The sequence below is a fragment of the Candidatus Bartonella washoeensis Sb944nv genome, assembly GCF_000278135.1.
GTDB lineage: Bacteria > Pseudomonadota > Alphaproteobacteria > Rhizobiales > Rhizobiaceae > Bartonella > Bartonella washoeensis.
In genome coordinates this window covers 77,892-135,562 of the sequence record NZ_JH725023.1, presented here as the reverse complement: position 1 = coordinate 135,562, position 57,671 = coordinate 77,892, and the positions used below count along the sequence as shown (strand labels likewise).

Annotated in this window: 53 protein-coding genes and 3 pseudogenes (1 of these 56 only partly in view); 33 read left to right on the top strand and 23 right to left on the bottom strand. The window is 39.7% G+C overall.

Annotated elements, in window-relative coordinates:
• From MCQ_RS03155 to MCQ_RS03145, 3 genes are all read right to left on the bottom strand, one after another.
• On the bottom strand, positions 1–143 hold the 5' end (the start) of the coding sequence (locus MCQ_RS03155; RefSeq protein WP_006923499.1) for a CarD family transcriptional regulator. Its footprint begins 442 nt before the window's first position; the window shows 143 of its 585 coding nt (coding positions 1–143); it begins with the start codon at positions 141–143; the stop codon falls past the left edge of the window.
• A gap of 307 nt (positions 144–450) precedes the next feature.
• Complete coding sequence (gene fdxA / locus MCQ_RS03150; RefSeq protein ID WP_004857785.1) at positions 451–789, bottom strand: ferredoxin FdxA; 339 nt, start codon at positions 787–789, stop codon at positions 451–453.
• Between the two features lie 19 nt (positions 790–808).
• On the bottom strand, positions 809–2,377 hold the full coding sequence (locus tag MCQ_RS03145; protein ID WP_035007930.1) for a hypothetical protein: 1,569 nt from the start codon (positions 2,375–2,377) through the stop codon (positions 809–811).
• A 552-nt stretch (positions 2,378–2,929) separates the two neighbouring features.
• On the opposite strand from MCQ_RS03145, the gene MCQ_RS03140 reads away from it, so the two are divergent.
• Positions 2,930–3,841, top strand: a complete 912-nt coding sequence (locus MCQ_RS03140; RefSeq protein WP_006923497.1) for an RNA polymerase factor sigma-32 — start codon at positions 2,930–2,932, stop codon at positions 3,839–3,841.
• 200 nt (positions 3,842–4,041) lie between these two features.
• Here MCQ_RS03140 and MCQ_RS03135 read toward each other — a convergent pair whose 3' ends face one another.
• Positions 4,042–5,568, bottom strand: coding sequence for a M48 family metalloprotease (locus MCQ_RS03135; RefSeq protein ID WP_006923495.1), 1,527 nt, complete (start codon positions 5,566–5,568; stop codon positions 4,042–4,044).
• 136 nt (positions 5,569–5,704) lie between these two features.
• Between MCQ_RS03135 and MCQ_RS03130 the strand changes: the two genes are divergently transcribed.
• The 3 genes from MCQ_RS03130 to MCQ_RS03120 all read left to right on the top strand — a co-directional run bounded on the left by MCQ_RS03130 (position 5,705) and on the right by MCQ_RS03120 (position 8,686).
• Positions 5,705–6,364: a thiamine diphosphokinase gene (locus MCQ_RS03130; RefSeq protein ID WP_006923494.1), complete on the top strand. Its 660-nt coding sequence runs from the start codon at positions 5,705–5,707 to the stop codon at positions 6,362–6,364.
• Between the two features lie 73 nt (positions 6,365–6,437).
• Entirely contained in the window at positions 6,438–6,830 is a 393-nt protein-coding gene (locus MCQ_RS03125; RefSeq protein ID WP_006923493.1) for a hypothetical protein, read from the top strand.
• Positions 6,830–8,686 carry an ABC-F family ATP-binding cassette domain-containing protein gene (locus MCQ_RS03120; RefSeq protein ID WP_006923492.1) on the top strand — a complete coding sequence of 619 codons (1,857 nt, stop codon included), beginning with the start codon at positions 6,830–6,832 and terminating at the stop codon, positions 8,684–8,686. Before MCQ_RS03125 ends, MCQ_RS03120 begins: the two co-directional genes overlap by 1 nt.
• Before the next feature lie 287 nt (positions 8,687–8,973).
• On the opposite strand, the gene rimJ is transcribed toward MCQ_RS03120, so the two are convergent.
• Positions 8,974–9,537 carry a ribosomal protein S5-alanine N-acetyltransferase gene (rimJ, locus tag MCQ_RS03115; RefSeq protein ID WP_006923491.1) on the bottom strand — a complete coding sequence of 188 codons (564 nt, stop codon included), beginning with the start codon at positions 9,535–9,537 and terminating at the stop codon, positions 8,974–8,976.
• Between the two features lie 686 nt (positions 9,538–10,223).
• On the opposite strand from rimJ, the gene MCQ_RS09335 reads away from it, so the two are divergent.
• Complete coding sequence (locus tag MCQ_RS09335) at positions 10,224–10,379, top strand: hypothetical protein (RefSeq protein WP_006923489.1); 156 nt, start codon at positions 10,224–10,226, stop codon at positions 10,377–10,379.
• 298 nt (positions 10,380–10,677) lie between these two features.
• Here MCQ_RS09335 and MCQ_RS09445 read toward each other — a convergent pair whose 3' ends face one another.
• Together MCQ_RS09445 and MCQ_RS03110 are read right to left on the bottom strand one after the other, a co-directional pair.
• A complete protein-coding gene (locus MCQ_RS09445) occupies positions 10,678–10,815 on the bottom strand; it encodes an RING finger protein (protein ID WP_006923488.1) in 138 nt (45 codons plus the stop codon).
• Between the two features lie 239 nt (positions 10,816–11,054).
• Positions 11,055–11,312, bottom strand: a complete 258-nt coding sequence (locus MCQ_RS03110) for a DUF2312 domain-containing protein (protein ID WP_006923487.1) — start codon at positions 11,310–11,312, stop codon at positions 11,055–11,057.
• Between the two features lie 238 nt (positions 11,313–11,550).
• Here MCQ_RS03110 and MCQ_RS03105 point away from each other — a divergent pair, with 238 nt between their 5' ends.
• The 8 genes and pseudogenes from MCQ_RS03105 to MCQ_RS03080 form a co-directional block, all read left to right on the top strand.
• Positions 11,551–12,084 carry a DUF1036 domain-containing protein gene (locus MCQ_RS03105; protein WP_006923486.1) on the top strand — a complete coding sequence of 178 codons (534 nt, stop codon included), beginning with the start codon at positions 11,551–11,553 and terminating at the stop codon, positions 12,082–12,084.
• Positions 12,081–13,517 (top strand): pyruvate kinase, encoded by a 1,437-nt coding sequence (pyk, locus tag MCQ_RS03100; RefSeq protein WP_006923485.1) that lies wholly within the window; start codon positions 12,081–12,083, stop codon positions 13,515–13,517. Before MCQ_RS03105 ends, pyk begins: the two co-directional genes overlap by 4 nt.
• Positions 13,518–14,446: 929 nt before the next feature.
• Positions 14,447–14,908, top strand: coding sequence for an ATP-binding cassette domain-containing protein (locus tag MCQ_RS09785; RefSeq protein WP_006923484.1), 462 nt, complete (start codon positions 14,447–14,449; stop codon positions 14,906–14,908).
• Complete coding sequence (locus MCQ_RS09575; protein WP_006923483.1) at positions 14,901–15,209, top strand: P-loop NTPase family protein; 309 nt, start codon at positions 14,901–14,903, stop codon at positions 15,207–15,209. Before MCQ_RS09785 ends, MCQ_RS09575 begins: the two co-directional genes overlap by 8 nt.
• Before the next feature lie 2 nt (positions 15,210–15,211).
• Entirely contained in the window at positions 15,212–15,466 is a 255-nt protein-coding gene (locus MCQ_RS09570; protein ID WP_006923482.1) for a hypothetical protein, read from the top strand.
• Positions 15,441–16,265, top strand: a complete 825-nt coding sequence (locus tag MCQ_RS03090) for an ABC-2 family transporter protein (protein WP_244595349.1) — start codon at positions 15,441–15,443, stop codon at positions 16,263–16,265. Before MCQ_RS09570 ends, MCQ_RS03090 begins: the two co-directional genes overlap by 26 nt.
• A complete protein-coding gene (locus MCQ_RS03085; RefSeq protein ID WP_006923477.1) occupies positions 16,249–17,037 on the top strand; it encodes an ABC-2 family transporter protein in 789 nt (262 codons plus the stop codon). Before MCQ_RS03090 ends, MCQ_RS03085 begins: the two co-directional genes overlap by 17 nt.
• Positions 17,038–17,281: 244 nt before the next feature.
• A pseudogene (locus MCQ_RS03080) lies at positions 17,282–17,523 on the top strand (pyruvate kinase alpha/beta domain-containing protein); the annotation flags it as partial.
• 633 nt (positions 17,524–18,156) lie between these two features.
• On the opposite strand, the gene MCQ_RS03075 reads toward MCQ_RS03080, so the two are convergent.
• The gene (locus tag MCQ_RS03075) at positions 18,157–18,534 is read right to left on the bottom strand and encodes a cell division protein ZapA (protein ID WP_006923471.1); all 378 of its coding nucleotides are present in this window, start codon (positions 18,532–18,534) and stop codon (positions 18,157–18,159) included.
• 12 nt (positions 18,535–18,546) lie between these two features.
• Positions 18,547–18,822, bottom strand: a complete 276-nt coding sequence (locus MCQ_RS03070) for a DUF4164 domain-containing protein (RefSeq protein ID WP_006923470.1) — start codon at positions 18,820–18,822, stop codon at positions 18,547–18,549.
• A 342-nt stretch (positions 18,823–19,164) separates the two neighbouring features.
• Here MCQ_RS03070 and tkt point away from each other — a divergent pair, with 342 nt between their 5' ends.
• From tkt to MCQ_RS03050, 4 genes are all read left to right on the top strand, one after another.
• A complete protein-coding gene (gene tkt, locus MCQ_RS03065; protein ID WP_006923469.1) occupies positions 19,165–21,174 on the top strand; it encodes a transketolase in 2,010 nt (669 codons plus the stop codon).
• A 167-nt stretch (positions 21,175–21,341) separates the two neighbouring features.
• Entirely contained in the window at positions 21,342–22,349 is a 1,008-nt protein-coding gene (gene gap, locus MCQ_RS03060) for a type I glyceraldehyde-3-phosphate dehydrogenase (protein WP_006923468.1), read from the top strand.
• A 395-nt stretch (positions 22,350–22,744) separates the two neighbouring features.
• Entirely contained in the window at positions 22,745–23,938 is a 1,194-nt protein-coding gene (locus MCQ_RS03055; RefSeq protein WP_181461081.1) for a phosphoglycerate kinase, read from the top strand.
• Positions 23,939–24,046: 108 nt separating this feature from the next.
• Positions 24,047–25,078 carry a class I fructose-bisphosphate aldolase gene (locus MCQ_RS03050; protein ID WP_006923466.1) on the top strand — a complete coding sequence of 344 codons (1,032 nt, stop codon included), beginning with the start codon at positions 24,047–24,049 and terminating at the stop codon, positions 25,076–25,078.
• 2,401 nt (positions 25,079–27,479) lie between these two features.
• Here MCQ_RS03050 and rpmE read toward each other — a convergent pair.
• Positions 27,480–27,701, bottom strand: coding sequence for a 50S ribosomal protein L31 (gene rpmE / locus MCQ_RS03040; protein ID WP_006923465.1), 222 nt, complete (start codon positions 27,699–27,701; stop codon positions 27,480–27,482).
• Between the two features lie 187 nt (positions 27,702–27,888).
• Between rpmE and MCQ_RS03035 the strand changes: the two genes are divergently transcribed.
• Positions 27,889–29,679: an ABC transporter transmembrane domain-containing protein gene (locus MCQ_RS03035; protein WP_006923464.1), complete on the top strand. Its 1,791-nt coding sequence runs from the start codon at positions 27,889–27,891 to the stop codon at positions 29,677–29,679.
• An 88-nt stretch (positions 29,680–29,767) separates the two neighbouring features.
• On the opposite strand, the gene MCQ_RS03030 is transcribed toward MCQ_RS03035, so the two are convergent.
• The 4 genes from MCQ_RS03030 to MCQ_RS03010 form a co-directional block, all read right to left on the bottom strand.
• Entirely contained in the window at positions 29,768–30,559 is a 792-nt protein-coding gene (locus MCQ_RS03030) for an inositol monophosphatase family protein (RefSeq protein WP_006923463.1), read from the bottom strand.
• 11 nt (positions 30,560–30,570) lie between these two features.
• Positions 30,571–31,146, bottom strand: coding sequence for an elongation factor P (gene efp / locus MCQ_RS03025; protein WP_006923462.1), 576 nt, complete (start codon positions 31,144–31,146; stop codon positions 30,571–30,573).
• A 307-nt stretch (positions 31,147–31,453) separates the two neighbouring features.
• On the bottom strand, positions 31,454–32,497 hold the full coding sequence (locus MCQ_RS03020; RefSeq protein ID WP_006923461.1) for a tetratricopeptide repeat protein: 1,044 nt from the start codon (positions 32,495–32,497) through the stop codon (positions 31,454–31,456).
• A 1,930-nt stretch (positions 32,498–34,427) separates the two neighbouring features.
• The gene (locus tag MCQ_RS03010) at positions 34,428–34,958 is read right to left on the bottom strand and encodes a hypothetical protein (protein WP_006923460.1); all 531 of its coding nucleotides are present in this window, start codon (positions 34,956–34,958) and stop codon (positions 34,428–34,430) included.
• 180 nt (positions 34,959–35,138) lie between these two features.
• Between MCQ_RS03010 and MCQ_RS03005 the strand changes: the two genes are divergently transcribed.
• Complete coding sequence (locus MCQ_RS03005) at positions 35,139–35,732, top strand: hypothetical protein (RefSeq protein WP_006923459.1); 594 nt, start codon at positions 35,139–35,141, stop codon at positions 35,730–35,732.
• A 1,067-nt stretch (positions 35,733–36,799) separates the two neighbouring features.
• A complete protein-coding gene (locus MCQ_RS02995) occupies positions 36,800–37,375 on the top strand; it encodes a hypothetical protein (protein WP_006923458.1) in 576 nt (191 codons plus the stop codon).
• Between the two features lie 160 nt (positions 37,376–37,535).
• Here the strand turns inward: MCQ_RS02995 and MCQ_RS09565 are convergent.
• From MCQ_RS09565 to MCQ_RS02960, 8 genes and pseudogenes are all read right to left on the bottom strand, one after another.
• Positions 37,536–37,770, bottom strand: a pseudogene (locus MCQ_RS09565) (HigA family addiction module antitoxin).
• A gap of 18 nt (positions 37,771–37,788) precedes the next feature.
• A complete protein-coding gene (locus MCQ_RS09330; protein ID WP_244595351.1) occupies positions 37,789–37,935 on the bottom strand; it encodes a type II toxin-antitoxin system RelE/ParE family toxin in 147 nt (48 codons plus the stop codon).
• Between the two features lie 1,095 nt (positions 37,936–39,030).
• Positions 39,031–39,429, bottom strand: a complete 399-nt coding sequence (locus MCQ_RS02980; RefSeq protein WP_035007851.1) for a hypothetical protein — start codon at positions 39,427–39,429, stop codon at positions 39,031–39,033.
• Positions 39,430–39,888: 459 nt separating this feature from the next.
• Entirely contained in the window at positions 39,889–40,158 is a 270-nt protein-coding gene (locus MCQ_RS02975) for a TrbI/VirB10 family protein (protein ID WP_006923456.1), read from the bottom strand.
• A gap of 658 nt (positions 40,159–40,816) precedes the next feature.
• A complete protein-coding gene (locus MCQ_RS02970) occupies positions 40,817–41,221 on the bottom strand; it encodes a helix-turn-helix domain-containing protein (RefSeq protein WP_006923455.1) in 405 nt (134 codons plus the stop codon).
• Positions 41,222–41,820: 599 nt separating this feature from the next.
• Positions 41,821–41,934, bottom strand: coding sequence for an antitoxin PaaA2 family protein (locus MCQ_RS09840; protein WP_006923454.1), 114 nt, complete (start codon positions 41,932–41,934; stop codon positions 41,821–41,823).
• A gap of 480 nt (positions 41,935–42,414) precedes the next feature.
• Positions 42,415–42,963 (bottom strand): TIR domain-containing protein, encoded by a 549-nt coding sequence (locus MCQ_RS02965; RefSeq protein WP_006923453.1) that lies wholly within the window; start codon positions 42,961–42,963, stop codon positions 42,415–42,417.
• 535 nt (positions 42,964–43,498) lie between these two features.
• Positions 43,499–44,146, bottom strand: coding sequence for a thiamine phosphate synthase (locus MCQ_RS02960; protein ID WP_006923452.1), 648 nt, complete (start codon positions 44,144–44,146; stop codon positions 43,499–43,501).
• Positions 44,147–44,255: 109 nt separating this feature from the next.
• Here MCQ_RS02960 and MCQ_RS02955 point away from each other — a divergent pair, with 109 nt between their 5' ends.
• The 10 genes from MCQ_RS02955 to tolB all read left to right on the top strand — a co-directional run bounded on the left by MCQ_RS02955 (position 44,256) and on the right by tolB (position 53,486).
• A complete protein-coding gene (locus MCQ_RS02955) occupies positions 44,256–45,398 on the top strand; it encodes an OpgC family protein (protein ID WP_006923451.1) in 1,143 nt (380 codons plus the stop codon).
• A gap of 164 nt (positions 45,399–45,562) precedes the next feature.
• Entirely contained in the window at positions 45,563–46,081 is a 519-nt protein-coding gene (locus tag MCQ_RS02950) for a DUF1465 family protein (RefSeq protein ID WP_006923450.1), read from the top strand.
• Positions 46,082–46,545: 464 nt separating this feature from the next.
• Positions 46,546–47,055 carry a crossover junction endodeoxyribonuclease RuvC gene (ruvC, locus tag MCQ_RS02945; RefSeq protein WP_006923449.1) on the top strand — a complete coding sequence of 170 codons (510 nt, stop codon included), beginning with the start codon at positions 46,546–46,548 and terminating at the stop codon, positions 47,053–47,055.
• Positions 47,052–47,669 (top strand): Holliday junction branch migration protein RuvA, encoded by a 618-nt coding sequence (gene ruvA / locus MCQ_RS02940; protein ID WP_006923448.1) that lies wholly within the window; start codon positions 47,052–47,054, stop codon positions 47,667–47,669. The genes ruvC and ruvA overlap by 4 nt, the downstream gene beginning before the upstream one ends.
• 13 nt (positions 47,670–47,682) lie before the next feature.
• The gene (gene ruvB / locus MCQ_RS02935; RefSeq protein ID WP_006923447.1) at positions 47,683–48,777 is read left to right on the top strand and encodes a Holliday junction branch migration DNA helicase RuvB; all 1,095 of its coding nucleotides are present in this window, start codon (positions 47,683–47,685) and stop codon (positions 48,775–48,777) included.
• 214 nt (positions 48,778–48,991) lie between these two features.
• The gene (gene ybgC, locus MCQ_RS02930; RefSeq protein WP_006923446.1) at positions 48,992–49,429 is read left to right on the top strand and encodes a tol-pal system-associated acyl-CoA thioesterase; all 438 of its coding nucleotides are present in this window, start codon (positions 48,992–48,994) and stop codon (positions 49,427–49,429) included.
• A 164-nt stretch (positions 49,430–49,593) separates the two neighbouring features.
• Positions 49,594–50,307, top strand: a complete 714-nt coding sequence (tolQ, locus tag MCQ_RS02925; RefSeq protein WP_006923445.1) for a protein TolQ — start codon at positions 49,594–49,596, stop codon at positions 50,305–50,307.
• A gap of 11 nt (positions 50,308–50,318) precedes the next feature.
• On the top strand, positions 50,319–50,771 hold the full coding sequence (gene tolR, locus MCQ_RS02920) for a protein TolR (protein ID WP_006923444.1): 453 nt from the start codon (positions 50,319–50,321) through the stop codon (positions 50,769–50,771).
• Between the two features lie 75 nt (positions 50,772–50,846).
• On the top strand, positions 50,847–52,121 hold the full coding sequence (locus tag MCQ_RS02915) for a hypothetical protein (RefSeq protein WP_006923443.1): 1,275 nt from the start codon (positions 50,847–50,849) through the stop codon (positions 52,119–52,121).
• 42 nt (positions 52,122–52,163) lie between these two features.
• Positions 52,164–53,486 (top strand): Tol-Pal system beta propeller repeat protein TolB, encoded by a 1,323-nt coding sequence (gene tolB, locus MCQ_RS02910; RefSeq protein WP_181461069.1) that lies wholly within the window; start codon positions 52,164–52,166, stop codon positions 53,484–53,486.
• Positions 53,487–54,537: 1,051 nt separating this feature from the next.
• On the opposite strand, the gene MCQ_RS02905 is transcribed toward tolB, so the two are convergent.
• A complete protein-coding gene (locus MCQ_RS02905; protein ID WP_006923441.1) occupies positions 54,538–55,284 on the bottom strand; it encodes a YebC/PmpR family DNA-binding transcriptional regulator in 747 nt (248 codons plus the stop codon).
• Between the two features lie 434 nt (positions 55,285–55,718).
• Here MCQ_RS02905 and MCQ_RS02900 point away from each other — a divergent pair, with 434 nt between their 5' ends.
• The 3 genes and pseudogenes from MCQ_RS02900 to MCQ_RS02890 all read left to right on the top strand — a co-directional run.
• Complete coding sequence (locus MCQ_RS02900) at positions 55,719–56,408, top strand: DUF1013 domain-containing protein (RefSeq protein ID WP_006923440.1); 690 nt, start codon at positions 55,719–55,721, stop codon at positions 56,406–56,408.
• A 199-nt stretch (positions 56,409–56,607) separates the two neighbouring features.
• Positions 56,608–57,111: a peptidoglycan-associated lipoprotein Pal gene (gene pal, locus MCQ_RS02895; protein ID WP_006923439.1), complete on the top strand. Its 504-nt coding sequence runs from the start codon at positions 56,608–56,610 to the stop codon at positions 57,109–57,111.
• A gap of 107 nt (positions 57,112–57,218) precedes the next feature.
• A pseudogene (locus MCQ_RS02890) lies at positions 57,219–57,671 on the top strand (hypothetical protein); the annotation flags it as partial.

Genomic DNA, 57,671 nt, shown 5'->3' with positions numbered 1-57,671 from the left:
ATAACAAAAAGTTTTAATTTGTGTCCTGCAACTTCTTGATCTTCAATCGCTATAATCTGTCCTACTCCATGGGTAGGGTAGACGATATATTCAGAGGTTGAAAACCCTTTAACATTGGAGGAAGTTCCATGTTGGGATGCCATATTTTAATTTACTCCCTTTATGACCAACAAATGTACCGGAAAACAGGCTAAAAGCCTGAACGTTGAATGTTCTTTGACCAAGTATATTACATTAATTTAATGAGCATAAAAGTTAAGTACTTTTAAATCCAACAAAAAATACCTTGCTCTACAATAAGAAAGCAAGCACAATACTTAGAAAGATGATCATGTTAAAATAACATTAACATCAAAATTCAGAAGAATCAATCATTTCACTCAGGAATTTTTATTTTTACAAGAAAAAGATCTCAATTTCTGAAAACACATGGTGCGCGTTGTATCATTATTATTCGCCGCTTCCTGGATTTTCTGAAAAATACTTTTCTAATTTATCTGGAACGCCATCCATTTCTTTTGCTTGAGGAAGAGGGTCTTTCCGAGTGGTTAAATTAGGCCATTTGGTGGCATAATGGAGATTGAGTTCTAGCCATTTTTCTAACCCTGGCTCTGTGTCAGGTTTAATGGCTTCCGCTGGGCATTCTGGTTCACATACACCACAGTCGATACATTCATCGGGATGAATGACAAGCATATTTTCACCTTCATAAAAACAATCAACAGGGCAAACTTCAACGCAATCAGTATATTTGCAATGAATGCAGTTGTCAGTTACTACATAAGCCAAGATCGAACTCCATTTCTATTTAGTGATCTTTAGAAGAAAGAGGATGTGCGTTTTTGTCTTTATCTTTTATGAGTTGATCGCGTAGCGCAGCTAATTTTGCAAAAGGAGAATCGGAATTGGGACGTATCCTTGCAGATGATTGATTATTCGTGCGTTTGGTGTGCTGTTTATTAGACTTGTAAGAGTTTTTGTTATGTGATGTGGCTTCTCGAGAGCTGTCTTCATTTGTATTTGCTCCTTTTTTAAAAGCCTTTCTCTGTTTGTTTTGCCACTTGTGTCGAGATTTATCACGGTTTTTTTGTGTGTGGTGGTGAAAGTGAGGGTTATAACGCCATAGTAAAACAACTTTATCTTCTGCTGCAACGCGTTTTTGCTTGGCAAAATCACCAACAGGTTCAGCTGCCGGTAAACAATCTCTGGTATCGGCCTGTGTTTCAACAGAAGTGGGTAAAGCTTCTTTCTCTCCCTGTGTTGTTTCCAATGTGCATATTGTTTGCCATTGGTCGCCAATAAATTCTGCTGCAGGAATATCTTGTGCCGCTATATTTGTATCAGTAGAGGCTTTTTGTGCAAGGAGATTTTGTTCAAGAACAGCATTGCTTATGGCATGCGATTGGTAACCAAGTCCCTTTAGAATTTCTTCCATATCGGTTCCATTGGCACCAAGAATAGACATCATTGCTGGGGTGACAAAAAAACTTTTGCCATCATAGGCTCCATCGGGTTTGGGTTCAGTTCCTTGTTTCCAATGAAGTGTAGGGCGGATAAGGTTAGCAAGACGTTCTAAAATATCAATCCTTACAGCACGTTGCCCTAAGATACGATAACCAGCTAACTGATAAAATTGGCGGTTGTAAGTAGGATCCACAACCAAAGAGGTTCGTCCAGTAGATAACGCTGCAAAAATTTCACTCAAGCCATTTTGGTCATGCCCTTCATTTTGAAGATTCCACAGCAGCGTAATTGCCTGAACGGGAGCTGGTTTAATCATCCCTGCAACATAGATATGAAAAGCGCCAAAACGAACACCTAACCTCCGAAGCACCGCACGCGATTCTTGGTCAATATTTTTAATAATTTCAGCTATTTCTCGCCGAGGTATTATTCCTAAAGAGTTGACAAGTCGTAAGGCTAGACTGCTTGTTGAATCCGTCAAATTATCGGCATTGCGCAAATCAAAGAGTGGCTTTAAAGCTGTTTCAAAATGAAAAGTGACAAAACGCTCTAATCGATTCACCACTTTATCGCGTGCTTCTCCCGTTAGTTGCGTATCTGCTAAAACAATCAGTTTGGGTTTTAAAAAATCTTCTGTTGCAACAAGTTGCCCTACGGGTTGGCCAATCCAGCGCACAATTCCATCAGAACTGAGGGTGAAATCTCCATTGGCACAAGCACAAAAACGCGTTGCACGTTTGGAAAAAGCAAGAATCAAATTTTCATTATTTGCTAAAATTTGTGTATCAGCAGCTTGATCCGTATTGTTCTTGTTAGCATAAAAACGAAAACCTTCAAACTTGCCATTTCCATGTTTTTCAATAAGAATATCATCCTGAAAAATATCATTCTGTTGAACAATCTTGCTATCCATGATCATTTTCTTTCTCAGTGCGAGACTGGTAAAAAGCTTCTTCCCGACAATTGCATAATTGTGCTGCTCCTTTAACACGTTTGTTGCGTTTTCTTCAATCATTCTTGTCGTTTTTTTGTCGCTTTAACTTTAGCTGTTTCCTTTTTTCATACATTTTGGATGTTTTATGTATATTTTCGCGCAATGGTTGTATTGTATAGCTGGAAGCATAAATAAATTCTTTATGCAAAAGGCAAGTAAGCCGACAATCAAAAAAACAGCATTTGTTTTGTTTGCTTGTTTTTTTTTTTTACGAGCTTGTTATGAAGAAATGAGGACAAAGTTTTTCCCGGTATTTCTTGGGGTAAAGAGCGTATTTATATTGTCATTTTGTGAGTGAAACTATGTCTTTATGACAATAAGTTTTACCATGACAATAAAAAAACGATTGCGATTATAAAAATACACGCTAAAGTAGTGCGTGTAAAAACAAACAACTTATACGTTCTTTGAAGAAGAACGGTGATGTCGTTGCCAAATCAACTTTGATAATTTTAATCGCAAGGGGTTATTATGGGTAATCTTTCAAATGCTGTTTATAAAAACAGCAAAAATTATAGCGATGCAGACAAAAGTTTGGGACGCAATATGATGCGTTCTGCTATGCAAGCGCCTTATCTTGAACGACAAAAAGAGCATGATTTGGCTCTGCGATGGAAAGACAAACGAGATGATGATGCCATGCATCAAATTGCAGCGGCTCATATGCGTTTGGTTATTGCAATTGCTAACCGTTTTAAACGTTTCAAAATGCCACTGGGGGATCTGGTACAAGAAGGCTATGTAGGGCTATTGGAAGCTGCTGCACGTTTTGAGCCTGATAGGGAGGTGCGTTTTTCGACTTATGCAACATGGTGGATTCGTGCTTCTATCCAAGATTATATTTTACGAAATTGGTCAATCGTTCGAGGAGGGACAAGTTCTTCGCAAAAAGCGCTTTTCTTTAATCTTCGGCGTTTGCGGGCGAAACTGGTGCAGGATGATAGTGCTCTTTCAAAACAAGATATCTTTCGTACAATCGCTGAAAAACTTGGCGTTTCAGTTCGTGATGTTGAAACGATGGATTTCCGTTTTTCTAGTTCTGATAATTCATTGAGTGTTGCTGTTTCTGAGAACAGTGATAATCCTGTTGCTAAAATGGATGCGCTTGTCGATGATAGTCCTCTTCCTGATGCTTTAATTGAGCAAGTGATTGACGGTCAACGAAGGGCACAATGGCTTTATGATGCGCTGCAAATTCTCAATGAACGGGAACTTGAAATTATTCGTTTCCGCCGCCTTAATGAAGAGGGCGCTACTTTAGAAGTTTTGGGTGAAAAATTGGGAATTTCAAAAGAGCGGGTGCGTCAAATTGAAGCACGGGCTTTGCAAAAGCTGCGTTCGGCTTTGCTTACTGCTCATTCAGCAGATGCTTATGATGTGTAAGCTAAGTGAGCGCTGTTCGGGAAAAAGTTGAGAGTGCATATGTGTATGAGGGGGCACAATAAAACTGGTTTTAGAAGCTGAGAAGCTGGTTTTAAAGGAATGAATGGATCAATGCGAGAAATATTGAAAAGTGCAGAAGTAATTTAAGTGAGGACATAAGCGAATCAAGAGCGCAGAAAATGATGAACAAGATTGCTTTTTTACTGCGTGATAATTTTGACATGTGTCCTTGCGGATAAAGTTTGGGTTGGTGCGAGCGCATTGAGAATACGAAACAATTTTTCTTTGTGCGCGGTATCTTGCATTTTATTGGCCAAGCTTGCAATGCTTTCCCCCTTTTTAACGCGTACAATGCGGATTCTCAAGGGTTTCAGCTTGTTTAACTGTGATGATGAAAGAGGGTGAAAGTTTTGTAGCGTGTTTTTGGCAACAGTTGCAAAGTTTTCGGAATTATGAGGGGCAGCAGTAATGAAGCGAAAGATGTGTTTGTTGAACAGAATGACAGCTACATCAAATTGCCATTGTTCATTGGTAGCGCGCGCATGCGCTCCAGGCAGACCTTGAATCGTGATTGGGCGAACAGAGGATTTATCCAGTCCTACAACCCATCCGCTTGTTAAATAATCACTTGCAGATATTTCGGCAGGGTGCGGTACAGCATCAAAACGAATAGCAATTTTATCTGGGCTACTGGCCCAGACAGTGTGTACTGAATTTTCTATGGTGAAAGTATTTGGAACGGAAAAAGTTACACGCAATTGCGGGTGAATAAATTGGTTTCCTCGTATAAAGCCTGTGTGAAAGCTGCCTCCAAAAATCATGCCATCAATGTTTTTGAGAAAAGAATCACGATCAGTCTTTCCAATGTTTGTTGTACTGATTTTACGCGCTTTTTCTATCGCAAGCCGAATCCGTTGCGGGGTGGTTGGATGTGTTGCTAGAAAATCTAGGGAAGCATTTGTGGTATCTGAGATATTATGAAAGGCACTATACGCTTCCATGGATTGGAGAAAGCGCGGTGAAGCGAACGGGTCAAACCCAGCTTGTTTGAGCATTTCGAGCGCAATTGAATCGGCTTGTAGTTCTTGATTGCGTGAAAATTGTGCAAATTGTCGCTTGTCTCTAAGGGTATTGTAACGTTTGGCGTGAGAGAGAAAATTTTGTGACATGCACTCTGTCATCTTCAATTCGGCTTCTTTTTTTAGGCGTAAAATGCCGTGATTGGCAGTGATATGGGCTATTTCATGGGCTAAAATTGCTGCAACTTCTGAAGAATCATTAGCCAATGCTAGCATGCCGCGGGTTAAGTAAATGTAGCCGCCTGGTAGAGCAAATGCATTAACACTTTCGGAGTCTAGAATTGTTATAGAATAGGTTTGGTGAGAGTTTTGTGACACAGCAGTGAGTTTATGCACAATATCTGCTAACATGCGTTCAAGTTTTGTATCATGATAGGCACCGCCATATATTCGTAAAATATGCGGATGGTGTGTAGTACTTAATGAAGCATAGATATCGTTCCTCTCGGCGTGGTTCATTCTTGCAGAAGAATTGCAAGAGGAAAGCATATCATTTGGAACGTGACCCGTATGACAAGCGAAAAGCAAAAGCATGAGGCTTAAAAGAGATGCTTTATACATTTTGGTGCGAAAAAAGAATGTTCGTTGAAAAATTTGGTGTTGATCAGTATGCACTTTGTTTTCTGTTGGTATTTTGACAAATTTCATCGGTATCTTCGTATTACAATAAAAAAGCTTTTTGGAAAGGATTCTTTTGGCTCTATCACGGTTATTATTTATAAAAAGATGAATTTATAAAAAAATGACCTAAAAAGAAAGCATTACGAAAAAGGCAGTGTCTGTCATGACAACATTTACAATATTATTAAACGGAGATGTTTGTATCACCGATCGTTTGCGTAATCAAATTCGCAATAGCCGAGTGATTGCTGCCGATGGTGGAATGCGTCATGCCGAAGCACTGAATGTTGTGCCTGAGTTATGGTTGGGGGATTTTGATTCCTCTGATCAGACTTTAATAGGCAAATATGATGACATTCCCCGTGAGGTTTTTCCTTCTGATAAAGATATGACCGATAGTGCACTGGCATGTGAGAGAGCTCTGCAAAAGGGTGCCAAACGGCTGATTTTGTGTGGTGCTTTTGGAGGTGAAAGAAGTGATCATAGCCTTTCTCATATGACGCAAGCACTGGTGATGGCCGAAAAAGACATTTCAGTGTTATTAACCAGCGGTTTTGAGGAAGGGTGGCCGGTTTTACCAAAGCCTTTTTGCGCTGATTTACCTGAGGGGTTTCTCTTTAGTATTATCGGTTTTTCTGACCTACAGGGATTAACCCTCTCTGGCGTAAAATGGCCAATTTATGGCAAAAATGTACCATTTGGATCTTCTTTAACACTGTCTAACCGTGTTTGTGGAACTTTTTCTTGTCATTTATGTTCTGGAAAAGCTATATTGCTTGCGTCTGTACCTATTCCGCAAAGCTCTTCCAGTAGATTTGAGTAAGGTAGGGGGGGGCATAGTGACTTAAGTGCTGACATGAGTGATATACTTTGGTCTCGAGAAGGAGAGTTTTTATATGTTAAAATCAATTTTGAAAGTGGCTGTTGTTTCAGCCATTGGTTTAAGTTCAGCAGCTTGTACTGTTAACGATCAACGGGTTGCACGTTATGGTGTAGGAGGAGCCGCAATAGGGGCCTTGGCAGGAACAGCAATTGCTGGAAGTACTCCTGGAGCAGCATTGACAGGTGCAGCATTTGGTGCTCTTGCAGGGTCAGTAACAGGTGTTGCTGCAAATCAGAAAAGACAACAGTCTCAGGTTGCCCAACAGTCATCAATGTGTACGTATCGTGGACATAGAGGTCGGATATACCAAGCGCCTTGCCATCACAAAGTAGCGCCACAATTGTGTACTTACCGTGATGGAAGAGGTGCAGTGTATCAGGCACCTTGTCCTCGACGTGTTCGTTAATGGCGGTGCCGCTGCTGCGGCTTGAGCGTATTTTCCTAACCTTTGGAAAAACTCCCTTGCTCAACCAAGCTTTTCTGTCGGTAGAGCAAGGGGCGCGTGTTGCACTCGTGGGCCGTAATGGCTGTGGAAAATCAACGCTGTTAAAAATTGCCGCTGGAATAAGTGAACCAAATGAGGGCGAAATTTTTCGCCATCCGCGGGCGACGCTCCGTTATGTATCACAAAATCCTGAGTGTTCAGGGTTTGAAGATATTCGCACTTTTGTGGAAGCTGGTCTTGATGCTATACCTGATGCACAATGGATAAACACACTTTTGGCAAATCTTGGTTTTTCAGGAACCGAGAAGTTGGCGACGCTTTCTGGTGGTGAAAAGCGGCGCGTTTCATTGTTGCAAGCAATTGCTGCAAAACCAGATGTTCTTCTTTTGGATGAACCAACCAATCATCTCGATTTACCAACCATCGAATGGCTTGAAGGTGTTTTATGTTCTTTACGTTGTGCGATTGTGGTGATTTCCCATGATCGGCGATTTTTAGAAAATGTTACGCGTTCCACAGTATGGCTTGATCGGGGTACGACAAAAAGACTGGAAAAGCGTTTTTTAGAGTTTGAAAATTGGCGCGATAAGGCTCTTGAAGAGGAAGCCCTAGAGCAGCACAAATTAGGACGACAGATTGCACGTGAAGAACAATGGGTGCGCTATGGCGTGAGCGCACGACGTAAGCGTAATGTGCGGCGTTTGGCAGCGTTAAAAGAACTAAGACAGCAGCATCAAACCACTAAAGGGCCGCTTGGAAGTGCGCTTTTGGCAGCTGCTAAAAGTCACGATTCTGGCCAATTGGTGCTAGAAGCAAAGCGAATTTCAAAATCTTATGGCGAGCGCGTTTTGGTAAAAGATTTCTCTTTGCGCGTTCAGCGTGGTGATAGGATTGGTCTGGTTGGTCCCAATGGTGTAGGAAAGACAACCTTGCTTTCCGCTCTGATCGGCAAGGAGGCGGTTGATAGTGGCACGGTGAGGCATGGTTATAACCTCTCCATGGCGCTGCTTGATCAACAACGTATTTTAAATGAAAAAGAAACTTTAGCACAGTATTTAACGGATGGTAGAGGCGAGACTCTTTTGATCAACGGGCAAGAGCGGCATGTCGTTTCTTATATGAAGGATTTTTTGTTTTTACCCGAACAGGTGCGTACACCCATTAAAGAATTGTCAGGTGGAGAAAGAGCTCGTCTCATGCTTGCACGGCTTCTTTCACAACCTGCGAACTTTTTGATTCTCGATGAACCAACCAATGATTTGGATATGGAAACATTGGATGTTTTGCAAGAATTTATTGCTGATTTTGCCGGGACAGTCTTGTTGGTTAGCCATGACAGAGATTTCTTAGATCGAACCGTGACCCATACATTGGCGCCCCAAGGTGATGGTCGCTGGATTTTATATGCTGGTGGCTATAGCGATATGATGGCACAAAGCAAACAAGACGCATTGTACGCGCGTAAAGAATTGTCACAGCGCAAAGAGCTGTCAAAGTCTCTTGTACAGGAGAATGCAAAACATCTCTTATCACCAAATCGTGGCTTTATGGAGCGGGAGAAAACAAAGTCACGCAAATTATCTTATAAGCAGGTTTATGCATTGGAAAAATTGCCTGAGCAAATCGCTGCTTTGCAGAATGAAATTAAAGAAATTGAACAAGAACTCTCTGATCCAACGCTCTATTGTAAGAATAGAGAGCGTTTTGAGCATTTATCAACAGTGCTGGAAGAGAAGAAAAATTTTTGTGCGCAAAAAGAAGAGGAATGGTTGGAACTTGAAATTTTACGTGAAGATATAGAGGGTGCGAAGCCATAAAGCGCTCTAGCGTTCATTCTTCTCGAGAGGATTTTTACAGATTGTTGTGATTGTTTCTCTTTCACTTTATGTCTGTTTTGGCATCATTCTTTATGAGATGAGTGCATGTACTGGAGAAGAAAAATATCTTTGCACAAAGGGAAGAAGATCCTTGGAATTTGAATTCTTGTGCGAGGATAGTGAAAAATACTGAATGTATGAAGACAGTGAAAAAGAAACATCTTTTGAATTTCATAAGGTTCACATACTAAGATTTTTCATCTCTGGTGAAAATGTTTCAGTATGCTTTATTCTGGTTTCTTGGCGAGTGCATATGCATCATGAATGCGGGAGGTTAGAATATGGTTTCTCCATTGGCCGGAAATCATCAGATAATCTCTCGCATATCCTTCTTTCTCAAAACCAAGACGCTGCAATAAAATGCCACTTCTGGTGTTTTCCGGCATATAGTTTGCCATTATTCTATGGAGGTGATAAAAATGGAAGATATGGGGTATCAGAGCCGATAAAATTTCCAACATGAAGCCTTTGCCTTGTCGTTTTTCATCAAGAGAAAAGCCAAGATGGCAGGCTTGAAAAACACCACGCACGACATTTGTGAAGTTAACGACAGCAATGATTGTGTTCTCATTTTTTAATCGTACGGCATAGCGGTATGCTTGCCCTTGTGCACTCTCACAAGTGAACGCGTTTGCGCGTGCCTCCCAAGCTGTGAGGATGTGATAATCATCAGATTTTTCTGGTTCGAAAGGTTGATGAAAGTTCGCGTTGCGCAGATAATAGGAAGCTAGTTCACTCGCGTCTTCTAAACGGATCAATGTGGAAATTGTTCGTTTTGTTTGGATTGCCATAGTTCTCTCTCCTCCGATAATGAAATGTGCGGATTTGTACACTTCCCCTTTGATTTTTTTAAAGACTTCTTTTTTTAAAGAGGCATCTCTCAAGGCAATCAAGTTTCCCTCACGATGATGTCCGTGAACGGTATAACGGTAAAGCCATTGTTATTGTGTTCCATCATCTTTACGCTTTTGAAGGTGCAAGCTTAACGCTATCATACTTTTTGCCAGCTTCTAATGTTGCGACAGTTTTTGCTTTTGAGAGCGTTCATGAGAGGTTTTTGCTACTTTCTTTAAGAGTTTTTACCCACATACCATCCCCTCTTGTGACGGAAAAATGAATAGTTTTGTTTGGTTCACTATAAGAGGGTTCGAGATGAGAGAATCGTACTGTATTGACGGTGCTCATTCAAGTTGCAAAATGATGAATTATCTTTATAAATCAATCTATTGTTTTTTTGATAAAATTATCCTCAAAAAATTGGCAAGTCAACAACAAACCTTATCAAAAACAATAACCTTTATGCAGGAGCGGTAGAACGCGAGCAAAAATTTAAATTAAGCAGAAGTAATATTGATAACGTATAGTCGCTTTTCATCACACTTTATTTGTGGTTCTTATATTTTTAAATCTCCTTCCCCTCATTCGTAAAAAAACTCGCGCATTATTCACGTGATACTTTAATGGATAAGTTTATTTTATGCGTATAAACGATGCACTTATTGCTGCTTATGGCTTTTCTTTTGTGTCTGATTTATTCGTTCATCAGAGTGTTTTTAAAATATATATAGGTACAATTATCGCCGATATCGTTCATGCGAGTAAATTTCAAATGCTCAGCATGCCGTTTGTTTAATTCACTCTTATGAATTTATTGTCTTGTGACAGTTTAATATTTAATTACCTGAATGATTGCGTAACTTATGTCGAATTATCACGATGCTTTTTCGAGTTGTTTGCGTTTTTATAATACTCTCTTAAACAGCTTGTTAACCCGTTTCAGAGTGAATTCTTTCACGGTTTTATATCCATCAGCGCATTCATTTTTGCCATTTGATTTGTACAAAATGCAGCCATGGTATTGCATAATGTCTTTATACCCACCTGTTTCCTTATGTCACATCTCAACGATTGATTGAAATAGAGGAATATTTCTAGAGGCAAGAGAGCTTATAAGTCTTCAAGGAAGCCTTTCCAAAATTGTATGACATATTGCGGATATTATCGTTACAAACTGCACAAATTGCTAAAATTTCTGGTAGAAGAGCAAGTGGAGTATTTATTTTTTGCATTTTTCATTCCCTCTTCATTTTGAGAAAATGTTCCATGTTCTCAATGGTGTTAGCATTAACTTACCTTAATGGGCATTGATAGAACTGGATGACTTTTTCTTTTTTCATTCTATGTTTTTTTCGCTTATACAACTTTTGACAGTACTGTTATGAGTGCTGTCAAGAGAAGGAAAATTCTTGTATGCAAAAAGAAGAAGAGTGTTGGAACCGAACTTTTCTGTGAAAAAAACACTCTTGCGTTAACTCATCCCAAGCGCATTTTTATAGAGTTGGATAATCGCTTCTTCTTCCATTCGTTCATGATCTTCTTTTTTGCGCAACCGTATAATACTCCGAACAGCTTTACTATCAAAACCAGAACCTTTAAGTTCGGCGTAAACTTCTTTAATATCATCAGAAATGGTTTTTTTCTCTTCTTCTAGCCGTTCAATACGTTCGATAAAAGCACGCAACTGGTTTACGGATATAGTATGTGTTTGATCGGTTACTGTGTCCATTTGTATTTTTCTCCAGAGTCTCTGTGTTAAACTGTTTTTCGACGATAAAGTTATATTGAGGAAGCTTGAAAACAAGGAGTGAATCAAGCTGTAAACTTTTTTTACAAATTGACTTTAAATATTTTGTAAAATTTTAAGCTTATGCATTGACAAAAGGGCAATAAGAAGCAGAAAAGAATAAAGATATACCTCTATACATTTGGAAGGTTCTTAAAAAAGAAGAGAAGAAAAGAGATGTATGTTTTGTTTTAAGGGCTTACAGCATAAAGGTGGTTTTGTGGTTGCCAAAAAACAGAAATGGGTGTTTCTGAGAGGATTTAGGATTTTTCTCTTGAGCGTTCTGCTCTTGTTTCCGCTTGTTGATTTTGCAAAAGCTGATTTCCGCGTTTGTAATTCGACCCAACAGCCTGTTGGTGTCGCCCTTGGCTATCGTACGCTTTCAGGTTGGGTGAGCGAAGGGTGGTGGATGGTGCCAGTTACAGGATGTAAAACCTTGATCGAAGGGCCTCTTTCTTCACGGTTTTATTATTTTTATGCAGAAGGTGCACAGAAAAAAGGCAGCTGGCCAGGTTCTGTAACCATGTGTGTGCAAGATAGCCAATTTCTTATTCAAGGTGTTCATGATTGTTTCCCCCGGGGGTATCAGAAGGCTGCGTTTAAAGAAATTGATACAGGCAATCAAACCAGTTGGATGGTGCAGTTGACAGATATTTCTTTGTTAAATGATTCGGTTATAAAGCCTCCTACTTTTTCAGGAGTTTCTCCACAGTGAAGCGTGCACGTAAAGTAAAAATTATTGCTACTCTTGGTCCTTCTTCTTTTTCCAGTGCAATGATCGAAAAGCTTTTTAGGGCAGGAGCAGATGTTTTTCGTCTGAATATGAGCCACACGGATCATGAAACTATGTGTGATTTGGTGCAGCGAATCCGACAGGTCGAAAAAATCGTTCAACGACCAATCGGCATTTTAGTGGATTTACAAGGACCAAAATTGCGCGTTGGTTGTTTTGCTAAAGGTCAAGAGGATTTGCATGTTGGGCAAAACTTTACATTGGATGATCGTGATGTTCTTGGTGATGCCCAGCGTGTTTTTTTCCCGCATGCGCAAGTATTAGCCGCTGTCAAACCCGGTGATCGGTTGTTGATTGATGATGGAAAACTGGAACTGTGTGCTGAGGTAAGTGATGGTCATTCTGTTCAGTGCCGTGTGGTTGCTGGAACCCGTATTTCTGATAAAAAAGGAGTCAGTTTTCCCGATACGGTTCTGCCTTTTGGTCCAATGACGTCAAAGGATAAGGCTGATCTTCATGCAGTTTTGGAACAACCTGTTGATTGGGTTGCACTTTCTTTTATCCAGCGTCCAGAAGATATTGTAGCGGTGCGTCAGTTGACGCAAAACAAAGTGTCTTTGATGGCTAAGATCGAAAAACCTCAAGCCTTAGAGCATATAGAGGAAATTATTAATGTTTCCGATGGAATCATGATTGCACGGGGAGATCTCGGTGTGGAAATGCCATTAGAGAGGATTCCTGCACTTCAGATGGAACTCATAAAAGCTTGTCGTTTAGGAGGAAAGCCCGTCGTGGTGGCGACGCAAATGCTCGAATCAATGATTAAATCACCTGTCCCGACACGGGCAGAAGTTTCTGATGTCGCTACAGCAGTTTATGCGGGGAGTGATGCTGTGATGTTGTCTGCTGAATCGGCCTCTGGTCTTTATCCTGAAGAAGCGGTGCTTATGATGGACCGAATCGCGAGGCAAATCGAACAAGATCCCACTTATGAGGCTCAAATGGGTGCACAACATCCTGTACCAGAATCAACGGGGACAGATGCGATTTCTCTTGCGGCACGTCAGATCGCTGAAACGCTTCAATTAAAAGCTATTGTTGCTTACACTGCCTCAGGCACAACGGGTGTGCGGGCTTCTCGTGAGCGTCCAAACACACCCATTATTGCTTTATCCCCTATCGTGGAAACAGCGCGGCGCTTGAGCTTAGTTTGGGGGCTTCATTGTGTTGTCGCGGAAGATGCGCGGGATTTGGAGGATATGGTTGATCGTGCTGCGGCCCTTGCTTTTCAAGAAGGCTTTTGTTGTGAAGGAGATCAGTTCCTTGTAACAGCAGGTGTTCCCCTTGGTACACCTGGTGCTACGAATCTCTTGCGTATCGCTTCTGTCTTGAGAAATAGGAAAAAGGCGGTTTAACGGAATCCTGTTGGAATGAGGCTCTTGTCGTGAGCATTTGAATAGATTCATTATCGCTCTTTATTTGTAATGCTGTAGCATTATTTTTTTTAAAGATGGTGATATAAGGCGCATCTTTCATATGAAAAGTGTATGTCGTCTCTCTCTTTGTATTCAGTTTACTTTTGTATCAACCAAGTATAGAAACGTAAATTCGAATACGATATTGAGGGGAGGATTTGCCTGTAAAGCCGATGAAATCAATTATATCAGTGGTGAATTATGGAAGCTCCTTGAGAAGCAACCAATCTAATTACAGATTGGAGGGGGTGGGAGTTTTTATTCTGTAAGGTGTGAGCAAGAGGTTAATCGTATAAATGTTCATTGCATCTTGTTCTAAAAGGTTTGAGGACATCGACAATTTAAGAGGGGAAAATTGAGATTAAGTGTTTGATGCATTTTTAATGAAAAAGAAAACAGAGAAGAAAATGCAAAACGGACAGGTCTGTTTCTTTTTACTTATGTGCGTAGCGTTGGAGAGCTTAAACGCGTAAAAAATGATCTCAATTATGGAACTGTTAAAGATCTGACTCCGTGGAAAAGTGCGTGAAGACCCGTATTCGGTTTGTTAAAATTACGGTTCTTTACAAAGAACGGGAGGGGGTCGTTTACCAAACGATATAAATCACATGATGGTTGCGTTTCGTGAATTTCAAAAACAAATTTTTCAAAGAATATCTGATTTAAGTACTCAGTATGTGAATTTCTCACTTAAGCGAATGCATTCTGTTGAACAAACACGCCATAACAAAAGTTGGAGATAAGGTGTTAGATGCGTTTGATTGCCATAAGGACGATTTGGGTATGTTTATTTTCCAGTGAACGAGAGTAGCTACTCAAAGATTATGGGTATGTGAAAACAGGATATCAGTTAACAAGAGGAGAGGCTGATGGCATTGCCATTGATTGACCTTAACAACGTATCAAAAATATATCGCAACATAGACAGAGGAATTGGTTTTAGGAACAAGGTGGTTTCTCTTTTTAAGCCGGTTTATAAAAATCATCATGTGTTGAAAGATATGAGTTTTACCCTCTTTCCAGGGCAATCGTTAGCAATACTTGGTCCTAATGGAGCGGGTAAATCGACACTGATTAAAATACTTTCTGGTATACAATGTGCTGATGAGGGGTCTGTTAAAGTCCTTGGTGTTGATCCTTATAAAGCGAAGAAAGATCTGTTTAAGTCTTTGGGTGTGGTCTTTGGTCACAAGAATTGTTTGTGGTGGGATTTACCCTTACGCTACAGCCTTGATATGGTCCAACCATTATATGATCTGGAACGCGCTTCTTTTATCCGTGATCTTAAAGAGATCGCTGAGTTACTGGGTCTTGAACATATTCATGGATAAGCCAGTGCGGATGCTTAGTCTGGGTGAAAGAGTAAAAAGCGAATTGGCGTTTAATCTCTCTTTTAGACCTAAACTGCTGTTCCTCGATGAGCCAACCATTGGTCTTGATATTACATCAAAGCATGAAATCAGGGAGCTCCTTAAAAAACTGAAAAGGGAGCGCGGCACTGGTTATATCATCACAAGTCATGATATGGGTGATATTGATGGATATGTCGACGATATTATTCTCTTGCATAAGGGAAAAAAACAGTTTCACGGCAATATGAATGCGCTTAAAATGTGGTTCCTTCTTTGGTGAGAATGACGCTTTTTTGTGAAAATTCGGCTGCATTTTCAGCTTTGGTAAAGAGAATTGATGAGATCGCGTTGAAATTGTTCGTTACTTTAAAAGATAAGCACTTTAATGCTGAAGAGTGCTTGGTAGAAGTGTCTCTGCTCCGTGATGATTGTGCATCTTTTATACGCGAAATTACAACCGAACTGGACTGTACATTCTCTGTGTCCACTCCTTCCCTTGAAGAGATGCTCCGTGTTAAATTTAAAGAATTTATCTAACAATTGCTTTGGCATGTTTCTTTTTGCCAAGAATGGATTACTTACACTCGTCAATGACAGGGCAATGTTCTTTACTGATTGTGTCATGGGGACTCTTTCGCCATTCGTTATTCAACTCATGTTATGGAATGCACTTTTTTCTGATATGGGTAGCACCATAAACGGTTTTGGCTTTCATGATATGATGTATTATTATGCCTTTGCTTTAGTTTTATCACGCTTAAATAATGGTTATGGTTTAATTCAGTCTTTCTCTCAACATGTTAAAGAAGGTAAATTAGAAGTTATTCTCACAAAACCATTCAGTTACATGACACAAATGCTGTTTACCTTTTTGGATGAGAGTGTATTATACGCTACTCCTTTAATTATGATCTTTACTGTAAAGCTTTTTTTCTCTTATGAAAATTTTCTGGGATTAATACTCTCTTTTCTCTTATTTTTTCTCCTTATTTTTCTATCACAATTGCTTTGTTTTTTCCTCTCCTTCGCAATTTCATTATTGGTTTTCTGGGTGTTTGAGTATGATATATTGCTCGCTTTCAGTATCCTTAGTTCGGCTCTTCTTGGTGGTGTGCTTTTGCCACCTTCTTTTTGGCCCACGTGGCTTATTCCGCTTATGCAGTTTAATCCTTATTGTTTTATGATCTCTGCTCCTGCGCAGTTTCTTGCAACGCGTGATTTGGTGATTTTTCAGCAGTTCCTTGTGGGCAGTGTTTTTTATATTTTGTTTCTTTTATTCTTTATTCATGTTTTCTGGAAAAAGGGAATGCAAGCGTATCATGGAGCGGGTGGTTGAGGTGAAGATAATTATTCATTTTATTGGCATGAATATACACCGACAAATTGTTTACGGTAAAAATTTGATTGGGGAGTTTCTTCTTTCTCTCTGCTATTATTTTATTCAATTCATATTTATTGATAAAATATCTTCTTTTTCAGGAAGAATCGGTAGCTATAGCAGAGATGAAATTCATCTTATCTTTGTTCTCTTCGTTTTACTCCGAGTGTTTTTAAGTATTTTTACTAATTCTATTCGAATATTTTTTGAAAAAGTCGCGAGTGGTACAGTTGAATCATATCTGATAAAGCCTGTTTCAATCTGGGTATTCATGCTGGTTGGCTGGTGCAATCCTCTTCGTCTGATAAATTTATGTGTTCTTTGTGTGAGTGCGTATTTCTTTGTATCATTACCCGATTTGTCAAGCATTACGATTGGATGGTGTTCTTTTATCGTTGCAATGGTTTGTGTTTTTATCGTCAACATCTGTTTTTGCATGATGTTCAATTTTATAACGTTTGTTACCAATCGTAAGATGCCAGTCGAATATTTTTATGCAATGGTTTATGAACTTTCATTTATCCCCATTGCAATTTATCCCTCAAGCATTGTGAAATGGTTTTTGTTTTTACTGTCAATGGCTTTTTCTGCCTCCTTACCCGTGTCATTGTTGCTTGGTAAAAATGAATGGGATATTGGATATCTTCTGTTAAGTACTTTTCTTTCCATCGCTATGACTTTTATGGGCTACAAAAAAACAAGTAGGAAGTTTAATGGATTGGGTGGATGATATGAAATCAGCATGGTTGCTGGAATAAAGCAGAAGGTTATGGAATATTTTCAAAAACCGCTCTTTTGGAGGAAGGTGCTTGGGAGTCAAACGTTATAAATCCCTCTAAAATGAATATTTTGATGATATAGGGATATTGGACTGAACATTCTTCAAGACTTAATTATGATATGATGTATCCTTTGAGTTCTTCTGGAGATGCCAAAGAAAAGCGTCAAGAAATTTTACTTTATTCTCTATCTTGGAAATAACGCGGCGCTTGAGCTTAGTTTGTGGGCTTCTATTTGTGTGGTTGCGCAAGATGCACGGCATTTGGAGAATATGGTTGATCGTGCTGCGGCCCTTGCTTTTCAAGAAGGCTTTTGTTGTGAAGGCGATCAGTTCCTTGTAACAGCAGGTGTTCCCCTTGATACACCTGGTGCTTTGAGCTTCTTGCGTATCGCTTCACAAAAGGTGTTTAATCAAAATCTCTATGCAGACTTATAGGGAATTGATATTGTAATATTGTCTTTGGAATCGGCATCTGGTCTCTGATTTTGAAGAAATCGCACTTATGATGGAGCAGAAAATTTTAACCGGAATCTTTATGATACATCATTTTTTGCAAATCTTTGTCGATTACACAGTTAATATATTGATTTATAATGATAATTTTTCTCAATTTGAATGAGAGTTGCAAATACAGAAAGTTTTTCTCATTTCAAATCTTTGTATTCAAAATCACAAAACCCTTTGCTTGCGTGTCATAAAAAAGATTGATCTGTGAATAAAAAAACGTTTGCGAAAGGCATAAAGAGGGTTGTTATGAATTGTTTCCCGTTAAGAACAGCTGTAACATTGGGTGCTTATATCATGATGAGTGCTGGGTTGATACCTTCATAAATGTGAAAATGGCAGCGTCCGCTGGATTTTGCGTTATATCATTCTCAGAAAGAAGTTTTTGTTGTGGCTATCGCAGGTTAGGGGAGGCATGCACAGTGCTCTTTTTTTCTTAGAGTGCAGTTCGTTTGCTTCTCGCTTTTGCAATTTACACGATTTTCACAACGGTGTGGGTGTAATTATGCTTGATTATGCTGGCTTTTAAGCATTATAGCATTTTTTTAAAGAACTGATACGTGTTTATAGATTTTCTTGTTCTTGAAAATGAGAACTGTTTTGATCATCTTTGAGTAATTGATGTGTGAGTTTTTCAATTCGTTCCGTTGTGTTTCGCATAATTCTTCCCATAGTACGATCTCTTTCGTTATGGAGTCGCAAAAGGGTTTCATAATCTTCTTGTAGTTTTTTATTTTCTCGTTTTATTTCTTCCATTTCATCGATAATCATAATACCAGCCATAACCGATAAACGATGATCACCGATTTCACCAAAATTTGTCTTCAGATGTGCGATATATTGGTCCAATCGAGCGGCAAGCTTAATAAGATGACTTTCTTGTCCTTTATCGCAAGCCATACGATAAACTTTACCATCAATTGTGACGGAAACGGTTTCCATGGTTTTAAACCTTTATCTATCAATTACGACACGAATTGTTTCCATCGCCTTAATTAAACGTTTGGAAACTTCTTTGTTTACTGCTTCTAGCCGCTCTGCATGGGCTTCGGCTTTATCAAGAGCTTGGGCAAGACGGCTACGATCAGCGTTCATTCTTTGAATTTCTTCTTCCCATTCGTTGTTCTTGTCAATAACAGCGTTGCGGTTTATAATGGTGATCTCTAAGGTTCTTAGTGCTTTTTCCAGTTGTTCTAAAGCATGTTGTAGAACCTGAGTTTCTTGGTTCATGATGTTATATCCTTATGCGTGATTTTATCCTTTATCACTTTTTTTATGCAAAAACGAATCACTCCTTTTCTTTTCTTGAGTCAATTTTATTTTTAAATATGTAGGGTATTTTAGCAAGCAAAGCAGGGGAAACGTTTTAATTAAAAGCTGGATTTTTTGAGAGTATTGGCATAAATGAAGTGATATGTGCATAAAAGATGTGTGAGGGAAATGATTACTGAAGTGATCGCAAGGTGTCTCACGCTGATGATTTAAACAGACTGAAAACTATTCTTTGAAAAAATTAAAGAGAAACAGAAGAAGCAACAAAAAAACCCGTTTAACCAAAGTGGTCTATTATTCATGACAAATACCGAACAACAGAATCAGATGGCCAATGCTATCCGTTTTCTTGCTATTGATGCAATTGAAAAAGCAAATTCTGGCCATCCTGGTTTGCCAATGGGGGCAGCCGATATTGCTACCGTTCTTTATACAAAATTCCTTGCCCATGATCCTAAAAATCCTCATTGGCCCAACCGTGATCGCTTTGTGTTGTCGGCTGGGCATGGGTCTATGTTGCTTTATGCACTCTTATATCTTTCTGGATATGAAGATATCTCTCTTGAGGATCTTAAAAATTTCCGCCAAATAGGATCAAAGCTTGCTGGACATCCAGAGTATGGTCATGTTGCAGGAATCGAGACAACCACTGGACCTCTTGGACAGGGATTGGCTAATGCTGTCGGAATGGCGCTTGGTGAGCGCTTACATAATGCGCGTTTTGGTGATCTCATCAACCATTACACCTACGCGTTGGTTGGGGATGGATGCCTTATGGAAGGGATTGCCCAAGAAGCCATTTCACTCGCTGGACATTTAAAACTCAATAAGTTGATTGTGTTGTGGGACGATAATAATATTTCCATTGATGGAGAGATTTCACTTGCTGATAGTACTGATCAGGTGGCGCGTTTTAAGGCGTCTGGCTGGAATACACTCAAAGTTGATGGACATGACCAAGCGGCAATTGCAACGGCTCTTGAGGTTGCACGAAATTCTGATAAACCAACTTTGATTGCATGTAAAACAACGATTGGTTTTGGTGCGCCCAACAAAGCGGGAACGAATAAAGTTCATGGAGCGCCTTTGGGAACACGTGAAATTGCTGTAACCCGTTTTGCTTTGGGGTGGGAGGCCGAGCCTTTCGTTATTCCTCCAGATGTTCTTGATAATTGGCGTTTGGCTGGTCTCAATGCTGCTAAAAAACGGCAAAAATGGAAAGAAAAATTCGCTGATCTTTCCGTATCAGACCGGTTGGAATTTGAAAGGTTGATGCGGGGCGATCTCGTGGGCGGGTTTGATGGTGCTATTGATGCTTATAAACAGAAACTGGTTGAGGAGTGTCCTGTCGTTGCTACGCGTAAAGCTTCTGAAATGGCTCTTGAAGTCATCAATGAGGTTGTGTTTGAGACTATTGGTGGTTCCGCTGACTTAACTGGGTCCAATAATACAAAAAGCAGTCAGATGAAAAGTATCTCTGCTAAAGATTTTTCAGGGCGCTATCTGCATTATGGAATTCGCGAACATGCGATGGGAGCCGTAATGAATGGTCTTGCCCTTTATGGCGGCTTTATTCCTTATGGCGGAACCTTTTTGTGTTTTTCTGATTATATGCGTCCCGCAATGCGTTTGTCTTCTCTCATGGGCTTGCGGGTGATTTATGTCTTGACCCATGATTCCATTGGTCTTGGTGAGGATGGCCCTACCCATCAGCCAGTGGAGCATTTGGCTTCATTGCGTGCACTTCCCAATCATTTGGTTTTCCGTCCAGCTGATGCTGTTGAGACAGTTGAGTGTTGGCAATTGGCTTTAAAAGCGCGTAAAACACCTTCTACTTTAGCTTTGAGCCGACAAAACTTACCGCTTTTGCGTCAAGAATATGAAGAAGAAAATCTTTGTATGCTCGGTGCTTATGAGTTATTAACGGCAAGTGATGATGCGAAAGTGACTCTGTTTGCTTCCGGTTCAGAATTGCAAATTGCGGTGAAGGCACATGCGGTGTTAGAAGAAAAGGGTATTCCAACGCGTGTGGTTTCTGTCCCTTGTTTTGAACTTTTTGCGCAACAATCCCTCTCCTATCAGCGTGCTCTCATAGGGGATGCACCGATTAAAATTGCCATTGAAGCTGCTATACGGCAAGGGTGGGATCGTTTTATTGGATGTAATGGCGTGTTTATTGGTATGGAGGGGTTTGGTGCAAGTGGAACCATTGATGCGCTTTATGCGCATTTCGGTATCACTTGTGAGAATGTGGTTGCTACTGTTGAAAAAGAGCTTGGAAAGATCAATAAGGAAGATAATGTGAAATGAATGTTCACGTTGTGAGGAATAGGTTTGGTTGTATGAAGCGCAATATTTTGCGTACGACTGTGTAAAGTGGCAGATGAGAGTGACAGGTTGTAGCTGTTAATGATTTGGGGGTGGTAGAAACCAATGCCCATTTATTGTGCTATAAAGATTGATGAGGAAGATGTGAAATGAGTGTTCGCGTTGCAATTAATGGGTTTGGTCGTATTGGACGCAATATTTTGCGTGCCATCGTCGAAAGTGGCCGGCAAGATATCGAAGTTGTTGCAATTAATGATTTGGGGGCGGTGGAAACAAATGCCCATTTGTTGCGCTATGATTCCGTTCATGGGCGTTTCCCAGGTGACGTTCAGGTTGTTGGTGATGCCATTAATGTTGGGCGTGGTTTGATAAAGGTATTTGCGGAGCGTGATCCAGCACAATTGCCTTGGAAGTCTTTGGATATTGATATTGCTTTGGAGTGTACGGGAATTTTTACTGCGCGCGATAAAGCAAGTGCACATCTGGATGCAGGGGCAAAGCGTGTTCTTGTTTCTGCGCCTTCAGAAGGCGCAGATCTTACAGTGGTTTATGGCGTTAATCATCAGTCTTTAAGCAAGGAGCATCGGGTTGTTTCAAATGCTTCGTGTACCACCAATTGTTTAGCACCTGTTGTGCAAGTGTTGCATAACACGGTTGGTATAGAAAAGGGCTTTATGACAACGATCCATTCTTATACAGGGGATCAACCTGTGTTGGATACAATGCATCGTGACCTTTATCGTGCACGTGCTGCCGCACTCTCTATGATCCCTACATCAACAGGAGCGGCGAAGGCTGTGGGATTGGTCTTACCAGAATTAAAGGGGTTGCTCGACGGTGTTTCGATTCGTGTTCCCACTCCTAATGTTTCCGTTGTTGATTTGACGTTTACCGCTAAGCGTTCCACAACAATTGAAGAAATAAACACTGCCGTTTGTTCTGCTGCACAGGGTTCGCTTAAAGGAATTTTGGATACTACAGAGGAAAAGCTTGTCAGTTGTGATTTTAATCACAATCCACATTCAGGCATTTTCCACAATGATCAAACCAAAGTGATTGATGGTCAACTCTGTCGTGTTCTTGTTTGGTACGATAATGAATGGGGTTTTTCTAACCGCATGAGCGATACTGCTGTGGCTTTTGCCAGGACAATATAAGTAAAGAGGGCCTTCGGGGCCTTTTTTGCAACAGAAAGCCATTTTTGCAATATAAATAAGTTAAGATGCATTCTTTTTGAGAAAACGGTAACGAATATCATTCTTGGTGTGCTGAAGAGAAGGAAGTTGACCGAGTGCTTGATGGTATGTTCCATCGTGTTTCATTTTGGTACGAGAATGCGTGATTTTTTCTAACTGCATCAAAGAGCAGGATTTGAAAGTAAGATTTGAATAAGACAAAGATTGAAAAAATGCTGAGCAAATCGAGATTCCAGAGGTTGAAAGAATGTATCCTATAGCGGATCATTTTGACTGGAGATAAAAGAAGATTGCGTGAGAGCGAAAGTGGAACGGTCCGTTTGTTTGAAACAACCAAAAGTGAAGAGAGAGCAGTGATGGGTTTTCGTACACTTGATGATGTTGATGTCGCTGGGAAACGTGTTCTTGTGCGGGTAGATTTTAACGTGCCAATGTCGCTGGGCAAGGTTTGTGATACGACGCGTCTTGAACGACATAAAGAAACACTCATTGAGCTTCAAAGGCGTGGTGCTAAGCTTATTCTTCTTTCACATTGTGGGCGCCCAAAAGGACAGGTGGAACAAGAATTTTCACTGCGTCCAGTTGTGGAGGTGTTAGAAAAAATAATCAATAAACCGGTTGCTTTTGTGCCAGATTGTATTGGCGCTGCAGTGCAGGTAGCAGTTGAGGCATTGCAAAATGGGGGTGTTTTACTGCTTGAAAATGTGCGTTTTCATCCAGGAGAAGAAAAAAATGATTGCTGTTTTGCTGAAGCTTTAGCCCATAATGGGGATCTTTATGTCAATGATGCTTTTTCAGTTTCTCATCGTGCCCATGCTTCGGTGGAGGGAATAACACATTTTTTACCCTCTTATGCGGGGCGTTCTTTGCAGTATGAATTGCAGGCGTTAGAAAAAGGACTTGGCGATCCAACGCATCCAGTTGTTGCTGTTGTTGGAGGGGCAAAGGTTTCTAGTAAGCTTTTTGTGCTCAATCATTTGGTTGAAAAAGTTGATTACTTGGTAATTGGTGGTGGCATGGCCAACAGTTTTTTAGCTGCGCAAGGTGTCCATGTTGGCAAATCACTGTGTGAACATGCATTGAGGGAAACGATAAAAAAAATCATTGAAAAAGCGCAAGAGTGCCAATGTACACTTTTGCTCCCTGTTGATGCAATCGTTGGATTTCGTTTTGAAAAAGATGCGCCCCATCGTCTCTATGATATGGGAGATATTCCTGAAGATGGGATGATTCTCGATATTGGAAAGCGCTCTGTTACCTATATCAATGAAGTGATTGATAAAGCTGCTACCCTTTTGTGGAATGGGCCTCTTGGTGTTTTTGAGATGTCTCCCTTTGATCAAGGAACGATTGCTGTCGCACGCCATGTAGCAGAACGGAGTCAAAAAGGGAAATTGGTTTCTATCGCTGGAGGGGGAGATACGGTTTTTGCGCTTAATCAAGCTGGTGTTGCCAATGATTTTACCTATCTTTCGACAGCAGGTGGTGCTTTTTTGGAATGGATGGAAGGCAAAGTGCTTCCTGGTATTCTCGCTCTCGTGCAGTCTTAAAGGGCTTCGTTGAAGGGAAAATTTAAAAAAACTGTAAGGTTATGGGTTAGCTGTGCTGGTCATGCTGCTCACTTTTGGAAGTTAAGATAGAACAAAGAGGAATTTTTTATGAATGAACGTCTTGAAGATATTGCACTTGCTTTGGTCAGTGCAGGTAAAGGTATTTTAGCGGCAGATGAAAGTACCGCTACGATTGGAAAGCGTTTTGAAACTATTGGACTTGAATCCAACGAAAACAATCGCCGTGCCTATCGTGAAATGCTTTTTAGTGCAAAAGAAGCTATGGAAAGCGCTATCTCTGGTGTTATCTTATTTGATGAAACCATTCGTCAAAAAGCGTCTACGGGACAAATGTTGACGGATCTTATACGTGATGCGGGTGCTTTGCCCGGTATTAAAGTTGATAGCGGTGCCAAACCATTAGCAGCTTTTCCTCAGGAAACGATTACAGAAGGGTTGGATGGTCTTCGGGAGCGTTTAAAAGATTATTATGCTTTGGGAGCGCGTTTTGCTAAATGGCGTGCGGTGATTGCGATTGATGCACATGCTTTGCCAACAAGAGGAGCAATAAGCCAAAATGCACAGGCTCTTGCACGTTATGCCGCTTTGTGTCAAGAGGTAGGTCTTGTGCCGATTGTTGAGCCGGAAGTGCTGATGGATGGGGCATCGCGCCAGCATTCCATTGCGCGCTGCTTTGAGGTCACATATGCTGTCTTGAACACAGTGTTTAAAGAACTCTTTGAGGCACGAGTTGTTTTTGAGGGCATGGTTTTAAAACCCAATATGGTGATTGATGGTAAAGATGCGCGTAATGCTTCTGTTGAAGAAGTGGCTGAAAAAACGGTTCGTGTTCTTAAACAGACTGTTCCTGCCGCTGTTCCAGGAATTGCTTTTCTTTCCGGAGGGCAGTCTGATGAAGAAGCAACGGCTCATTTGTCAGCTATGAATTCTTTGGGGGCATTGCCTTGGCAATTGACCTTTTCTTATGGGCGGGCACTGCAAGCGGCTGCCTTGAAAGCATGGGGTGGAAAAGCTGAAAATATTGCTGTTGCGCAAAAGGCTTTTTGTCATCGTGCACGGATGAACCATCTTGCTGCTTTAGGAAAATGGACAAAAGAACAGGAAAAATCTTACGCTTGAATTAACAAGCTGTGTGCTTGAACGTGGGTAGCGTTTGTGCATATTTCTGCCTGGTTTATGATGCCCTCATCATGATAAAAATGGTGGGGGTGCTTTGTTTTTGAAAGCTTTCTCAGAGAATTTTTCTCTTGGGCATTTTAAAAAGTTTTTATGGGTGCTATCAAGAGGTGGGATTGGGGGAGAGATGTTGCATTAAAGGAAATTTGTGAATGAGCAGCGTCATGGCGTGTTGTGCTTCATGAGGCGGGTATTTACTTTTTAACTGAAAATCATAAAGCTACTGTATTGAAGAGTTTGATATTGTGATATTTCTTCTTTTTCATGCTTTCATTGCTTATCATGAGAGGAAGTCATTCAATTGCAGTCTCAAAGTTGGATAAGTGGGTGGATTGGGAAGCTGTAATTTCTGAGTGGAGTAAACAGGTAGTTTATGAAACTTTTGTGCGTAAGCATAGCTTTCTCTTCAATGTCGATGGTGCTTCTCTATTTTGACGGATCTATTTTGATGAACGGATTTAGTAGCTCTTGCTAACAAAAGTAGGTTTGCTCCTCAATAAGACACCTGTTTTTTCTTTAAAATCAATAAATTTTTCTTGTTTTTTTGTGATCTATAATGAGAAGTATTTCATTTTTATAGTACTGTGGCTTTAAAATGGGTGGGGAAGTCATAAACAGCATACCTGTTAAGAAGACAACCAGCAAAGAAAAAAATCCAGATAAAAACAGAGCATTCTTTCAACTATAAGGCGAAAGGTGTTCAGTATAATGCGTAGAATATTAGTTTGGATATTTGAAAAGTTGATTTTTACAATTTTTCTCATCCTGTTATTTATTCGTGGATCGGTTTTTGCTGTACTAAATTTTTTTGCAGATTGGAGTGGAGTAGTGTTCGTTATATTTTTTTCGGATATCTCTTAGAATGCTGTGAAGCAACAATAGGTGATGCCGGTATATTGCTCACATTAATTTTAGTAATTGGTGAAGGCGTTTTTTCTCTTTGCTGCATGTGGGCTAGTTGGGGTTACGACGCTCTCTTATAATGTCTCGCTCCTCCTGAATATGATCTTATTCTCTTTCAATAAATTGAAAACGCACTTCGTTCGTAGATCACTTAATCCAAAATGAGAGACTCTCAGCCTTTCAAAATTTCATGAATGTTCACAAAAATCATGATATCAGATCTATGTTTATTGAAAGGACTAACAAGGCCTTGATTCTTAAGGTCAAGGAAACCGTTATAGGGTGGCTAACAGCGTCCCTGACCTAAGATACAAAAAAAGCTTGTTTTTCAGAAACAGCTCTGAAATCGTGATATAGGAGGAGAACGTCTTATGGTGCCTAGATAGCATTTTATAGGGTGTTAAGTAGAAAAAAGGAGAGAAAACATCTGATTTTTATCTACAATGAATAAAATTTTATTATATCTTGTAGCGATACGCAATATAATCAATGATGATTTTGGGATTTAAAAATAAAAAGCTTAAAGCTTTCTATAAAACTGATACGATAGAAGGAGTTAAAATCATCTATACGCAAAAACTAAGGCGTATTCTAGATGTTCTTAACGTAGCATATCACCAAATGATTTTGAATGACTAGATCCTTTTAACTCTATCCGCTAAAAAGTAATCTTGAGGGCTATTTGTTCATTACTGTAAATGGAAATTGGTGCGTAATACTTGATCATTCTTTGAGGATGTTTTTACCAGCTGGTTCATTACAAAATGATGTCGTTTATGAGATTTTACACAAAAGCTGTTAAAAGAACTTTTATTTTCTCATCATAATACGAGGTATGTCAAATTTTTCTAAGACGTGTCGGTTGCTACTTTAAAAAGGCATGAAAAGCTACCTTGGTTATCACGGATAAAATTATTGGTCGGCAATTAGCAGTTTCCCTCTTAGAAGATTGCATAACAGAGTGCTTCTGTTTTCACATTCTTCCCAAGGCTTAAAATGGGCTTGCTTCTTGCTGCGTTTAATTGCTCTCCTGGCGAGTCTTTTGATCCTTCACAATGAGAAGGAGGCTTTTAAATGCTGAGATACTCAAAACGATTTTTGAATTTAGAAATACGTTTTCCATGATCTTCCAGTGTTGAGATCCACTTGTTTACACTGGAGGCGTTCTGTAATCTATGTCGAGATTAAGGGTATCCCCTTCTTTTCTCTTTTGTATAATCATTGTTTCCACAAGCATTATCAGTATTCATATTTATCTCGACATACAAAAAACCCCGCTTAAAGCGGGGCATCTCATTCACACTGTGCAAATTTTAAAAAATCTTATAACTGTAAAAGTTACAAAGGCGCTTTGCTCTCAAAGCTTAAAACAGATCAACCGTTTGCAATGCTTACACATCTTGTGAGAAGTTTTTTCGCTCTTCGTCGTTAGAAATAAAATTTAAAAGCCAAGACTACCAAAACGATTTTTAAATTTAGAAATACGACCACCATGATCTACTAACGTTTGAGACCCACCTGTCCATGCTGGATGCGTTCTTGGATCAATATCTAGATTAAGGGTGTCTCCTTCTTTTCCCCAAGTGGAACGCGTTGTATATTGGGAACCATCCGTCATAACAACGGTAATCCTGTGATAATTGGGATGAATATTCGCTTTCATGCGGCAAACCTTTTACTTTCATACAACGAAATAGCACTTTCTCATTTTTTAAGTGCACTGGCTTCGCTTTTTTGATAAATTGATTGAAGTCCTCTCTCTATAACTCAGCAAGCATCAAAAAACAAGTATTCAAGATGCATTCCTACATCAAGAGGTATAAACAACTTTATTAAGTGAGCGAAATTCTATGAATCTTTTCAACCATACAGAAAAATCTACAAAGTCTGCCAATACAAAACCTTTATTTTCTTCGCTCTCAACTTTTGCTCCTTATATGATGCGCTATCGTTGGTTGTTTATTTTTGCTTTTCTTGCTTTGTCTGTGGCGGCTCTTGTTACGCTCGCTTTGCCCGTTGCTATCCGTCAAATGCTTGATCATGGTTTTTCTTCTTCAAGCCCTGGGAATATCAATTTTTATTTCGGTATTTTGTTTGTGTTAGCCTTGCTTCTTGCACTCGCTTCAGCTTGCCGATATTATTGTGTCATCACCTTGGGTGAACGGATTGTTGCCGATTTACGACGTGATGTTTTTTCCCATATCACGCAACTTTCTCCTGCTTTTTTTGATCATTCCCATTCTGGTGAACTTGTTTCGCGGCTGTTAACAGATACGACACAAATAAAATTAGCCGTTGGCTCAACTGCTTCCATTGCTTTGCGACATCTGATTGTCGTGATTGGTGCAATTGTGATGATGGTGATCACGAATGCCAAGCTTTCCTCGCTTGTTCTCCTTGCTATCCCCTTTGTTGCCATTCCGTTGGTTGTTTTTGGACGCAAAGTTCGTACACGCACACGTGTGGCACAAGATCGTCTTGCAGATGCCAACGCTTTGGCAACAGAACAGGTAAGCGCTATTCGCACTGTGCAAGCCTTTACTGCTGAAAAATTCGTTTCTGCGCGTTTTTCAAAATTGGTTGAACGCGCTTTTAAAACAGCACGTGCTTCGGTAATCTTGCGTTCTTTTTTCACAGGTTTTGCGATTTTTCTTGTTTTTAGCAGCGTTGTTGCTGTTTTGTGGATCGGTTCCCATGACGTTTTGAGTGGCGCAATGTCTGGTGGGACATTAGGTCAATTTGTTCTCTATGCGGTCTTTGGAGCTTCAACCTTTGCACAATTATCAGAAGTTGGAGCAGAACTTATGCAAGCAGCAGGCGCTGCGGAACGGCTTGCCGAATTGTTGCAAGAGCAACCTACTGTCGCACCCCCCAAAGTTCCTTTACCATTAGCACAACCTGTCCAAGGAGCAATTGCTTTTGACTACGTTGATTTCACTTATCCTTCCAGACCACAGGAAAAGATTTTGCGCTCTCTTTCCTTTTCTGTAAAACCAGGTGAAACTGTTGCTTTTGTTGGCGCTTCGGGTGCAGGAAAAAGTACCATTTTTTCTTTGATTCTGCGTTTTTATGACCCTAAAAGCGGTAAAATCCGGTTTGATGGCGTGGAAATTAATCGCCTTTCTCTCCAGGATCTACGCAGTTCAATTTCTTATGTCCCACAAGATGTCGCCATTTTTGATGGTACGTTACGCGATAATATTGTTTTTGGGAGCGAAAATGTGCGTGAAGAGCAAATCATCGCTGCAGCCAAAACAGCCAACGCATTTGAATTTATCAAAGCCTTACCAAATGGTTTTGATACTAAAGTGGGAGAACGTGGTACCATGCTTTCTGGTGGGCAAAAACAACGCATTGGTATAGCACGAGCGGTTTTAAAAAATGCTCCCCTGTTGCTGCTTGATGAAGCAACATCAGCTTTAGATGCAAATAGTGAAATGCTCGTGCAACAAGCCCTAGATGGATTGATGCAAAATCGAACAACACTCGTGATTGCACACCGTTTAGCAACGATTTTGAAAGCAGATCGCATTTTCGTAATGGATAAAGGTGCTCTTGTGGAAGAGGGAACACATGCCGAACTCATTGCACAAAATGGGATTTATGCACATTTGGCTAAACTGCAATTCTCTCCTACATAAGCACTCATCATACATCATCGTTGTTGGTCTTAAGGAAATTGAGTGCAGTGCCTTGCAGCTTTGCCTTTTTTTCGAAGTTCTATTTTTCTCAAATGCCTTTTTTAAGAGTTTTTTCTAATTTGGTGCGAATGTGTTCATTGCCGGCGATGATATTTTTTTTGCGAAATATATCGCTCCCACCTTCTTTATCGGTCACAAAACCACCGGCTTCACGAACCATTAATGTTCCAGCAGCCATATCCCAAATCTGCAGATTATCTTCCCAAAATCCATCCGTTCTTCCAGCAGCGACATAAGCCAAATCAAGAGCAGCAGCTCCAAAACGGCGAAGTCCAGCAACTTCTGCCATCACATTGCGCAATTCAATAAGATATGCTCCATGATTGGGACGTCCAAAATGAGGCATTCCTGTTGCAATAACACAATCTTCTAATCTTCGTCGTGCAGAAACACGGCAGCGTCTATCATTAAAGAAAGCACCACCACCACGTTCAGCAGTAAATAACTCATCAAAAACAGGATTATAGATTACACCAGCAACAATTTGTCCTTGACTTTCTAAGGCAATGGAAACAGCAAAAAAAGGAATGCCATGAAGAAAATTTGTTGTGCCATCCAAAGGATCAACAATGAAACGATGTTGAGAATCTTCTCCAACAATTTCTTTAGACTCTTCCATCAAGAAACCAAATTTTGGTCGGGCTTTGCTTAATTCATTGAAAATAATTTTTTCAGCTTTGCGATCTGCTTGACTTACGTAATCTGCTGGCCCTTTTAAAGATACCTGTAAATTTTGAACTTCACCATAATCGCGCACTAAAGAGCGTCCCGCTTTCATCGCGGCTTGCACCATGACATTCATGATTGCAGAATGGGCCATCTGTTATCCCTTTATTTATCTTTTTCATTTGCACGACGCAAATAAATCAACTCGTTGGTATCGACAATGACACGTTCACCGGCATTAATAAAGGGTGGCACAAGAATACGAATGCCATTTTCAAGAATTGCTGGCTTATAAGAGGCAGTGACTGTTTGCCCTTTGATGGCAGGATCAGCTTCTGCAATCCCAACGGTGACCTGATCGGGAAGCGAGATACCTATCGGTTTTTCTTGATAAAGCTCAACAGTTACTGTCATCCCGTCTTGCAAGAAAGCAGCGCGCTCACCAACAAAATCTTTTTGTAATTCAAGTTGTTCATAAGACTCTGAATCCATAAAGACGAGAGCATCACCTTCCTGATAGAGAAAAGTAAAATCCTTTTGTTCAAGGCGCACGCGTTCAACCGTTTCAGCTGCACGAAATCGTTCATTGAGTTTTGTACCATCAATCAAATTTTTCATTTCAACTTGATTAAATGCTCCGCCTTTGCCTGGTTTTACAGCATTGCATTTAACTGCTACCCACAAGCTTCCTTGATGCTCAATCACATTACCGGGGCGAATTTCATTGCCATTAATTTTCATAGTTCACATCCAATTCCGTCCTTGCAAAAAAGTTCCCTTTTTGTCCTTGCACAGAGAACCTTCATCATCTTTGCAGAAAGAAAAGCCCAAAAATAGTCTCAATAAGAACTTTTGTGTATCCTAGCTTTTCAACTTTTTGCAAGACCATAAAAATAGCTAAGACGCAAGCCCTTTAAAAAATTGCACAAAGATTTTTGGAATTTTAGGGGATTTTTGGAATTTTAGGAGATTTTTGGGAGTTTGAGGAATTTTGGGAGAGGGATTTATATCGTTGAGGTAAAAAATATCATTTCTCTGAAGTGTGTCTTTAAAAAATGGGTAAAAACTTTATAGCTTCTTTGCGCGCTTCTTCCAACTGTGCATTATCCATACCTTGCAACATCATTTCAAGATCAGGAGCTTGCATTTTTGCTTGTTTCGCAAGCATATACCACGCCGCTGCTGTTACAATGTTGCCTTTTGTTCCTATTCCATCTCGGTAAAGTCTTGCAAGAGAGATCTGTGCTGCTGGAATCATATTCATGGCATTGCTAAAAAGCAGATGAAAAGCACGTTGAAAATCAGTTTCTCCTCCACGGCCTTGGACAAGCCATTGCGCCAAAAGGAGTTGGGCCATAGAGTGTTTATTTTGAGCAGCAACTTCCATAAGTTTGCGCGCATTATGATCATCTTTTGGCCGTGTTAAAGTGCCTGAGGCAAGAATTTTTGCAGCAGCGAAAGAGGCTTCAGCATCACCAAGGGCAGCACCTTTTAAGAACCATTTTAACGCTTGTTCTATAGCTTCATTTTCACGGCTTTGTATAAAAACACCTGCGAGAGCCTGCTTCTCACGTGCGGCTTTATAAAGGAGCATTTGCCCATAATAGAAATAGGCTTCTTTCACTCCAGCCTTTACAGCTTTTCGAATAAAATATTCACCAAGCTCTTGGTTTTGTGTAATAAAATTGCCATCAAATAACATAAGGCCGTAGCGCAATTGCGCTTGTGGTTCACCCTGTTTTGCTGCACGTCCAAACCACAAAGCAGCGCGTGCGCCATCACGAGGAACTGCACATCCTTCCATATAAATCCGGCCAACCAAAGTTTGTGCGAAGGGATCATTTTGTTCTGCTCGCCTGAGCGCTACACGAAAGGCGTTCAAATAATAGCCTTGAATATAATAGTCATAGGCTTGATCATATTCCCCGGCTTTTAAGGACTTAAAAGGTTCTTGCGTGTTTGAAGCATCTTGAATGGTATTCAAAGAGCGTTCAAAGTCTGAGATTTCTTCGGCAATTCCAAAAGAATTTGTAACAGAAATTGCAAAACAAATCACTCCTACGATAAGCAGCTTAGCGCTTCTCTTGATCATAGATGTTGTCTCCTCATCATCGCTTAAGAATTGTCACATTTTTCTTTCATCATTTCAAGCATGCGCAAAGAATTATCTTGCGTAAAAATGCTTATCTTCAATGGTATAAAATTCATATGCGGTTTTTTATCTACGCCTTAATCGATAAACGCTTTTTTATCACAATAGCCTGCAGCAAAAACAGTATTTTGTGCTGCTCAATACTGATTGTTAAAGGCACAGAAAATTTAATACAGTACTAAATGGATAAACAACGCGTCGTAAGTAGGTCTCTAGCGTTCATAGCTTATAGGTTTTGGAAACAGATAATTATTATACTTCAGGCGATTAAAGATCGGGTCTAAGGCTTTTTAATCCAGTGGACAAACACGAATAATATGACCGTCGGGATCTTTGATGAGGAAAGTACCTCCCAATATGTCAGTATACGGTTCCTTTTTCTGAAAAACGAGGCACATTTTCCTCAGGTGCATCGCCCTCAGACCAGAGAGCAAAGAGTGCATCACCCGAAGAAGCAAATGCAACATAGCGTTGCGAGATGAATACAGGCTCTTTCTTGAAGATGAATTTGTAAAAAGCAGTAGAATGCTCTACATTTGATACGTATACCAACTGTAGGTGGGGTAATAAGATAAGTAGGGATATGACTCATGAATTTTCCATAATTCAGTAGCGGTCGCCTGACATGGTATACCTATTAGAGAATCTTTCAATAAGAGTTTGTGATGCTTCCGTTCACGGTGTGCTCTATGTTATATGTTTTTATTGCTATATGCTAAAATATCGAAATCCGCTACTACATTGCTAATGGAGCTCTCAAGGAAGCCTTTGCACTGGTCAGGCGCTGCAATATAAAGTGCTCTGCGGGGCAGGTATTTACCTGCCATATGGTATAAAGCCAGGATTTAATGAGTAGTATGTCGGCTGTATAGTAGATGGGTAGATGGGTCCCATAAAGCTCCGATTAAATCATTTTCAGATTCAAGCCCATATTTAAGGTACATTAAGCGGCATTTGGTAATGCCTTTGCGAGTAGCTCCGGCTTAATTTGAGGCAATGTACTACCTTTTGAAGGAAATGATGTTTGGGTTTTGCTCTTCTCTTTATTTTCATAAGCTATTTTATTGTGACCGTAAGTCACAGGAGTGGTTTGAGTGTGTTCAGAAAAATCTGAACACTCCTTAGTTTATTACAACTATAGTTAGGGATTGTATGCTCTATGTGTATGTCGTTTTTAGTGTTTTCCCTCTAAAACCTTTCCCTAAAATCCACTCAAAAAGGCGAAGGGCTTTTTGCAATTTTTCAAAAGGAGCTTTGGCCGGATGTCCAATAATGTGCATGATTTTTTGTGCTCTAGAAAACAACGTCGATACAAATGGTGTGGATTCAGTTATGCATAAGAGGATTTAATTTGACGCACTAATCGCTGAAAATAATGCAAAGCTTCTCTTCGTTTTTCTTGAGCTTCCAGTATTTCATCAACTTTTTGTTTAGGCGCCTGATATCGAGCAATAAGAATGCATAAATCAATAACTCAAACCTTTTCAACTTCGTGATCATGATTGTGCACTGAATAGCGTTTAAAGTTACCACAGTCTCGCATAGTAATAAGACTATAATCATTAAAGACGTGAAAGTCATCAATTTAGGCGTCTTTCATTATGGCAAATTTCCATTGCTAAGCTGGTAATTGCTTCTGAAAACGATAGGAATTCCACCTTTATGCATCGCGATAAATTGAGAATTACGTTATTGATATGAATTTATCCGATATTTTCCAGAAAACCTTCTGTTGTTGCAGTTGGGTTTCTATTTTTTGCTATTGAATTTCCGTGTGTTTTGAAACGACTGATTTCTTTGCAAAAAGAGTCAATGTGCAACTCTCTTGAAAAGAAAAAATAACATAGTACAGATTTCCGTTTTTATGTTCTTATTCATTTTCTTTACATGTGATATCGGTCATAAAAACAACGTGTTTTCCATCGAAAAGGAAATTGGGATTGATGAAATACCAACCTTTGCGGATATATTTAGCAATTATTTTGGCATCTTCTAGTTCAACCAAACCACGCGAAAACGTTGATGATGATATTGACAAGGGGCGTTTTTGATTTTTGAGAAAATCCTGTAAAACAAAACTATCTAAAGGTATTGGATCTTGACCGATTGTTTTATTTTTAAATATCCAAGCTAATATTCTAAAAACTTTCACACCAGGTGAGCCAAGTTCATAGAAGAGCCCAATATTAGAAACCAACTGCTTTGTAAATTTTTTATACTCAACATCTTTATAAACCGTAGTATCGGTTTTTGTATTTGCTGAATAACGCGTTTTTGCGCTCTTTACAGCTTCTCTTTGAATGGAAGATCTTTCATCACCGAATGGTTTTTGCACTTCAAACGGATTCTTAGCATACCTGACGGTTTGCTTTCTCCGTTTGGCTAATGTATGAATTGTCATTTATGATAATACAATTGTCAATTTGGTAGTAAATTTTGATAAAATGTAACAATTAGCGAAATTTATGTCAATAATTTTCTTCTTTCAAGATAAGAAAAAATATTAATTTTTTTTCTTATCTCTTTGATGGCTCGTTACAAGTGCAAAATTGCTGCCTAAAAATTCTTGGTGGACAGTTAAATGGACAATATCAATTTGCGAAAGCTAGAGTACTCGCCTGTAAAAAACCCGTTTCTTAATAAACATCAGATCCGCATTTGTGGTAAAAATATCACAACAAATGTTAAACGCCAAAAGTTTAATAATCTCAAGACTCATGAAGCGGTTATCACACTTTCGTCTCATGTCACGGAGGAAGAAATTGAAGAAACGGTAAAAATAGATGAAAAATATTTTGTAGAAACATTCGTTGCAAATGTTCGAAAAACTTTTAATCTAACACGTACAGGATACCGTATTTTTATAGAAGTTTTTCAAATATACCAATCCACGCAATTAACAGATAGTATTACCTTAGCTTGGCTTAATGGTGGTTTAAATGGTGTAAAGTTTGATATGACTGATAGAACATTTCACAACGGTTTAAAAGAACTCATAGCTAAAGGCTTTTTAAAACCAAAATTGCCTAATCAATATTGGGTTAATCCTGCTCTTTTCTTCAAAGGTTATCAGTCTGTAGAATTCGTACGAACGTATCGTATAAAATTATCTGCTACGAATTTAAATCTTCTAAACGACGGATACCAAACCAATATCGAAGATTTTGTAAAATAGGAAAACTTTTATTAGGCTTTCCTTATCCTCTTTTTGTTGCTTCAATTTAACACACTCTAAGGTGCCGTTTAGGCACTCTCAGAAACTCTCCCTATAAAATCACCATTTCGGAGCCGCTTACAAAGGACAAAACAAGCTTTTGGGGTATTGGTCAAGAACGCTGTTAGACGCTCTGAAGCGGTTGACTTGACTTAAGAACCAAGGCTTGTTTGTCTCTTTATAAAACATGGGATCTGATGTTCATGATATTGGCGAGCAGTTTAGGAAGTCTAAGAGGTGGAGTGCCTCTCATAACATCAAAAATGATGAGAAAAGCATAGCTCTTTTAACGACTTTCAGAATTTTTCTATATTCTGAGAACAATGTTTACAGTGCAATGGAGTTTTCCAGTGCAACAAACTTTTGTGATTTGAAGTGTACTCTAATTGCCGATGATTGATATCCGCTTTTAAAATTAATTTCAGAATTGAATGTTTCAAAATTAAACGATCTTTACAATTTTTCACAAAATCTTTTTTGCCTGTACATATTTTTTAAAATTATATTCTGAGTTGTATTTTTCTTATTCGTTGTTATGATCTTTATGCCGCTTTTTAGGCTTTTTTAAATCTTAACCCTAATATCTCAAAAGTCTTTACACGAGATAAGATAAGGTTATAAAAGGAAACGATCTTGGAAATTAATCACTTTATAAATTTCCTCTATTCAACAAATTTCATAATGTGAGTACTGGGGGGCTTTATCTGTCGAATAACACTGTCTTGAACCTATACAGGTTCTCTTTTCAATGAAATAATATAAAGAAACACCATCACCCAATGGCGGTTCTATCTTTCAAAAAAGCCTCTCACTTAGCTGATAGTTTGCTTTCTCTGTTCAGCTAATGTATGAGTTATCATTTATGATAATACAATTTTCAATTTGGTAGTGAGTTTTGATAAAATGTAACCTTTATGGAAAATTATGTCAATAGTATTTGACATTAAAAGAAGAAAAAAATCCAAAAAATTTCTCTTGTCCATATGGTGCAATCTGAAAACTGCCTATAAACTTTAATGGACAGTTCAATGAACGATCTTAATTTGCGAAAATTAGAATATTCACCGCTTGAAAATCCTTTTTTCAGGAAATCTAAAATATGTATTCGTGATAAAACTGTTACGACGTGTGTTGGGTTTCAAAAGTTGGTCGATTGTAAAACTGAAAATATCCTTACTGTACCTACGATTCATATTATTGAAGAAAAAAATAATGAAGAGCAGTTTTTAAAAGCATTCGCAAATGACATTCGAGAAGTTTTTAATTTGTCGCTTACAGGATATCGCGTTTTTATAGAGGCTTTGAAAATATATCAATCTGCCCAGTTAACAGATAGTATTACCCTGATTTGGCTTGATGATGGTTTAAATGGTGTGAAACTTGATATGACCAATAGGACATTTCACAATGGCTTAAAAGAACTCATAATGAAAGATTTTTTAAAACCCAAACTGCGTAATCAATATTGGGTCAATCCTGCTGTATTTTTCAAAGGTGATCAATCTGTAGAATTTGTACGAACGTATCATATAAAATTATCTGCTACGCATTCAAATCGTCCAAATGATGAATACCAAACCAATCTTGAAGATTTTACAAAATAGAAGAAGTTTCTATTAGGTTCTGAGCCTTATTTTCGTTTCAATTTAATACATTATAAGGTGCCATTTAGGTGCCCTTAAAAAGTACTTCAAGAAGATAGAGGAGATACTAACATGCGTTGGTATAAAGAGGTCGTATCTTAGGTTGTTTATGTTTTAGAACTTACGCTAAATGATAATTTGTTTGTATAACCAGCCAATCACTTAGCTAAACGCACACTTGCCACTTCAAGCCGTATAGCGAAATTGGGGCTGAGTGCAGCTCTCCCATTTAAAACCCTAGAAAATACTACACGAGACATCCTAAGCGGTTCAATGGCTTCAATAACGGATCAACCAAGTTTCGCGATGACATCTTCACGCAAAAGTTCCCCAGGATGTGGAGGGTTTTTCATCATTTTTTTAGTTTCCGTTATTTAATGATAATCTAGATAATCGACAAATGCGACATCGATACCAATAAAACGCAATATTATGTGCCAATTTCCATTTACAGTTATTGACCAATAGCCCTTATTAAGATCCCCTTTTAGAGGATGTAATCGAAAGGATGGGTAATGCACAAACCATTTGGTGATATAGCGACGTTAAGAGCACTGAAATTACGTCTTAGCTTTGAGAGTATGGGCAGATTGAATTCTCTTTGTAGCATCAGTATTATAGAAGGCCTCAAGTTCTTTATGTTTAAATCCTAAAGCCATAATATACTCTATCGTGTATCTTTACAAAACCTCAGAAGAAATTATCCATTGTCGTTAAAAAATCAAATGTTTCTTCCATACTATAAGGTGCTTTAGGTGTTATTCTAAGCTCTTCCCATAGATCATGATTTCAGAGCTTTGTCTGAAGGACAAAACAAGCCTTGGTTCTTTTCAAGGTCGCTGTCAGGCGCTCCCGTAGGGGGGCCTTGCGCTTAAGAACAAAGGCTTTTGCGTTCTTTCAATAAACGCGGGTCTGATCTTATGATTTTGGAGAGCATTCTTGAGAGTTTGAGAGGTGAGCAGCCTCTCATTTTTGATTAAGTTATATGTGAGCGAAGTGCTCTCTCTTTATTCAAAGAGAATAAGATCATAATCAGGAGGTGCTAAACGTAATAAGAGTTTTTTATAGATATCATTGGCAAATAAGCAGAGAAATATAAGGATGATAGAACCAATTACCATTGCAGTTTGGTGTGTTCCATAGGAGCTGCTCACGCCGTGTATCCAACAAAAATAAACAATAGAACTCAAGTCAACCGACCAGCTAAGACATTTAAGAAGATAAGAACCGGTTTACGAATGAATAACAGGATAAGGAAGATTGCGTAAATCAACTTTTTCAATATCGCAGACAATATTCTAATTATTATCTTTGAATGCTCTACGCATTATAGTTGATAAGATGCTCTTTTTTGCTTTGGGATTTTTCTCTTTGGTATGGATCTTGTTAGTAGATATATCGCTCATGGCTTCCCCCGTTTTTAAGTTACGTTTCTATAAAACGTGATTATTTACAATTGTATCGCATATCGTTACAAAATACAGAAAAAATTTATTCATTTTGGCTAAAAAACAAGAGCTTTTATTGAGGTGCAAATCTCTTTTCTTTTTTCTTTAGGAACAGCTTTGGAGTTTTTACGTCTAAAATATAGAGAACGTTCACAGTGGAGAGGGGGGTCATCTATTCTGAAAAATACGTATATAATAACTTGGTTCTCCAGCCCAATCATACTGAAGAACAGAACCGATACGTCCATTATCCTTTGGTGTTAGTATGTAAACCAAATTTACACCCATATTTTGCTGTTTTTGGGGTTGATCTCTATAAATCACGCGATATCCATTCTTTCGCAACAGATTGATAAATAAAGGAGTAAAGTTGTCTGCTGTATTATTTTTCTTTATAACAAGCGTGGTTGTCGCTGGCGGCAAACGGCTTTTGATATTACGAATATAATCATGAGCAATGAATTTTGCAGCATTCTTCGTAACACCTTGACCAACATAACTTGATGTATTTACAGATGCACAACCGGCTGCTAGCACAAGCGGTGATAACAGTAAATATTTCAATATCTTAAATCCCCCCTAACTCATTGTTACGCTCTCTTGGCAAGCTTTTGCGCCAGAAATAAGAGCAAGTTTGCTGATAGCAGTGTTAACAAATATATCGGTTTTCAATCAAGCGGTATTTTTCCATTCGTTTTTTTTAACCGCCATCATTTCCAAATGCTTTAAAGCTTTTCATGAACATACAAAATCTCTATGTTAAAAATACGCAAAACATGTGTAAACATATACTTTCTGTACAATTGTTTTCGTGATGTGCTGTAGTCCTAGAGTCCTTTTAAGATGGACTTATCAGCAAGGAAGTACAGCCCTTGGATGACTTTGCTAAGCTAAGTAAAGCGATATCTTTTGTTACCATAATGTGGAAATTATCATCAGGACGAAGAGTCATTGTTGGTTGAATGTCTAGATTTTTACGGTCATTTCAACCCCGATCTCGCTCCATTGCCTACCAAATTCTGCTGCTCATGTTTCTTTTGCTATTGCTATTTTACTGTCATCACTCCTTGTCTTATGTGTTTTTTGAGACATTTGTGAAGCTCCTGAAATAACAGAAAGCATGAGAGCGTTTTCAAAAACTTTTAAAGAATGGTTCTTCACTTCATCCTTAAATTTTGCATAACCAGATTGATCAGAGCCTGGCGTATTTGCAAGCGATAACGAAGAACCATCAGGATAGGTAATTCTTGGCCAAGAAATATACACGTTTTTGACCGGTAGATCCTCGGCTCTCATATGTTTAAATAAGCCTTGCCCCTACAGGAATTAAAACATTTTGACCAGTAGCTGAATCCGTAAATGCTTTCTTTTCCCTGAGCTATGATTTGTCTAAGTCAATCACTCTTCACACCACTTCTCATAACATCAGGATAATGGTTTCAGCCTTAATTTTAGGGCTTGTTTGAAGTGCTTTTTGCTGCGTATATCGCGTATATTTTTAAATAAACTTCTGCTTCTGGTGATTGTGATAAAAAAGCAATCTTTTACGCTTGCATGTTAAAATCACGTCCTCCATCACCATTATAAAATGATGCGTTAAGTGCTCTTTCAGATTTACCCAATAAATTTTCAAGCGTTGCTTTTGGACGGTTGTCCTTTTTAAAAAAATACGCATGAATGCTTATCTTGTTGTGCTGTAAAATCTATCGTTTAGAGTGGTGATGTAAGGCATAAAACTTTACACATGTGGTGTTTTTATTGAATAGTATGGTGAATATCCAGAATAGAGTTTGCCTGTATAATCTTGTGAAATGAACTCCATAATGGGTAAGCTAAATTGAACGCGCTCTGAGAAATTGGAGTTTTTATCAACCGGCTAGCGGAGGAATTTCGTGTCCTTTGAGGTGTGTGAGGCACGTCAAGAACAGAGAGGCTGGTGCCATAGACTATGATGTTAAAAATTTTCCTTTTGATCAGAGAGCAACTGTAAAATTGCCTTCTGTTTTACAGAGGTTAGAACTCTAAACCTTTTTAAAAGCAGGTATTCTTTTTCATTCGATATTATCTCATCATGATGATATGGGGTTTCTTGTTTTGTTAAGAGATCAGCGTAAAAAAAGGAAAGTGGAACATTTAGTATATCAGCAATTTCCTTCAGATGCCCCGCACTTACACGATTTAATCCTTTTTCGTATTTTTGGATTTGTTGAAAGGTTATACCTAAGCAGTGTCCCAATTCTTTTTGAGACATTTTCAGCATTTTTCGCTTAAAACGAATTTTTTTGCCTATAAAAATGTCGTTAAGAAGATTTTTAGCTCGCATTCTAAAGCCCCCCACCGGGTGCGAGCGCCCTCGCATTGGTATTCCGGGAGCTTGAAAACACTGAATCCGAGTCAGCCTTTTTGCTTTTAGTGCTGAGAGCACCTGGACATAGCAAAAACTCCCGGAATTTTTATGAATTCCATAGTATGAGCTTATTTATAATGGGTTAATCTTTACGCTCGAATTTTAGGGGTTTTAATCCTTTATTGATCATTGCGGATACGACTAACAACAGTTGCTCAATAATAAAGTGATTTTAGGGGGGCGATAAAATTAAAACAGTTTTTGTAATTGACAGTTTTTTAAAATAAGAGGCAGGAGTCTCATTAAATCAAATGGAGTTAGGAAATTCACAGTGGGTGTGTACATCGGTGACAATCTCAATTTTCTTTGTAGTGACTTAGTATACTATAAGATAATCTGGATGTGCTATGATTTCCAGTAATCCTAGCACCCTTTCACTTTGGTTGTAAGAGATATGAATTTTCAGCCAATGGCGGTATTACACAAGCTTCGAAGAGTTTTTTGATTTATCGCGTGGTGGGTGGATTCTCATGGGTAATATGAGTTAAAATCTGACGTAAATCATTACCAGTTCAATGCATCCAGACAATTTTGAGCATCCAGACTCTTTGTTATTCGGTTTCAAATTTTTCTCTTAATGCTTCCATTTTAGCCATAACTTCATCATGCGGAAGTGCAAGATGTGGATTTGCAAGGTTTATTGCTCCCTTGTTTCGTAGCCACATACTATAGTGGTATTTCCTTGCTATTTCTTATGTTGAAGATAATTATTATTGGTTACATTATTAATATCACTTCATTGAAAATATTTAATTTTTAATCGTGTGGAGCGAATTATAGCTTCACGTAATAACAATAATATAGGAGTTGCTTTGACCTTAAGAAGCTCATCTGAATTATCATGATTTTGAAGCTGTTGTGGAAGGAAAAAATAAGCCGTTTTGTTATTGGTTAAGGATGTCGTTAGGTGTCTTGGAAGGGATTTCGTTCCCCCTAAGAACCAAGGGTTGTGATTTCTTTCCTTAAATCCGGCTCTGATGTTATGATTTTGGAAAGCGGCTGGAGAGTTTGGGAGGTGGAGAGCTTCTCATCAAATCAAAAATAACGAAAAAAGCGGTGGTGCTTTTGCCCATTGATCTTGTTTACTGAAACAAATTACAGGCGTACAGAGTGTGTTCAGAAATTAAAGATGGCGTTGCTTCAATTTACCTTGATGCATGAGCAATTTTCTTTGCATCTAAGGTAAATCCAGCGTCTGCTAATAGATCAGCAAGTTCTGGAATGTTTTCCTTTACATGATTTTTGAAAGGAATGTATCTAAGCCCTTTAAGATCTGAAGGGATTTCAACCTCTTGTTTTATGAGAATGGCAACATTTTGGCGAGAAAGCGCGGAGATTAACATGCCCATTTCAAGAATAACATTTTGTCGAGCACGAGGTTTTGCTGCTGTTTTACTTTCGGATTTGGCATAGCCCATGTCATCGGGAGTGAGCAGTACAATACCAAATTTTATAGAACGGGTTGGCGTACAGATTTCTCTTTCTAAAGCTTCAATGAGAGTTAAACCATTGCCACTCGTATTTTGTAAGATATAAGGTTCGAGCCCAAGCCTGCGAAGAGCAAGTTCAAGTTGCTCTAAGGCAACATGATCATGACCGTGTACGATAAAGATCTCTGGAGAAGAGAGGGGGAAGACATTGGAAGTAGTTTTGGGGAAAGAAGCTTGTGATTTTTCTTCTATATACTTAGCCAAATCTTGTTCTAGCTTTTGCTTCGCGATTTCTCCACCTTGAAATTGAAGTGTTCCTTTTTTTCATACCAGTTAACTATTGCTCCAGTAGAGACTTTGATCTGATGTCCTATTTTAATGGATTGAGAGTATAAGGCTTTCTCTGCTGTGATTTCATGGTCAGTCTTGTAAACCATGTTTTTAAGATCTTCAAAAGTTCCTCTGTATTCCATTTTATGCCCTGCACATGTTTCTATCATCAGTTATTGGTATTTATTACCAATATTAAAAATGATGATTTTCCCCAATTATAATGGTTTCTTTTTATGATATGTTGAACTAGAAAGTTTTATGATTTTTCTTTTTTACACCATGTAAAAAAGGTACGCTAGCTTTTTCATCTCATTTGACTTAAGTGATGAGGCAATCTGATTGAATTATGGGTGAACGAAACGCATTTTTATCCTCTTTATTGGTCATTGTGTGCTCCATATGGATATTGCGGGGATGCGTGTTGGAGGGTTTTTATCAGCGGTTTAGCATGGATGTTTTATCCGTATCATAAGGGGAAGTTTTTACATTTTTCTTTTATCATTTCAAGAACGCTCAAGGGATTGTTGTGGGCGAAAATGATTTCTTCGACGGCAATGAATTCACAGGCGGTTTTTAATACGTCATCAAAAGTTGTAAAATCACTCCCTGCTTGCACAACAGCAGGGATTTCCATAATCTCTGCCCACCACCCTGCGAGTTGAAGATTGCGCGGGTGTGCGTGCGGTTTTTTATCAGCACCGAGTTTTCCAAAGAAAAGGTAATCGACGCCTGTTTCGCCAGCAATCATGGCACTATGGCGATTGCGTAAATTTCCAAAACCGATGATTTTTTGTTCTTTTTTCTGATTTTTGAAGTGCTCAAGAGCGTTAAGATCATCCTCTATATGCAAACCATCTGCTTTTATGCGTCCAACAATGCGGCTGTCACCAGCGATAAGAAGGGCGGCATCATTCTTTTGGATATCTTCTACGTAAAGTTGCGCTTGTTTTTGTAAAAAGGCTTCATCATTTTGAGTATCATAGAGGATAACGCATGCAAAACACTTGGTTTGCATCATTTGGCGCAAAATGGTGGGTTCTAAGGTGCGTCGAACATCTAATGTCAAAATCAACTGAGGATGCGATTCAGTTGGTTTATTTTCTTGTTTTGTCATACGAAGTCCTTGATTTTTAAAATAAACTTGACTTTTGAAATAAAATTTTATCTTATAAGTGCGCTTTGCTAAAAGGAAGTATCACTTTTATTGCTTATGGGGGTCCATGATGGGATACCAGGGTATTTTGAATCATAATACGCATCCTTTTCATCGCGATACACGCATTGATGTTTTTCGTTCTTTAGCCTTGTTGACGATTTTCATCAACCATATTCCCGGAACCCTCTATGAAACTATAACACATAGAAATTTTGGTTTTTCTGATTCAGCAGAAGTTTTTGTTTTGCTCTCAGGGGTTTCGCTTGGATTGAGTTTTCATGCGCGCTTATATCAGCAGCCTTTTCGTGTTATTGTGCGCAAACTTTGGCACAGAGCTTTTCAACTTTATGGGGCGTATCTTTTTACCACTTTTGTAACTTTAAGCCTTTTTTTAGCAGGCTTTTTATTGTGGCGTACAGAGAAACTTTTATCGATGAACAATGTGGGTCTCTTTGTTACACAGCCTTTGGTTGCATTTTTGAGCACTTTAAGCTTTGGACATCAGTTAGGGTATAATAATATTCTTCCACTTTATATTGTTTTGATGCTTTTTGCACCTTTTGCACTTTATTGGGGTTGTAAGCGGAAGGGATTGTTGCTTTTAGGCTCGTTCATGCTCTATCTCCTGTGTGGGTTTTATGAAATTGCTCCGCCTTCTTATCCCTTAAAGGGAAAGTGGTTTTTGAACCCTTTGTCTTGGCAACTCTTGTTTGTCATAGGGTTAGTCAGTACTTTGTCTCTTAAACAAGGAAAAAAAATCGCTTTTCAGCCTTTTTGGTTTGTTCTTTCAACCGCGTATCTTTTGCTCTCATTGTTATGGGTTCGCTTCAATTGGTGGGGCGTTTTGGGGTGGCTTCAATGGTCTTCCCCGTTGCTTGATTTTAATAAAACTTTTTTAAGTTTGCCACGTCTGCTCCATGTTGTTGCATTAGCAATGTTTATCCTCTGTTTGCCTCGTTTGCACAAGTGGCTTCATGTCTCACCACACCATCCCTTAGCAATTTTAGGCAAACACAGTTTACCAGTCTTTGTAACGGGAACTGTTTTTGCCATGTTTGGACAAATTTTAAAAACAGTGATGACAGGAACGGTTTTTTCCGATAGCCTCTTGATTATGAGTGGTATTGCCATGCAATTGGGGGTGGCTTATTATTATGAGAAACGCCAACTTTTTTGCCGGTTGTCTTCAAGAAAACCTATTCGGTTGTAACATTGTTCACTGGCGCGTTAACCCTAGTATAAGAACGACATTGCGCAAAAATTTTAAAAGAGGTACTCAATAAAAAAAGCATTCACCAAGTAGGAAAAGAAACTTTTTAGTCCTCAATTCGTTGGTTGTCGTAATTTTTGTACTGATAGTTGGAGTATAAAAGCGTGAGCGCACATAAACGTCCCTATGATGAACCCATTAATATGATTGAGCATAATGCTTTTGAAAATGCTTTTAACCGTCTCTATCAAGAAACGATGATGCTGATTGAACAAACAGCAGCTTATATTGATACCGAAGGGAAATTAGCTGCACGTTCTCTCTCAGCAGAAGTTTCTGCACTTTATGCGAAAGAAGCGATGTACTTAAGTACAAGGCTTATGCAAATAGCTTCTCAACTCTTGCTTTTGCGTGCAGAGCGCGAAGGAGAAATGACATCAGAACAAATACAAAAAGAGATTGCAAAAGTATCGCTTCATACACCGACACTGAAATTAGAAAGTACTCATTGGCAAGAATTTCCAGAAGTTTTCCGCGACTTTGTTGCTCGTTCATTGCGTCTCGAAGCACGGATGCAATATATACGCACCGGTAGAGAAGGCGTGTCTTCTCATGTCTTGCAAGACGATAATCCAGTGGGCAAACAAATCCAATTGCTTAAAACCGCATTTCGGCGTTCTTAGAGAGTTTTGTATAGGGGATCGTTTTCCCTTTGGGAGAATTTTGTAGAGGCGACAATCTTTGTCTTTTGTTTTTTCTCTTCTCTCTTCTGCCTAGTTTGCGGTTTTTTTTGTTAGAGCGGATTTCTATAGCTGCTCTACATTTTTTTCGGTTTTATTGTTGTGCACTCTTCTTCTCTTCTATTTGCTGGAGAGCCTCTATGCCAAGTCCGAGAAAAGAGGAAACACTTTTTTTATGCAAGGAGATGGTTGGTCTTGAGGGGTGCGGTATTGACTTCGTTTTGAGGTGCGCAGGCAATATATACGCGCTTGTAGGGAAGGTATATCTTCTTTAAATCTTAGAAAACGATAATCTAGTAGGTAAGTACATCCACCAATGGAAAAACACATCTCATTGTCTTCTTCATTTGTTCTATTTACTTGCGTGCATCTATTCAAATATAGAAAAAGTGTATAGAGTTAGCTTTATGGCAGAGACGATTCGTATTATAGGCATTGATCCCGGATTACGGCGGACAGGATGGGGTATTATCGATTTCTCTGGTAATCGTCTTCAATTTGTTGCAGCAGGTACGCTTTCTTCTGATGCGCGTTGTGACCTTGCTTCTAGGCTGTGCCAGCTTTACAAAGGGCTTTCAGATATCTTGCATCAATTTATGCCCCATGAAGCCGCCGTGGAACACGTTTTTGTCAACAAGGATGCTGCGGCAACTTTAAAACTTGGTCAAGCACGTGCCATTGCTCTCCTTGTTCCAGCGCAAGCTGGGCTTCCAATTTCCGAATATGCTCCAAACAAAGTTAAAAAATCGGTTATTGGTGTTGGTCATGGAGATAAGGAACAAATCCACATGATGGTGAAAGTTCTTCTTCCACGTGCCGAATTTGATAGCAGTGACGCAGCTGATGCACTTGCGCTTGCTCTTTGCCACAGTACCCACCGTATCAGCATCTCTCAGCGTGCAAGGGTCATGGCATGATTGGCAAATTAAAGGGACTTCTTGAACACATCTTTGATGACCATATCATTCTTGATGTTCACGGGGTGGGCTATGTTGTTTTTGTTTCAAATCGGCTGCGTCCTTCTTTACCGGCTCTTGGTGAGAGTTTAAGCCTCTTTATTGAAACGCATGTTCGTGAAGATGCTATCCGCCTTTTTGGTTTTGCGACAAGAGCCGAACAAGAGTGGTTTTGTCTTTTGCAAAATGTGCCTGGTGTCGGCGCAAAGGTTGCTTTGGCAATTTTGGGCACTTTATCGCCAGATGAACTCGCACAAGCGATTGCCTTAAACGATATTGCAATGATTAGTCGAGCTCCAGGTGTTGGCAAAAAAGTCAGCGAAAGAATTGTAAGCGAACTGAAAAGCAAAGCACTCCCCTTTAACGACAATGCGTTCCATTCTGTTCCTGTCTCTCATCTGGAAGTGACCAATCAACCTACAAATGAAGCACTCTCTGCTTTGGTCAAGCTTGGTTTTGAACGCGACCAAGCAGCCAGTGCTCTTGCTTTAGCGGTGAAAGCTCTTGAAGGGGAAACTGTTTCCTCCGCATTGCTTATTCGCCATAGCCTCAAATTGCTTTCTCCTCCCACTTGAGTAAAAGATAACAATGCATAAAGATGAAGATCAACGCCTTTTGGGTGCCGTTCCCCTTCCAAATGATCCAGATCGTTCCTTAAGACCGCAAGTGCTCGATGACTTTATTGGTCAAGAGGCGGCACGGGCAAATTTAAAAATATTTATCGAAGCGGCAAAGGCACGTCAACAAGCACTCGACCATGTTTTGTTTGTTGGACCACCTGGTTTGGGCAAAACAACACTTTCACAGATTATGGCCAAAGAATTAGGTGTTAATTTTCGCTCTACCTCAGGCCCGGTTATTGCTAAGGCAGGCGATTTGGCAGCTCTCTTAACCAATCTAGAAGAACGCGATGTTTTGTTTATTGATGAGATTCATCGTTTAAATCCGGCTATTGAAGAAATTCTTTATCCAGCCATGGAAGATTATCAACTTGACCTTATTATTGGTGAAGGGCCTGCGGCACGTTCGGTTAAAATTGATCTTGCCAAATTCACTCTCGTTGCGGCAACCACGCGTTTGGGGCTCTTGACCACACCCTTACGTGATCGCTTTGGTATTCCAATCCGTCTTAATTTTTATACCATAGAGGAATTGGAATTTATCGTTCAGCGCAATGCTCGCCTTTTTGCTGTACAGATTAGTGATGATGGCGCCCATGAAATTGCATGTCGTGCACGTGGTACACCACGGATTGCTGGACGGCTTTTACGGCGGGTTTGTGATTTTGCTCTGGTTAAGAGGGCAAAAACAATTGACCGCAAAGTTGCTGATGAAGCGCTTTCTCGTCTTGAAGTTGATCATCTTGGTCTCGATCCACTTGACCGTCGCTATTTACGACTCATTGCAGAAACTTTTTTAGGTGGTCCGGTGGGCATTGAAACGATTGCTGCTGCTCTCTCAGAACCACGTGATGCCATTGAAGATATTATTGAACCCTATCTTCTTCAACAAGGTTTTATTCAGCGAACTGCTCGCGGTCGAATTTTAACCCAAAAAGCTTGGACTCATTTAGGACTTTCTGCTCCAGTTTCCACAACTTCAACACAAAAACGTGCTCAATTGTCCCATACACAGGGCAATTCACCACTTCAGACGACTTTATGGGATGAAGAAGATAGTTGAAAAACCTTCTTTTAACAGCAACCATGTCGATGCTTTTCACGGACAACACATTTTTTCCAAAAAGCAAGCCGTTTAAGTGCGCATTCTTATCAAAAAAGCTAGGAGCTCTTTAGGACTTTGTGTTTTTGTTTCCATCACTTCAACACAAAAACGTGCTCAACTGTTGATACACAAGACAATTCACCACATCAAACAATTTTATGGAATAGAATAGATGACAGAAAAAAGCTCTTTTAAGAGGAAACATACAAATGCTTTTCATGCTTTTCAGGCGCGTGTTTATGTAGCTGATACAGATTTTTCTGGCGTGGTTTACCATGCGCGCTATTTGGAATTTTTTGAACGGGCACGTTCAGAATTTCTACGGGATATAGGTTTTAATAACAAATCTTTTGCATCAGGGAATGAAGGGGAAAAGCTGTTTTTTGTTGTTCGTCGTATGGAAATTGATTTTTCCCGACCAGCACAAATCGACGACTTTTTAACGATCAAAACACAAATCAATTGTATTCAAGGGGCTCGCTTTTATATGGAGCAATATATTCTGCGTGAGGAGATGATGTTGGTAACAGCAACAGTTGAAATTGCCCTCATTAATGAGACAGGAAAACCGCGACGTTTACCTAAGCATCTTTCGACACTTCTTGTTTAAAAGTGTACTTTGTTAAAAAAAACGATATCGTATGGCCTCTTTGACTGGAAAGAGACCGGTACTAAATAAAAGCGCGAATTTGTTTTCTTAAGTTTAGAAACTATAAAGCAATCTGTTTTATTGAATTTTAACAGATGAACCTTTTACTTAGAGGGACAAAAATTATGCCACACATAGAATTAACAAATCCGGAAACGATTGGCATTTTGCACTTGTTTCTGCAAGCAGGTTTCGTTGTTAAAGCTGTTATGATTGGTTTATTGTTGGCTTCTGTATGGAGTTGGGCAATTATTTTTGATAAAATGTTAACCTATCGGAGAATACGGCGTGAAATAAAACAATTTGAACGCATATTTTGGTCAGGGAAACCGCTAGAGGACCTTTATGCAACGTGTAAAAGTCAGCGCACCAGTAGTATATCTGCTGTTTTTATAGCCGCAATGGTGGAATGGAAAAAGTCCCTTGCAAAGGGAATCCATACATCGATAAGCCTGCAGAGTAGAGTTGATAAGGCTATGGATCTTACTTTAGGGCGCGAAAGTGCAAAAATAGAATCAAAATTAAGCTTTCTTGCGACTCTTGGATCAGCTGGTCCTTTTATTGGTCTTTTTGGAACGGTTATTGGTATTATGAGTTCGTTTCTTTCCATTTCGGCTTCTCAAAATACCTCACTTGCGATTGTTGCACCTGGTATTGCAGAGGCGCTTTTAGCTACTGCAATTGGTTTGTTTGCGGCAATTCCAGCTGTTATTGCCTATAACAAATTGGTTAATGAAAGTGCTCAGATTATTGCACAGATAGAAAACTTCGCCGATGAATTTTCGACAATTTTGTCACGGCGTATTGATGAGACACTCACATCTCATGCACCGTTATAAGGGGATTATCCATGGGAATTTCTGTTGCTTCTTCTTCTCGAAAAAATACACGCAGGCGGCAGCGTGCAAGCAGCCAACTGATGAGCGAGATCAACGTAACACCTTTTGTTGATGTTATGCTGGTGTTGTTGATTATTTTCATGGTCTCTGCTCCACTGTTGGTCAACGGTGTTCCTCTTGATCTGCCGCACAGTCAAGCAGGTCCCGTGCGAATGGAGAGGACTCCCCTTACGGTTTCACTGGATGCACAGGGCCGCTTTGCCATCAATCAAGATTATTACGATACATCTGAAGCTTTGATTGAGAAACTCAAAGCCCAACTTATTACTGATCCTGAACAAAAAAACCAACGTATTTTTGTGCGTGCTGCAAAAACTGTTGAATATCAAAAAGTGTTACAACTGCTTGCCGATATCCAAAAAGCAGGTTTTTTACAAGTTGCTTTAGCAAGTTTAGCGCAATAAAATTATCATAAACTGTTGCACGTTGTCTGAAAAAATAACAGATCGCGCGTAAAATAAGAAATGCAAGGCATAACGATGAACAAAGACTCTTATCATAGTATGAAACGAGGCTTGGCTTTATCCCTTGCAGCACATGTAATTTTTCTCAGCTGGGGGGCTGTTCAACTAATCAATCCTGTCTCTTTACCGCAACAATTTGAAGCAATTCCGATCACCCTTGCTCCTCTAAGCCGAGAGTTTTCCTCAAAACAAGGCGCATTGAATGCCCCTGTGGCTGCAATTTCTGCCGTGAAGCCAACCACTAAACCACAAGAAAAAGAAGAAGCCCTTCATTTTGGAGAGGGGCAGGTAGATAGTCTCGCGCCCTTTAAACGAGATGAAAAACCACGGCTTGTTGAGACAACACCTTTACCATCGGGAGAAGAGAAAGAACTGCAAAAATCTGTACCACTACCTAAAGCACAAGAATTACTAGAAACAAAAGCAGAAAAAGTTCCAGAAGTGCCGCAAGAGGTTGCTGAAAAGGCTGTGCCAGAGGAGATTCCCGAGGCACTGCAACAGAGTTTCGAAAAGGCTGTGCCGGAGGCATCTGAAGAAATGCCGCAAGAGGTTGCTGAGAAGGCTGTGCCAGAGGAGATTCCCGAGGCATTGCAACAGAGTCTCGAAAAGGTTGTGCCGGAGGCATCTCGAGAAATGCGTGAAAATGAAGAGGTGCCATTGCCACAAATGACTTCAAAGGCACAAAAAATGCCTGTAGAGCAAGTGCCCATACGCCAAAAAGTTCCCAAAGTTGCGCACTCAGATAGGGCTCCTCTGCCACAGTTCAAACCGAAATCTGACAAAAAATCGACAATGCAAAATGTGCAAATTGCCAAAAAACAAAATCAGCAAATGGCTGAACAGACAATTGAAGATATTTTGGCAATGGAAGAAAAAAATCTGCTCAATCGCGCACGTACGCAAGGCGGTGGGGCAAAGCGCTCCAGCGAACCAGAAGCTTTAGGGGCGAGAAAAAAAATCAACGATACCACAAAAATGGCACAAACATTGGTCAACATAGTGGGGGAATGTATTCAAAAAAAGCTTAAACTCGTTGCTCTTGGTGGAAATTTCAAGAACCGTCCGGTTGTGCGTTTACAGTTTTACCTTAATCGTGAAGGAATGGTCGTGGGAGATCCCATCATTGAATCGTTAAGTGGTGAAGAGAGTCAGCAGACCATTATGATAAGACAGGTGTATGCAGCTGTTTTTTCATGCCAACCTTATACAGATCTCCCACGCGATCAATATGATTTGTGGGGGCAGGGCTTCGATTTTACTGTTGATCCCCTTCAAGAAATAACTCAATGAAATATATATTTTTCTGCCTTCAATGAAAGGATATACTCCATGATGGTTATGAAGAGACACATATTTTTTTCTTGGTTTTTTGTCATCGTAAGTTTTTTTCTTACGAGTTTTTCATTTGCCTATGCACAATTGAAAGGCACTATTTCTAGCGCTGACTTTAATCCTATTCCCATTGCAATCACGGATTTTATTTCCAATGATTCAATTGGAGCGAAAATAACGGCCGTGATTACAGCCGATCTTGAAAGATCAGGGCTTTTTTTACCGATTGATAAAGCATCTTTTTTTGAAAAAATCTCTAATCCAAACAAACAACCGCATTTTTCTCATTGGCAAAAAATAAAAGCGCAAGGCTTGGTTTCGGGGCAAGTTCTCAGAGAAATTGACGGACGGTTGAGAGTCGAATTTCGTTTATGGGATGTTGTTGCAAAGCGCCAACTCAAAGGACGGCGTTTTTATACAGCCACAGAACGTTGGCGGCGTGTCGCACATATGATTGCAGATCAGATCTATAGTGAGATGACAGGAGAAAGTGGTTATTTTGATACACGGATTGTTTTTATAGATGAAACAGGCCCCAAAAATGCACGCATCAAGCGCTTAGCAATTATGGATCAAGATGGAGCAAATTTGATCTACATTTCTGATGGCAGCGAATTGGTGCTGACACCGCGTTTTTCACCCAAACGGCAAGAAATTACCTATATGGCTTACGAGCACAACCAAACACCCCATGTTTATCTTCAACAAATTGAAATGGGACAAAGGGAATTAATAGGAACCTTTGATAATATGACAATTGCTCCACGTTTTTCTGCTGATGGACAAAAAGTGATCATGAGTTTGTTGCAAAATGATGGCAGTGCAAATCTTTACACCATGGATTTACGTACCCGTACGATGACGCGGCTTACAACAACTTCAGCGATTGATACATCAGCTTCTTATTCGCCAGATGGGAAACAAATCGTCTTTTCATCAGACCGCAGTGGAAAGCCGCAAATCTATACGATGAATGCCGATGGAAGTGATCTCCGGCGTATTTCTTCAAACGAGGGTAGCTATTCCACACCCATTTGGTCTCCACGGGGTGATTATATCGCTTTTACAAAACAATCAGAGGGACAATTTTCCATCGGTGTTATGCGCCCTGATGGAACAGGAGAACGGATTTTAACCACGGGGTTTCATAATGAAGGACCAACTTGGGCTCCTAATGGCCGGGTGTTGATGTTTTTTCGCAAAGATCCGGGCATGGGACCTAAAATTTACACAATTGACATCACTGGACGCAATGAACGTCAATTACTTACACCCAATGATGCTTCTGATCCAGCATGGTCGCCCTTGCTCAATATGCAATGAAAAACGAGCCGCTCAATAAAAATAAACAACATAAAAAATAAATAAAACACAGGTAATGCAATACACAGCCATTCTCGTATTTGCAGCTTAAAAAGAACGCTTTGCTGCATGTACGATCAGTTTATCTCAATAATATTGCACGCTTTACACTGCTTTCATTAGTCTTTAGAGTATGCAATTTCTTTTGGGAGAACACCTTTAGAAAAAAAATCCTTGCAAAAAATTGAGAGAAAGCTTTTGGGACTTCTGCATTTGCGCCTTTCGTTGAAAAGCGTTGAGAGTTTGCATAAGACATCTCACTTTGAAGCGATGCTTTTGATGTGTTAAGAAAAATGATATTAGTTAATTGATTTGTAGGGATAATTTATTATTTTTAACTTGAATATGAGGGGTTCGAAGACGGTAATTTCTTTTTAGACTTGTGTATGAAGCATCAATAAAGATCATTTGCTTGCATGTCACAAGGGGGATTTATGTATCGATAAAACAGTGATTGCTATGTTGATAAAAAAACGTTTAAGCAGAGAACAAAGATGTTTGTTATGAAATGCCTTAATACAAGAGGAGTCTGCATATTATCAGCTTGTTATGAGCTTGGTAAATGATAATGCTGCCTCTGGCTTATAGCTCATGAACGAAGGGTGAAGCCTATTGGTTTTGCGGTATATCCTTCATGAATGGTGCCGTCAAATGGGCTTGCGAGCAAGGTAAGATTTCTCTTTAAAGGTGAGATATCTCTTTAGGCAAGTGCGTGAATTCGCAATATAAGGATGCGCTGCTCTTCGTGAGGTATGTGACCCCCATGAAAGGGGGCAATACACAAAGGTGTGAGGAAAAGGGTAATCTCCATTCTTTAAAAGATCTTTAAAAGAATTTGCTGTGCATGCTTTTGCAAGTCGTAAAGCCGAATTAAAGGAGAGAGTAAAGATGGGGATGGGTGTTCACTTTACGTCTCTTAATGTTCTCCCCAATAGCTGATTAGGCTTGTGTGGGCAATGTTTGAGAGCTCCTTAGAAGGGAGAGCATGCACAGTGATGATTGCGTGCGCAATTTATGCAGACAGTTTTGCCAAAATCTCATCACTGACATCAAAATTGGCATAAACATTTTGCACATCATCATCTTCTTCTAATGTTGAAATAAGCTTTAAAACTGACAAAGCTTTTTCTTCATCTACGGGTGCAAGGGTGGTTGCTTTCCAAATCGTTTTGATTGATTCTGCTTCGCCAAGTTTTGCTTCAAGCATCTTAGAAACTTCACCAATATCTTCAAATGCGCAGGTGATGTGGTGTCCAGTCTCTTCCGATTGCACATCTTCGGCACCAGCTTCTATGGCTGCGTCCATGATGCTGTCAGCTGTTCCTGCTTCTCTCTTATAGATGATTTCACCAATCCGATTAAACATAAAGCTCACCGAACCTGTTTCTCCCAGTGCACCCCCTGATTTGGTAAAGGCGGCGCGCACATTTGAAGCGGTGCGGTTTCGGTTATCGGTTAAAGCTTCAACAATAACTGCAACACCCCCTGGGCCATAGCCTTCGTATCGTACTTCATCATAGTGTTCGACATCATTGCCCGAAGCTTTCTTGATCGCACGTTCAATATTGTCCTTTGGCATTGATTGTGCCTTGGCATTTTGTACAGCGAGCCTTAAGCGCGGATTCATGGCCGGATCAGGAGCGCCTTGTTTTGCTGCAACTGTAATTTCACGTGCAAGCTTCGAAAATATTTTCGAGCGCATTGCATCTTGACGCCCTTTACGGTGCATAATATTTTTAAATTGTGAATGGCCTGCCATAGTTTCCCTTTCAGTTGAAGGTTTCCCTTTCCATTGCGGTTTTCTTTTTCAGTTTTAAGGGTCTCTTGATTAGAGGCGGTCACACACCCATTTTGATGCAACAAACGCACCAAAAATGTGCCAACAAATGCGTTGCATCATAAAGTGAAGTGATCGAATAAATCCTTTAATAAGAAAATTCCTCTTAAAGGTAAAGAGACTTTCTTGAGGGATACCACAAGACAGGTGTCTTGTCGTCAATCAAAAATCACGCTATAACAGGATGTAATTTCATGGCAAAAGTGGTTTGTTCCATGTCTCGCTTTATCCAAAGCGGGTGAACATAGCCTGACAACATAGGAGAAAATATCTTCCCGTATAGGGGGAATACTCCAAAGCTCCAGAGTGGGCAATAACCTGCCTTTAAAAAGGCGAAGTGAGAGGATGTTATAAAAATGGCAACGCAACTTTTGATGCCCAAAGCTACAGCTGTTTGGCTGGTTGATAACACAGCGCTTTCTTTTGAACAGATTGCAGAATTTTGTAAATTGCATGTGTTGGAAGTAAAAGCTATTGCTGATGGTGAATCAACTTACGGTATTAAAGGCCTCAATCCGATTAATTCTGGGCAGTTAACACGTAGTGAAATCGCACGGGTGGAGGCAGATAAAAATGCACGCTTGAGGATTTCTGAATCAAGAGTCCGCATTCCTGAAAAAAAACGTAAAGGCGCTCGCTATATCCCTCTTTCGCGGCGTCAAGACCGCCCAAATGGTATCTTATGGTTGGTGATTAATCACCCTGAATTAAAAGATGCTCAGATTGCGCGGTTGATTGGAACAACAAAAGCAACCATTGAGCAAATTCGCCAAAGAACCCATTGGAATAGTGCTAATTTGGTTCCTCGTGATCCTGTAGGCCTTGGCTTGTGTTTGCAAATTGATTTGGATATCGAACTCCAGCGTGCTGCGAAAAATCGCCCTCTCTCTCCTGAGGGGGACAGATCTTTGCTCCCCGCATCGGTTACAGAAAATGTTGCCCTCAATGAAGAAGAGGATGTACAAGATCTCAACAAAAATTTCGATGCTGATAAAGTTTTTGCCAAACTCAATGCACTTCAAAAAGACCGTCAGGATGATGCATAAACAAAAATGATGCAAAGTGTGGTGTGACTTCATGTTCGTGGTGAACGGTGATGGTTGAAGAAAATTGGTGGAGTTAAAAATAATGGTCGATAAAAACACACAGAAAATTTTGTCTTCATTACGAATTAACGATTATTTTTAAAGCGCTATCGAAACAATGTATCCGCATTCAGTTTTTATTTATAAGGAGAATCAGTATATGCGCTCTATCAAAAATATTATTGTTCATCCCTTGAACATAGTCCTTTTTTTCTCACTGTCCTTGGTTGGTTGTGGGCAAAAACATGGTGGTGGTTTCAACGCTATGCATGGCTCTTATCTGAATCAGGCACCTTTAGGTTCAGGGCATGATTTTGCTGTTAACGTTGGAGATCGCGTTTTCTTTAGCCTCGATTCTTCTTCAATTGAGCCTGATGCTGAACGTATTTTAATGCGCCAAGCAGAATGGTTGCTTCGTTATCCTTCCTATTTCATTACGATTGAAGGTCATGCTGACGAGCGTGGTACGCGTGAATATAATTTGGCACTTGGGCAGCGGCGTGCTGTTGCTGTACGCGATTATTTAATGTCTCTTGGTGTCTCTGCACAACGGATGCAAACAATTTCTTATGGAAAAGAAAGACCTGTCGCTGTGTGTGACGATATTTCCTGTTGGAACCAAAACCGACGCGCTGTTACTACGATTAATAACAACGGTGGTTAAAAAACACTATTGTCAATGATTTGCCTAAATTGGAGGGTTGTCTAAATTTGGGGGGTGAATTTGAGGATTTTGTGTAAATTTTTGTATTGGTTTTTGGGGGAAAAAGTATGTGGATCTATAGGAATCAAAATTGGATAACCGTCTTTTTTATGTCGGTTCTTATAGCATGTTTTGCTTTGTCTGCTCAAAGTGCGCCGCGAAGGGCTTCTCAATACTCTCCATATGATGCATCTTCTGCCGCTACGGATGCGTCTCCTGCCGCTACGGATGTGCCTCCTGCTGCTACGGATGTGCCTCCTGCTGCTACGGATGCGGCTCCTGCTGCTACGGATGTGCCTCCTGCCGCTACGGATGTGGCTCCTGCCGCTACGGATGTGCCTCCTGTTGCTACGGATGCGTCTCCTGCCGCTACGGATGTGCCTCCTGCTGCTACGGATGTGCCTCCTGCTGCTACGGATGCGGCTCCTGCCGCTACGGATGTGCCTCCTGCCGCTAAGGGTGCGGTTTCTGCTACTTTGGATGCGAATTTTTCTTTTCAGAGTTTGATTCAAGATCAAGAA

Coding starts and splice junctions, on each gene's coding strand:
- MCQ_RS03145 (WP_035007930.1), bottom strand. CDS start 2,377: ATGGATAGCAAGATTGTTCAACAGAATGATATTTTTCAGGATGATATT.
- MCQ_RS03140 (WP_006923497.1), top strand. CDS start 2,930: ATGGGTAATCTTTCAAATGCTGTTTATAAAAACAGCAAAAATTATAGC.
- MCQ_RS03135 (WP_006923495.1), bottom strand. CDS start 5,568: ATGAAATTTGTCAAAATACCAACAGAAAACAAAGTGCATACTGATCAA.
- MCQ_RS03130 (WP_006923494.1), top strand. CDS start 5,705: ATGACAACATTTACAATATTATTAAACGGAGATGTTTGTATCACCGAT.
- MCQ_RS03125 (WP_006923493.1), top strand. CDS start 6,438: ATGTTAAAATCAATTTTGAAAGTGGCTGTTGTTTCAGCCATTGGTTTA.
- MCQ_RS03120 (WP_006923492.1), top strand. CDS start 6,830: ATGGCGGTGCCGCTGCTGCGGCTTGAGCGTATTTTCCTAACCTTTGGA.
- rimJ (WP_006923491.1), bottom strand. CDS start 9,537: ATGGCAATCCAAACAAAACGAACAATTTCCACATTGATCCGTTTAGAA.
- MCQ_RS09335 (WP_006923489.1), top strand. CDS start 10,224: ATGCGTATAAACGATGCACTTATTGCTGCTTATGGCTTTTCTTTTGTG.
- MCQ_RS09445 (WP_006923488.1), bottom strand. CDS start 10,815: ATGCAAAAAATAAATACTCCACTTGCTCTTCTACCAGAAATTTTAGCA.
- MCQ_RS03110 (WP_006923487.1), bottom strand. CDS start 11,312: ATGGACACAGTAACCGATCAAACACATACTATATCCGTAAACCAGTTG.
- MCQ_RS03105 (WP_006923486.1), top strand. CDS start 11,551: ATGTTTTGTTTTAAGGGCTTACAGCATAAAGGTGGTTTTGTGGTTGCC.
- MCQ_RS09785 (WP_006923484.1), top strand. CDS start 14,447: ATGGCATTGCCATTGATTGACCTTAACAACGTATCAAAAATATATCGC.
- MCQ_RS09575 (WP_006923483.1), top strand. CDS start 14,901: ATGGATAAGCCAGTGCGGATGCTTAGTCTGGGTGAAAGAGTAAAAAGC.
- MCQ_RS09570 (WP_006923482.1), top strand. CDS start 15,212: ATGACGCTTTTTTGTGAAAATTCGGCTGCATTTTCAGCTTTGGTAAAG.
- MCQ_RS03085 (WP_006923477.1), top strand. CDS start 16,249: ATGGAGCGGGTGGTTGAGGTGAAGATAATTATTCATTTTATTGGCATG.
- MCQ_RS03075 (WP_006923471.1), bottom strand. CDS start 18,534: ATGGAAACCGTTTCCGTCACAATTGATGGTAAAGTTTATCGTATGGCT.
- MCQ_RS03070 (WP_006923470.1), bottom strand. CDS start 18,822: ATGAACCAAGAAACTCAGGTTCTACAACATGCTTTAGAACAACTGGAA.
- tkt (WP_006923469.1), top strand. CDS start 19,165: ATGACAAATACCGAACAACAGAATCAGATGGCCAATGCTATCCGTTTT.
- gap (WP_006923468.1), top strand. CDS start 21,342: ATGAGTGTTCGCGTTGCAATTAATGGGTTTGGTCGTATTGGACGCAAT.
- MCQ_RS03055 (WP_181461081.1), top strand. CDS start 22,745: ATGGGTTTTCGTACACTTGATGATGTTGATGTCGCTGGGAAACGTGTT.
- MCQ_RS03050 (WP_006923466.1), top strand. CDS start 24,047: ATGAATGAACGTCTTGAAGATATTGCACTTGCTTTGGTCAGTGCAGGT.
- rpmE (WP_006923465.1), bottom strand. CDS start 27,701: ATGAAAGCGAATATTCATCCCAATTATCACAGGATTACCGTTGTTATG.
- MCQ_RS03035 (WP_006923464.1), top strand. CDS start 27,889: ATGAATCTTTTCAACCATACAGAAAAATCTACAAAGTCTGCCAATACA.
- MCQ_RS03030 (WP_006923463.1), bottom strand. CDS start 30,559: ATGGCCCATTCTGCAATCATGAATGTCATGGTGCAAGCCGCGATGAAA.
- efp (WP_006923462.1), bottom strand. CDS start 31,146: ATGAAAATTAATGGCAATGAAATTCGCCCCGGTAATGTGATTGAGCAT.
- MCQ_RS03020 (WP_006923461.1), bottom strand. CDS start 32,497: ATGATCAAGAGAAGCGCTAAGCTGCTTATCGTAGGAGTGATTTGTTTT.
- MCQ_RS03010 (WP_006923460.1), bottom strand. CDS start 34,958: ATGACAATTCATACATTAGCCAAACGGAGAAAGCAAACCGTCAGGTAT.
- MCQ_RS03005 (WP_006923459.1), top strand. CDS start 35,139: ATGGACAATATCAATTTGCGAAAGCTAGAGTACTCGCCTGTAAAAAAC.
- MCQ_RS02995 (WP_006923458.1), top strand. CDS start 36,800: ATGAACGATCTTAATTTGCGAAAATTAGAATATTCACCGCTTGAAAAT.
- MCQ_RS02975 (WP_006923456.1), bottom strand. CDS start 40,158: ATGAGAGCCGAGGATCTACCGGTCAAAAACGTGTATATTTCTTGGCCA.
- MCQ_RS02970 (WP_006923455.1), bottom strand. CDS start 41,221: ATGCGAGGGCGCTCGCACCCGGTGGGGGGCTTTAGAATGCGAGCTAAA.
- MCQ_RS09840 (WP_006923454.1), bottom strand. CDS start 41,934: ATGTGGCTACGAAACAAGGGAGCAATAAACCTTGCAAATCCACATCTT.
- MCQ_RS02960 (WP_006923452.1), bottom strand. CDS start 44,146: ATGACAAAACAAGAAAATAAACCAACTGAATCGCATCCTCAGTTGATT.
- MCQ_RS02955 (WP_006923451.1), top strand. CDS start 44,256: ATGGGATACCAGGGTATTTTGAATCATAATACGCATCCTTTTCATCGC.
- ruvC (WP_006923449.1), top strand. CDS start 46,546: ATGGCAGAGACGATTCGTATTATAGGCATTGATCCCGGATTACGGCGG.
- ruvA (WP_006923448.1), top strand. CDS start 47,052: ATGATTGGCAAATTAAAGGGACTTCTTGAACACATCTTTGATGACCAT.
- ruvB (WP_006923447.1), top strand. CDS start 47,683: ATGCATAAAGATGAAGATCAACGCCTTTTGGGTGCCGTTCCCCTTCCA.
- ybgC (WP_006923446.1), top strand. CDS start 48,992: ATGACAGAAAAAAGCTCTTTTAAGAGGAAACATACAAATGCTTTTCAT.
- tolQ (WP_006923445.1), top strand. CDS start 49,594: ATGCCACACATAGAATTAACAAATCCGGAAACGATTGGCATTTTGCAC.
- tolR (WP_006923444.1), top strand. CDS start 50,319: ATGGGAATTTCTGTTGCTTCTTCTTCTCGAAAAAATACACGCAGGCGG.
- MCQ_RS02915 (WP_006923443.1), top strand. CDS start 50,847: ATGAACAAAGACTCTTATCATAGTATGAAACGAGGCTTGGCTTTATCC.
- tolB (WP_181461069.1), top strand. CDS start 52,164: ATGGTTATGAAGAGACACATATTTTTTTCTTGGTTTTTTGTCATCGTA.
- MCQ_RS02905 (WP_006923441.1), bottom strand. CDS start 55,284: ATGGCAGGCCATTCACAATTTAAAAATATTATGCACCGTAAAGGGCGT.
- MCQ_RS02900 (WP_006923440.1), top strand. CDS start 55,719: ATGGCAACGCAACTTTTGATGCCCAAAGCTACAGCTGTTTGGCTGGTT.
- pal (WP_006923439.1), top strand. CDS start 56,608: ATGCGCTCTATCAAAAATATTATTGTTCATCCCTTGAACATAGTCCTT.